53 protein-coding genes and 1 tRNA gene (2 of these 54 running past the window's edge) are annotated in these 57,671 nt (G+C 64.3%); 13 read left to right on the forward strand and 41 right to left on the reverse strand.

Features of this window, described 5'->3' with window-relative positions; all coding sequences use genetic code 11:
- Nucleotides 1-1,245: the 3' portion of an AAA family ATPase gene (locus DL891_RS09655; RefSeq protein WP_111720229.1), read on the forward strand. It extends 1,743 nt beyond the left edge of the window; the window shows 1,245 of its 2,988 coding nt (coding positions 1,744-2,988); the start codon falls outside the window, past its left edge; the stop codon is at nt 1,243-1,245.
- Nucleotides 1,246-1,406: 161 nt separating this feature from the next.
- Nucleotides 1,407-2,267, forward strand: coding sequence for a hypothetical protein (locus tag DL891_RS09660; RefSeq protein ID WP_111720230.1), 861 nt, complete (start codon nt 1,407-1,409; stop codon nt 2,265-2,267).
- Between the two features lie 144 nt (nt 2,268-2,411).
- On the opposite strand, the gene DL891_RS09665 is transcribed toward DL891_RS09660, so the two are convergent.
- Nucleotides 2,412-4,562 carry an ATP-dependent Clp protease ATP-binding subunit gene (locus DL891_RS09665; RefSeq protein ID WP_111720231.1) on the reverse strand — a complete coding sequence of 717 codons (2,151 nt, stop codon included), beginning with the start codon at nt 4,560-4,562 and terminating at the stop codon, nt 2,412-2,414.
- A 107-nt stretch (nt 4,563-4,669) separates the two neighbouring features.
- Between DL891_RS09665 and DL891_RS09670 the strand changes: the two genes are divergently transcribed.
- Complete coding sequence (locus DL891_RS09670; RefSeq protein WP_157962466.1) at nt 4,670-6,106, forward strand: glycosyltransferase 87 family protein; 1,437 nt, start codon at nt 4,670-4,672, stop codon at nt 6,104-6,106.
- Nucleotides 6,107-6,126: 20 nt separating this feature from the next.
- On the forward strand, nt 6,127-6,846 hold the full coding sequence (locus DL891_RS09675) for an alpha/beta fold hydrolase (RefSeq protein WP_232819097.1): 720 nt from the start codon (nt 6,127-6,129) through the stop codon (nt 6,844-6,846).
- A 12-nt stretch (nt 6,847-6,858) separates the two neighbouring features.
- Here the strand turns inward: DL891_RS09675 and DL891_RS09680 are convergent, their stop codons facing one another.
- The 4 genes from DL891_RS09680 to dnaK form a co-directional block, all read right to left on the reverse strand.
- Nucleotides 6,859-7,272, reverse strand: a complete 414-nt coding sequence (locus tag DL891_RS09680) for a heat shock protein transcriptional repressor HspR (protein WP_111720233.1) — start codon at nt 7,270-7,272, stop codon at nt 6,859-6,861.
- Between the two features lie 2 nt (nt 7,273-7,274).
- Entirely contained in the window at nt 7,275-8,264 is a 990-nt protein-coding gene (locus DL891_RS09685; RefSeq protein WP_111720338.1) for a DnaJ C-terminal domain-containing protein, read from the reverse strand.
- A 128-nt stretch (nt 8,265-8,392) separates the two neighbouring features.
- A complete protein-coding gene (locus DL891_RS09690; RefSeq protein WP_111720234.1) occupies nt 8,393-9,091 on the reverse strand; it encodes a nucleotide exchange factor GrpE in 699 nt (232 codons plus the stop codon).
- A gap of 2 nt (nt 9,092-9,093) precedes the next feature.
- Nucleotides 9,094-10,968: a molecular chaperone DnaK gene (gene dnaK, locus DL891_RS09695; protein WP_111720235.1), complete on the reverse strand. Its 1,875-nt coding sequence runs from the start codon at nt 10,966-10,968 to the stop codon at nt 9,094-9,096.
- A gap of 238 nt (nt 10,969-11,206) precedes the next feature.
- Between dnaK and DL891_RS09700 the strand changes: the two genes are divergently transcribed.
- Entirely contained in the window at nt 11,207-11,659 is a 453-nt protein-coding gene (locus tag DL891_RS09700) for a MarR family winged helix-turn-helix transcriptional regulator (protein ID WP_111720236.1), read from the forward strand.
- A gap of 174 nt (nt 11,660-11,833) precedes the next feature.
- Here DL891_RS09700 and dcd read toward each other — a convergent pair whose 3' ends face one another.
- Nucleotides 11,834-12,439 carry a dCTP deaminase gene (gene dcd, locus DL891_RS09705; RefSeq protein WP_111720237.1) on the reverse strand — a complete coding sequence of 202 codons (606 nt, stop codon included), beginning with the start codon at nt 12,437-12,439 and terminating at the stop codon, nt 11,834-11,836.
- 230 nt (nt 12,440-12,669) lie between these two features.
- Between dcd and DL891_RS09710 the strand changes: the two genes are divergently transcribed.
- A complete protein-coding gene (locus tag DL891_RS09710) occupies nt 12,670-13,581 on the forward strand; it encodes an alpha/beta fold hydrolase (RefSeq protein ID WP_232819098.1) in 912 nt (303 codons plus the stop codon).
- Here the strand turns inward: DL891_RS09710 and DL891_RS09715 are convergent.
- Both DL891_RS09715 and cls read right to left on the reverse strand, forming a co-directional pair.
- Nucleotides 13,549-14,256, reverse strand: coding sequence for a triacylglycerol lipase (locus tag DL891_RS09715; RefSeq protein ID WP_111720239.1), 708 nt, complete (start codon nt 14,254-14,256; stop codon nt 13,549-13,551). The genes DL891_RS09710 and DL891_RS09715 overlap by 33 nt on opposite strands.
- Before the next feature lie 2 nt (nt 14,257-14,258).
- Entirely contained in the window at nt 14,259-15,719 is a 1,461-nt protein-coding gene (gene cls / locus DL891_RS09720; RefSeq protein WP_111720240.1) for a cardiolipin synthase, read from the reverse strand.
- Nucleotides 15,720-16,297: 578 nt separating this feature from the next.
- Between cls and DL891_RS09725 the strand changes: the two genes are divergently transcribed.
- Nucleotides 16,298-16,371 (forward strand) — tRNA-Gly (locus DL891_RS09725).
- 332 nt (nt 16,372-16,703) lie between these two features.
- Here DL891_RS09725 and DL891_RS09730 read toward each other — a convergent pair.
- From DL891_RS09730 to DL891_RS09755, 6 genes are all read right to left on the reverse strand, one after another.
- Nucleotides 16,704-17,828 carry a C45 family peptidase gene (locus DL891_RS09730; protein WP_111720241.1) on the reverse strand — a complete coding sequence of 375 codons (1,125 nt, stop codon included), beginning with the start codon at nt 17,826-17,828 and terminating at the stop codon, nt 16,704-16,706.
- Nucleotides 17,825-18,655, reverse strand: coding sequence for an ABC transporter ATP-binding protein (locus tag DL891_RS09735; RefSeq protein WP_111720242.1), 831 nt, complete (start codon nt 18,653-18,655; stop codon nt 17,825-17,827). The genes DL891_RS09730 and DL891_RS09735 overlap by 4 nt, the downstream gene beginning before the upstream one ends.
- Nucleotides 18,648-19,463, reverse strand: a complete 816-nt coding sequence (locus tag DL891_RS09740) for an ABC transporter ATP-binding protein (protein WP_111720243.1) — start codon at nt 19,461-19,463, stop codon at nt 18,648-18,650. The genes DL891_RS09735 and DL891_RS09740 overlap by 8 nt, the downstream gene beginning before the upstream one ends.
- Entirely contained in the window at nt 19,463-20,290 is an 828-nt protein-coding gene (locus tag DL891_RS09745) for an ABC transporter permease (protein WP_111720244.1), read from the reverse strand. The genes DL891_RS09740 and DL891_RS09745 overlap by 1 nt, the downstream gene beginning before the upstream one ends.
- Nucleotides 20,287-21,234, reverse strand: a complete 948-nt coding sequence (locus DL891_RS09750; RefSeq protein ID WP_232819099.1) for an ABC transporter permease — start codon at nt 21,232-21,234, stop codon at nt 20,287-20,289. The genes DL891_RS09745 and DL891_RS09750 overlap by 4 nt, the downstream gene beginning before the upstream one ends.
- Before the next feature lie 120 nt (nt 21,235-21,354).
- The gene (locus tag DL891_RS09755; RefSeq protein ID WP_111720245.1) at nt 21,355-23,016 is read right to left on the reverse strand and encodes an ABC transporter substrate-binding protein; all 1,662 of its coding nucleotides are present in this window, start codon (nt 23,014-23,016) and stop codon (nt 21,355-21,357) included.
- Between the two features lie 148 nt (nt 23,017-23,164).
- Here DL891_RS09755 and DL891_RS09760 point away from each other — a divergent pair, with 148 nt between their 5' ends.
- Entirely contained in the window at nt 23,165-24,187 is a 1,023-nt protein-coding gene (locus DL891_RS09760) for a LacI family DNA-binding transcriptional regulator (protein WP_111720246.1), read from the forward strand.
- A gap of 399 nt (nt 24,188-24,586) precedes the next feature.
- Nucleotides 24,587-27,004 (forward strand): excinuclease ABC subunit UvrA, encoded by a 2,418-nt coding sequence (locus tag DL891_RS09770; protein WP_111720340.1) that lies wholly within the window; start codon nt 24,587-24,589, stop codon nt 27,002-27,004.
- Between the two features lie 72 nt (nt 27,005-27,076).
- Here DL891_RS09770 and DL891_RS09775 read toward each other — a convergent pair whose 3' ends face one another.
- The 5 genes from DL891_RS09775 to DL891_RS09795 form a co-directional block, all read right to left on the reverse strand.
- Nucleotides 27,077-27,268 (reverse strand): DUF5302 domain-containing protein, encoded by a 192-nt coding sequence (locus DL891_RS09775; RefSeq protein WP_111720247.1) that lies wholly within the window; start codon nt 27,266-27,268, stop codon nt 27,077-27,079.
- A gap of 150 nt (nt 27,269-27,418) precedes the next feature.
- Entirely contained in the window at nt 27,419-28,174 is a 756-nt protein-coding gene (locus DL891_RS17485) for a phospholipase (RefSeq protein ID WP_232819100.1), read from the reverse strand.
- A 356-nt stretch (nt 28,175-28,530) separates the two neighbouring features.
- A complete protein-coding gene (locus DL891_RS09785; protein ID WP_157962467.1) occupies nt 28,531-29,214 on the reverse strand; it encodes an SGNH/GDSL hydrolase family protein in 684 nt (227 codons plus the stop codon).
- Between the two features lie 86 nt (nt 29,215-29,300).
- Complete coding sequence (locus tag DL891_RS09790) at nt 29,301-30,590, reverse strand: serine hydrolase (RefSeq protein ID WP_111720249.1); 1,290 nt, start codon at nt 30,588-30,590, stop codon at nt 29,301-29,303.
- 55 nt (nt 30,591-30,645) lie between these two features.
- Nucleotides 30,646-31,914, reverse strand: coding sequence for an ATP-dependent RecD-like DNA helicase (locus DL891_RS09795; protein WP_111720250.1), 1,269 nt, complete (start codon nt 31,912-31,914; stop codon nt 30,646-30,648).
- Between the two features lie 51 nt (nt 31,915-31,965).
- On the opposite strand from DL891_RS09795, the gene DL891_RS09800 reads away from it, so the two are divergent.
- The gene (locus DL891_RS09800; RefSeq protein ID WP_111720251.1) at nt 31,966-33,138 is read left to right on the forward strand and encodes a hypothetical protein; all 1,173 of its coding nucleotides are present in this window, start codon (nt 31,966-31,968) and stop codon (nt 33,136-33,138) included.
- A 97-nt stretch (nt 33,139-33,235) separates the two neighbouring features.
- Here DL891_RS09800 and DL891_RS09805 read toward each other — a convergent pair whose 3' ends face one another.
- From DL891_RS09805 to DL891_RS09875, 15 genes are all read right to left on the reverse strand, one after another.
- Complete coding sequence (locus DL891_RS09805; RefSeq protein WP_198668839.1) at nt 33,236-35,218, reverse strand: cytochrome c oxidase assembly protein; 1,983 nt, start codon at nt 35,216-35,218, stop codon at nt 33,236-33,238.
- Between the two features lie 204 nt (nt 35,219-35,422).
- Complete coding sequence (locus DL891_RS09810; protein ID WP_111720252.1) at nt 35,423-35,710, reverse strand: HU family DNA-binding protein; 288 nt, start codon at nt 35,708-35,710, stop codon at nt 35,423-35,425.
- Between the two features lie 103 nt (nt 35,711-35,813).
- Nucleotides 35,814-36,119 (reverse strand): 30S ribosomal protein S14, encoded by a 306-nt coding sequence (rpsN, locus tag DL891_RS09815; protein ID WP_111720253.1) that lies wholly within the window; start codon nt 36,117-36,119, stop codon nt 35,814-35,816.
- 2 nt (nt 36,120-36,121) lie between these two features.
- On the reverse strand, nt 36,122-36,289 hold the full coding sequence (rpmG, locus tag DL891_RS09820) for a 50S ribosomal protein L33 (protein WP_090711641.1): 168 nt from the start codon (nt 36,287-36,289) through the stop codon (nt 36,122-36,124).
- Nucleotides 36,289-36,525: a 50S ribosomal protein L28 gene (gene rpmB / locus DL891_RS09825; RefSeq protein WP_111720254.1), complete on the reverse strand. Its 237-nt coding sequence runs from the start codon at nt 36,523-36,525 to the stop codon at nt 36,289-36,291. Before rpmB ends, rpmG begins: the two co-directional genes overlap by 1 nt.
- A gap of 294 nt (nt 36,526-36,819) precedes the next feature.
- The gene (locus DL891_RS09830) at nt 36,820-37,716 is read right to left on the reverse strand and encodes a metal ABC transporter permease (protein WP_111720255.1); all 897 of its coding nucleotides are present in this window, start codon (nt 37,714-37,716) and stop codon (nt 36,820-36,822) included.
- Nucleotides 37,713-38,582, reverse strand: a complete 870-nt coding sequence (locus DL891_RS09835; protein WP_111720256.1) for a metal ABC transporter ATP-binding protein — start codon at nt 38,580-38,582, stop codon at nt 37,713-37,715. The genes DL891_RS09830 and DL891_RS09835 overlap by 4 nt, the downstream gene beginning before the upstream one ends.
- A gap of 2 nt (nt 38,583-38,584) precedes the next feature.
- Nucleotides 38,585-39,493: a metal ABC transporter solute-binding protein, Zn/Mn family gene (locus DL891_RS09840; protein ID WP_111720342.1), complete on the reverse strand. Its 909-nt coding sequence runs from the start codon at nt 39,491-39,493 to the stop codon at nt 38,585-38,587.
- A 208-nt stretch (nt 39,494-39,701) separates the two neighbouring features.
- On the reverse strand, nt 39,702-40,613 hold the full coding sequence (locus DL891_RS09845; protein WP_368665627.1) for a glycine betaine ABC transporter substrate-binding protein: 912 nt from the start codon (nt 40,611-40,613) through the stop codon (nt 39,702-39,704).
- 122 nt (nt 40,614-40,735) lie between these two features.
- Nucleotides 40,736-41,695 (reverse strand): proline/glycine betaine ABC transporter permease, encoded by a 960-nt coding sequence (locus DL891_RS09850; RefSeq protein ID WP_111720258.1) that lies wholly within the window; start codon nt 41,693-41,695, stop codon nt 40,736-40,738.
- Nucleotides 41,692-43,110 (reverse strand): glycine betaine/L-proline ABC transporter ATP-binding protein, encoded by a 1,419-nt coding sequence (locus DL891_RS09855; protein ID WP_232819101.1) that lies wholly within the window; start codon nt 43,108-43,110, stop codon nt 41,692-41,694. The genes DL891_RS09850 and DL891_RS09855 overlap by 4 nt, the downstream gene beginning before the upstream one ends.
- Before the next feature lie 451 nt (nt 43,111-43,561).
- Complete coding sequence (locus DL891_RS09860; protein ID WP_111720259.1) at nt 43,562-44,860, reverse strand: dihydrolipoamide acetyltransferase family protein; 1,299 nt, start codon at nt 44,858-44,860, stop codon at nt 43,562-43,564.
- 35 nt (nt 44,861-44,895) lie between these two features.
- A complete protein-coding gene (locus tag DL891_RS09865; RefSeq protein WP_111720260.1) occupies nt 44,896-45,879 on the reverse strand; it encodes an alpha-ketoacid dehydrogenase subunit beta in 984 nt (327 codons plus the stop codon).
- A complete protein-coding gene (pdhA, locus tag DL891_RS09870; RefSeq protein ID WP_111720261.1) occupies nt 45,876-47,012 on the reverse strand; it encodes a pyruvate dehydrogenase (acetyl-transferring) E1 component subunit alpha in 1,137 nt (378 codons plus the stop codon). Before pdhA ends, DL891_RS09865 begins: the two co-directional genes overlap by 4 nt.
- Before the next feature lie 4 nt (nt 47,013-47,016).
- On the reverse strand, nt 47,017-48,120 hold the full coding sequence (locus DL891_RS09875; protein ID WP_232819102.1) for a histidinol-phosphate transaminase: 1,104 nt from the start codon (nt 48,118-48,120) through the stop codon (nt 47,017-47,019).
- 97 nt (nt 48,121-48,217) lie between these two features.
- Here DL891_RS09875 and DL891_RS09880 point away from each other — a divergent pair, with 97 nt between their 5' ends.
- Entirely contained in the window at nt 48,218-48,616 is a 399-nt protein-coding gene (locus tag DL891_RS09880; protein WP_111720263.1) for a phage holin family protein, read from the forward strand.
- Between the two features lie 15 nt (nt 48,617-48,631).
- On the opposite strand, the gene DL891_RS09885 is transcribed toward DL891_RS09880, so the two are convergent.
- The 3 genes from DL891_RS09885 to DL891_RS09900 form a co-directional block, all read right to left on the reverse strand.
- On the reverse strand, nt 48,632-50,122 hold the full coding sequence (locus tag DL891_RS09885; protein ID WP_111720264.1) for a hypothetical protein: 1,491 nt from the start codon (nt 50,120-50,122) through the stop codon (nt 48,632-48,634).
- Nucleotides 50,123-50,393: 271 nt separating this feature from the next.
- Entirely contained in the window at nt 50,394-50,672 is a 279-nt protein-coding gene (locus tag DL891_RS09895) for a hypothetical protein (protein WP_111720265.1), read from the reverse strand.
- A 401-nt stretch (nt 50,673-51,073) separates the two neighbouring features.
- On the reverse strand, nt 51,074-51,667 hold the full coding sequence (locus DL891_RS09900) for a phosphoribosylanthranilate isomerase (protein ID WP_198668840.1): 594 nt from the start codon (nt 51,665-51,667) through the stop codon (nt 51,074-51,076).
- Between the two features lie 195 nt (nt 51,668-51,862).
- Between DL891_RS09900 and purB the strand changes: the two genes are divergently transcribed.
- Both purB and DL891_RS09910 read left to right on the forward strand, forming a co-directional pair.
- Nucleotides 51,863-53,251, forward strand: coding sequence for an adenylosuccinate lyase (gene purB, locus DL891_RS09905; RefSeq protein WP_111720266.1), 1,389 nt, complete (start codon nt 51,863-51,865; stop codon nt 53,249-53,251).
- 244 nt (nt 53,252-53,495) lie between these two features.
- Nucleotides 53,496-54,383 carry an endonuclease domain-containing protein gene (locus DL891_RS09910; protein WP_111720267.1) on the forward strand — a complete coding sequence of 296 codons (888 nt, stop codon included), beginning with the start codon at nt 53,496-53,498 and terminating at the stop codon, nt 54,381-54,383.
- 66 nt (nt 54,384-54,449) lie between these two features.
- Here DL891_RS09910 and DL891_RS09915 read toward each other — a convergent pair whose 3' ends face one another.
- The 4 genes from DL891_RS09915 to rplI form a co-directional block, all read right to left on the reverse strand.
- Complete coding sequence (locus DL891_RS09915) at nt 54,450-54,737, reverse strand: hypothetical protein (RefSeq protein ID WP_111720268.1); 288 nt, start codon at nt 54,735-54,737, stop codon at nt 54,450-54,452.
- Nucleotides 54,734-55,357 carry an HdeD family acid-resistance protein gene (locus tag DL891_RS09920; RefSeq protein ID WP_198668841.1) on the reverse strand — a complete coding sequence of 208 codons (624 nt, stop codon included), beginning with the start codon at nt 55,355-55,357 and terminating at the stop codon, nt 54,734-54,736. The genes DL891_RS09915 and DL891_RS09920 overlap by 4 nt, the downstream gene beginning before the upstream one ends.
- A gap of 217 nt (nt 55,358-55,574) precedes the next feature.
- The gene (dnaB, locus tag DL891_RS09925; protein WP_111720269.1) at nt 55,575-56,951 is read right to left on the reverse strand and encodes a replicative DNA helicase; all 1,377 of its coding nucleotides are present in this window, start codon (nt 56,949-56,951) and stop codon (nt 55,575-55,577) included.
- A gap of 426 nt (nt 56,952-57,377) precedes the next feature.
- On the reverse strand, nt 57,378-57,671 hold the 3' portion of the coding sequence (gene rplI, locus DL891_RS09930; protein WP_111720270.1) for a 50S ribosomal protein L9. It continues 162 nt past the right edge of the window; 294 of the gene's 456 nt are visible here — the last part of the coding sequence; its start codon lies off the right edge, out of view; its stop codon occupies nt 57,378-57,380.

The following is a 57,671-nucleotide window of genomic DNA, read 5'->3' on the forward strand; positions in this document are numbered from 1 at the left end:
GGGGCCCGCGGAGCGGGCAACGCCGCCGAAAGCTCCACGTTGGCGTTGGCAGCGCTCACCGATCACCGCCTGATTCGTGCAGACCCCTCGTTCATGCTCCACGCCGCCAGCACCCTGATTCTGGCAGATCGCCCGGAGGCCGGGGCAATCTGGACGAGTGCGCTCGTAAACCCCGGTTCCGCCAATAGGTCTCCCGGTGCAAGCATTCACCTCTGGAGCGGATGGGTGCACCTTCAGCGCGGTGCCCTGGTCGACGCCACGAGGGCACTGCAATTCGCCGTGGACGAGGAGACATCCTTCCATTTTCACGGGCCGGAGTTCGCGGAGCCACAGACAGGTTCTGGGTCGGGGCGGGCTGCCACCGCGGCGGCCCTGCTCTCACGGGCACTCGTGGCCAGAGGCGACCTGACCGGCGCCAGAGCCGCCCTGCGCCGGTGTGGGCCTGTGCCCGACGACTCTGACGCCGGCATCCTGTACCGGGTCAGCGAGATGGAAGTGCTGCTCGGCGAGCGCCGGTGGCCAGAGGCCGCCGAGCATGCTGCCGCCTGCGGCAGACTCGTTCCCGTCGAGACGAACCCGGCGTGGGCGCCGTGGCGCTCGGGGCTGGCCCGTGCCCTCGTCCCGTTGGGCCGCCCGGCCGAAGCGCGGCTGCTGTTGCAGGCCGAACTTCTCTCGGCCCGGCGGTGGGGCGCACCGAGCGCCCTTGCTCGGGCCCTGCGCCAGCTCGGCTCTCTGCATCCGCACGGGTTTGACGAATTGCAAGAAGCCGTCGAGCTGACGGCCGGCTCGATCGCCCGCTTGGAACACGCGTTGTCGTTGGAATCCTGGGGCGAGGCGCTGCTGGCCGACAGCCGCAGTGCGGAAGCCAAGGCGGCGCTGAGGCTTGCATACGACGTGGCGAACGAGTGTGGAGCTGCGCCGCTGGCCCAACGCGCCCGCTCCCAGTTGTACGCCGCCGGCGGGCGGCCACACACCAACGCGAATACTGGTGTGCGGTCGTTGACCCGAAGCGAAAGACGGGTGGCGGACCTGGCCGCGGAGGGACACAGCAACCGCCATATCGCCGAGACTCTCTATGTCACCCTCAAGACGGTTGAGGTGCACCTTTCGAACAGCTATCGAAAGCTCAACATCCATTCGCGCTTCGACTTGGCCGCTGCGCTCAACGCATCGCCGCGGCATGAGAGCCAAGCCCACGACTCTGACAGAAAACCTGGGCTGAGGACCGACCTGAATTTCAGCTGACATTTTGGGTCAAGTCTCGGGTAGCCGCAGTGATCTTTCGGGTTCCGTTGAGGGTCGCACCCCTATGCACCGGAAGCGTCGACGGAACAGGCTGTTACATGGGTTCGTTCAGCTGACTGATTCTGGGCGCCCGTGCTATTTCATACCCGAAAGGAAACGTGATGAAGTCATTGCGAGTGCTCCTTATCGTGGCAGCGTCGGCGACACTCCTGGTGTCGACGGTCGGTGCCGCATATGCGAGTCCCACGCTGGTAGAACCGGTGATCAGCACCGTCTCGACGAGCTTGCCCGCCTCAAACAGCTACCATCGAGCGACCACCTGCAACAACGAGATGCTGCAGTCAGGAACCTACAGTCATGGACTGACGGTCACAGGCACCTGCACGATCCCCGACGGTGCGCAGGTGACGATCAAGGGACCTGTCACCGTGCAGCCGAAAGCCACCTTGAACGCGATAACGACCTCTACCGTGCACATCATCGGTAACGTCAACGTCTTGCGTGGCGCGCTTCTGGAACTGGGTTGCTCCGTCCAACTCACCCAACCGGGACAGGGCGGAACCCCCCCTGAGTGCCCGAACGGCGTCTCCGACACCACGGTGCACGGCAACATCACCGGCTTCGGCGCGTTGACGATGCGTCTTTACGGCCTGAACAATGTGCGTGGCAACATCACAATTCTCGGCGGAGGACAGACTGTGACCGGCCCGAACGCGTCAAGTTGCGAAGAACATCCCGGCGCTCTCAACCTCCCGATCAAAGACAGCACGGTGGACGGCAATATCACCGTCGTCGGGTGGCACGGATGCTGGATGGGCGTGTTCCGCATTGCTCAGCACGGCAGCACGGTTCTGCTCAACAACAAGACAGCGGACTCCGACTCCATGGAGATCGCCACCAACACCATCCGCGGAAACCTGATCTGCTACGGCAACAACACTGCGCCGCAGGTGGGTGACTCGCACGGAACCCCCAATGTGGTGTCCGGCAAGGTTCTCGGACAGTGCAAACGGCTCAGTTGATCACGCGAGAATGGCCTGCTGAAGTCGCCTGAGACGGCTTCTTCGCACAACGAACTCGGCCAGCGGTCCCTGTGGACAGCAGGCCGAGTTCTGCACATCTGAACGCCCCCTCCGCCGGTGGGCCACAGGCGGTGGAAGATTCGGTCACTGGATGGGGGCCGCTGCCACCACCAGTCCATCCGCACCGGGGGCAAGGTCCACGCGCACCAGGTCACCGTCGCGAATACTGCCCGAGAGCAGTCCGGTCGCCAGTTTGTCGTCGATCTCACGCTGCATCAGGCGGCGCAGTGGCCTCGCCCCGTAGCTCGGATCGTAGCCGTGCTCGGCCAGCCAGGTGCGGGCTTCCGGGGTGACCGCCACCGTCAGGCGGCGTTCGACCAGGCGTGCCTCGAGCCTGTCGATGTACAGTTCGACGATCTGGGCGAGATCCTCGAGGCTCAAAGCCTGGAAGATCACAATGTCGTCCAACCGGTTGACGAACTCCGGTTTGAACGCCTGGCGCACCAGCTGGTTCACCGCATCTTCCTTCGCCTCCCGGGTCAATCCCGGGTCGACCATGTACTGCGACCCCAGATTCGACGTGAGGATCAGGATCGTGTTGCGGAAGTCGACCGTGCGACCCTGGCCATCGGTCAGCCGACCGTCATCGAGCACTTGCAACAGAACATCGAAGACCTCGGGGTGCGCCTTCTCCACCTCGTCGAACAAGATCACCGAGTACGGCCTGCGCCTGACCGCTTCGGTCAGTTGGCCGCCCTGTTCATAGCCGATGTAGCCGGGAGGCGCGCCGACCAGGCGCGAGACGGTGTGTTTCTCGCCGTACTCCGACATGTCGATGCGCACCATGGCCTTCTCGTCGTCGAACAGGAACTCGGCGAGCGCCTTCGCGAGCTCGGTCTTTCCGACGCCGGTGGGGCCGAGGAAGAGAAACGACCCGGTCGGGCGATTCGGGTCGGCGATGCCGGCGCGGGAGCGCCGAACGGCCTCAGACACGGCCTTGACGGCCGCCTTCTGGCCGATCAGCCTTTTACCCAGCTCACCTTCCAGGTTGAGCAGCTTCTCGGTTTCCCCCTGCAGCAGGCGCCCCAGCGGAATACCCGTCCACGCGGCTATCACCGAGGCGATGTCCTCCTCGGTGACCTGGTCGTTGACCATGCGTGAATCTGAAGAGCCAGCCGCCTCCGCAGCCTCGATCTCTTTGAGGATCGGTGGGATGACCTCGTAGTCGAGCCTGGATGTCTCCTTGAAATCCGCTTCGCGGTAGGCCCGCTCACGGCGGATCTTCACGTCATCGAGTTGCTTCTTCAACTCGCCCACGCGGTTCAGCGCCCCGCGTTCCGCATCCCAGCGCGCCTGCAACTCAGCGAGGGTCTCTGTGCGCTCGGCCAGATCTTCGCGCAGCTTCGCCAGTCGCTGCTTCGAGGCCTCGTCCTTCTCCTTCTTCAGTGCGAGCTCTTCGAGCTTGAGCCGGTCAACGCTGCGCTTCAACTCGTCGATCTCAACCGGTGACGAGTCGATCTCCATCCGCAACCGACTCGCAGCCTCGTCGATCAGGTCGATGGCCTTGTCGGGTAGTTGCCTGGCGGCAATGTAGCGGCTGGAAAGCGTGGCCGCGGCGACCAGTGCGGAGTCGGTGATGGTCACTTTGTGGTGTGCCTCGTACCGTTCTTTGAGCCCTCGCAGGATGGCCACCGTGTCTTCGACCGACGGTTCGCCCACGAACACCTGCTGGAAGCGTCGCTCGAGTGCGGCATCTTTCTCGATGAACTCCCGGTATTCGTCTAGCGTGGTGGCGCCGATCAGCCGCAACTCACCGCGGGCGAGCATGGGCTTGAGCATGTTGGATGCCGCCACCGACCCCTCGCCGCCGCCCGCGCCCATCAGGGTGTGCAGTTCGTCGACGAAGGTGATGATCGTGCCATCAGCATCGTTGATCTCTTTCAGCACCGCCTTGAGGCGCTCCTCGAACTCGCCACGGTACTTCGCTCCGGCCACCAGCGCGGCCAGGTCGAGGGAAACCAGCTGTTTGTCCTTGAGCGAATCGGCGACGTCACCCGCGACGATCCTCTGGGCAAGCCCCTCCACCACGGCGGTCTTTCCCACCCCGGGGTCACCGATGAGAACCGGATTGTTCTTCGTGCGCCTGGTGAGCACCTGGCTCACCCGCCGAATCTCGGCATCGCGCCCGATCACCGGGTCGAGCTTTCCGCTGCGCGCCACCTCGGTCAGGTTCACGCCGTACATTTCAAGTGCGCTCTTCGCCTCGTCCTGCGAGGGCTGTTGGCCTTGTTGCATGACACCATCCTTCAAACTTGAGTCAACTACGCTCAAGTTTAGCGTATTGGCGCGCAGGACGCCACCACCCCTGTGCTCTTTCCCTTCCCTGCACGTACACTGAATTCGTGCTCGCCCCCGAATGGGGCACGTCCGCAGCCGAAAGGATTCCAGTGAATGGGTTTCCCACCCTCAGCGCGCTCCCCGCGAGGGTGCACGCGCACGCCCGGGGGATGTGGACTGAATCTCGGCGAGCATGGTTTCTGAATCCACAGAACTTGGTCTTCGCGTTTCTCGCCGTGCACGCGGTCTTCTTCATGAGTTTGCTCCCGGCGATCCTGACCGGCCAGACTCTGGGCGATCTTCCGCTGTACCGCACGTGGGCCGAGCACAGCCGCCAGCTTGCTGAAATGCCCGGAATCTCCGGCCCCTGGGTCTACCCGTTCGGAGCCCTGCTGCCCATCCTGCTGTCGAACCTGCTCGGCCCGTACCATTTCCAGCTCGTCTGGTTTCTGTTGACACTCGTGCTGAACGCCATTGCCGTGGCTGCCCTGAGCAACTTCGGGCGCAACCGCAATGGGATCAAGGCAGCATGGTGGTTTCTCGCGGTGACCCTCGTGCTGAGCCCCGTTGCCCTGCTGCGGCTGGAGGGTATCGTCGCCCCGCTGGTGATAGTGGCACTGGTGATCCTGGGCCGCCAGCCGGCCCTGGCGGCAGTAGTGCTCGCCCTCGGCGCCTGGATCAAGGTGTGGCCCGCTGCCGTGCTGCTGGCCATCGTCATCGCCAGCAGGCGGCGACTCACCGTCGCGCTCTCGGCCGCTGGCTTCTCAATCGCAATCATCGCCACAATGTTCGCCCTGGGCGGTGCCCGCAACATCTTCAGCTTCATTACCGCGCAGTCGGATCGAGCCCTGCAACTCGAGGCCCCGATCACCACATTCTGGGTCTGGGCGGCGGCATTGAGGCTTCCTGACAATGCCATTTACCACAACGTTCCCCTGGCCACTGAAGAAGTGACCGGACCGGGCGCAGACTTCGCGGCAACGCTCATGACCCCGCTGATGTTCGTGGCCATCGCGGCTCTGTGCGCGGTTCTGATCATCGCCATGCTGAAAGGGGCGGACTCCGGTCGGCTCGTGCTTCTTGGCTCCCTCGCCATGGTCACCGCCCTGATTGCTTTCAACAAAGTCGGCTCGCCCCAATACATTCTCTGGCTGACGCCGATCGTGGCCGTCGGTCTCGTCTCCGATTGGCGCGCATGGCGGCCAGCTGCTGTGTTGCTGCTGCCGATCGCGCTGTTGACCTCACTGGTCTTCCCGGTGTTCTATCTGCCTCTCATCGATCGGAACATCTTCGCCGTCATTCTGCTCACGGCGCGAAACGGCATGATCATCTGGCTTTTGGTGTGGGCGACGCGTCAGTTGGCGCAACTCATGCGGAGCGCGGGCCCGTTGCAACTTCCGGCATCCGTCGCGGGCCCGCTCGCCAGGGCCAAGAGTCTGCGAGCGCCAGCAGGACCCCCTCAGCCGGCAGAGGTCCTTGCCGATGAGTCGAGGCACCGCTGAAGCCGCAGGTCGCGCCCAGTGTGATCTTTCTGCATGGCCTGCGCACCTCCCACACGATGTGGCGCGGCCAACTGGAGGCGCTGGCCGCCGCCGGGATCCCGGCGACCGCCATCGACCTGCCGGGACACGGCACGCGCGTCGGCGAGAAGTTCAGCCTGACCGCAGCCAGAACCGTGATCGGTGAGGCTGTCGCCCAGGCCCAGGAGTTCGGGGGAAGGCCCTATCTGGTCGGTTTCTCCCTCGGCGGCTACCTCGCGATCGATTGGGTGGCACGTAACCCGGGACACGTGTGCGGGCTGCTCGCCTCCAGTTGCGGCACCGAACCCCGCGCGATCTTCGTCACTCCCTATCGCCTGCTGGCTCGGCTCATCCACACCCTGCCCGACCGCGGGCGCGCGTTGAACGACTTCATGGTGCACCTGGCGGTGCCCGAACCCGGTGCCAGCGATGTGCTAGCGGGTGGGGTGCCGCTCGATGTGATGGACGACACCCTGCGCGAGCTGACGGGATTGCGCTCGATCGCCCAGTTGCGAACCCTCGACGTGCCGGTGCTGCTGGTCAATGGGCGGCTCGATCACTTCCGGTTGCACGCGCACCGCTATCTGGCGGCCGCCCGTTCGGGGCGGTTGGTCACGATCCCGGGGGCGACCCACATGGTGAGCGTGATCCAACCGGCTCGGTTCACATCCGCCCTGTTCTCAGGCTACGAGGAGGCAACCGGCAGAACCCGCTCTGGTTGACCCAGAGGCCGTTCAGCGGGACTGCGGTCGCCAGACGACGACCTGGTTGCTGCGTTCCGGGCGCACGCCGTGCCGCAGCGTGATCACGTCGCCTGCCGAGCCGGCCGCGAACACTCGTCGGCCGGGCCGGTTGAGCAGTTCATCGGCGAGGGTGGCCTCGAGCTCGCGCACCCGTGCGGTCAGCGTGAGCACCTGGTTCTCCAGTTCGAGAACGCGCCTGATGCCCTCCAGGCTCACGCCCTCGCTCGAGAGGTGTGCGATCTCCCGCAGCTGCAATATGTTGCGCATCGAGTACCGACGTGATTTGCCCGCCGTACGTGTGGGCGACACGAGGCCGAGGCGATCGTACTGGCGCAGGGTCTGCGCGTGCATACCGGAGAGTTCGGCCGCAACCGAGATGACAAAGACAGGTGTCGACTCCTCCATGGTCACCGCCTCGCCCGGTCGATCAGTTCCAGTCGGGGGTTCTCTGGCGGCAGCAGGGTGCTGAAGTGCTCGAGCGCTTCTTTCGCTTCAGCGCTGACGTGTGACGGCACCGCGACCTGCACCTCGGCCAATAAGTCTCCGGTGCCCTTGCTCGTGGCCACCCCGCGCCCCTTCACGCGGAGAATGCGGCCGCTCGGTGTCCCTGGGGCCACCTTGAGCTTCACCGGCGCACCGCCCAGGGTGGGCACTTCGATGGTCGCACCGAGAACCGCCTCCGCGAAGGTGACCGGCACGGTCACGCGCAGGTTCAACCCATCGCGTTCGAATACCGGATGCTTGCGCACGGTGACGGTGAGCACGATGTCGCCGGGCGTGCCGCCGTCGCGGCTGGGCTCACCCTTGCCGCGCAGGCGGATCTTCTGCTGGTCGGCCACGCCGGCCGGAATCTTCACCGTCAGCGGCCGACCGTCTGCGGTCTGCAGGGTAATGGTGTCACCCTGGGTCGCCGTGATGAAATCCAGCGTGGTGGTTGCCGTGACGTCGCGACCCCTGGTGGGTCCGCCAGCACCACGGTAGCCTCCGGACGGCTGGCCGAAGCCGCCGCCGCCGAACATTCCGCCCAACAGGTCTTCGAAACCGTGGCCGGAGGAGCCGCGGCTCTCGTATCGCACGTTCTGCTGACCGCCGAACATGCCGCCGAACACGTCTTCAAAGCCACCCGCCTGGCCGCGGCCCCCCGACGTGAATCGGGCACCGGAACCCATGGCGCGCACCTGGTCGTATTCCTTGCGCTGCTCGGGGTCGCTGAGCACCGAATTGGCCTCGGAGATCTCCTTGAACTTGTCTTCCGCCTTCGCGTCACCGGGATTCGAGTCCGGGTGGTACTTGCGTGCAAGCTTGCGATAGGTCTTCTTGAGCTCGGCCTGCGAAACATCTTTGGAGACACCGAGGGTCTTGTAGAAGTCCTTGTCAAACCAGTCCTGGCTGGCCATCGGCATCTCCCTTCTTCTCGTCGTTCATGGTTTTCTGGGTGTCACACGCTGCCGACCGCCGCGGCCGGGAACCGGATGCACCCGCACCCGTTCCCGACCGCGATCGGGCCGTTGATGTTGTTGACACTTTATTCTTGGGGAACGGCCACAACCACTCGGGCTGCGCGCAGCAGCACCGAACCGATGGTGTAGCCAGTCTCGATCACGTCGGCGATGGTGTCGACCTCGACCTCGGCACTCGGCTGCTGGAACAGCGCCTCGTGAAGGTTGGGGTCAAACGCCTCGCCAGCGGCACCGAATGGAGTCATTCCCAGCCGCTCGACGCTGCCGCGGATCTTCGCCGCGATCACCGCAAGCGGGGAACCATCGACCAGGTCACCGTGCTTCTCGGCGCGGTCGAGGTCGTCGAGCACCGGCAGGAGCTCCTTGGCGATCTCTCCGGCGGTGCGGTCACGCTCCAGCTCGTGGTTGGCCTCGCGAGCCTTGCGGTAATTGAAGAACTCCGCCTGCACGCGCTTGAGCTCCCGCTCCCGCTCGGCCGCGAGCTCCTCAGCCGACACCTGGCCGGAGAGAAACCCGAGATCCGAGTCTGAGAGGGAGGTCTCGATGTCGGGACCCTCCGCCTCGATCAGGCCGCCGTCGGAGTCGGCTTCGGAATCTGCCGAAGCGTTCGCCGTGGCTTCTTCCTTGGCTGCCTTCGCGGGCTTTCGCACCTTGCCGGTAGTCGGATCGACCTTTCGGTTGTTCCGGATGATCGGCTCTTCGGGCTGCTCGGCGTCGCGGTCGTCGGGGTCACGACCGTTTTGCCCGGACGATTTGGCGGCCATTGTTACTTGGCCTCTTCTTCGTCTTCGACAACCTCGGCGTCAACCACGTCTTCGTCAGCGGCCGGCTCCCCGGCGCCCTCAGCACCCTCTGAGGCGTCGCCAGCGGCGGTGGCCGCCGACTCCTCCTGAGCCTGCTTGTAGATGGCCTCACCGAGCTTGGACTGGCTCTCCTGCAGCTTCTCGAACGCGGGCTTGACTGCGTCCTTGTCGTCACCGGCGAGAGCCGACTTCAGAGCGTCGACGTCAGCCTGAACCTCGGTCTTCACCTCTTCGGGCAGCTTGTCCTCGTTCTCCTTGATCATCTTCTCGATGGAGTAGGCCAGCTGCTCGGCGCTGTTGCGAACCTCGGCCTCCTCGCGCAGGCGCTTGTCCTCCGCGGCGTGCTCCTCACCCTCGCGCACCATGCGCTCGATGTCTTCCTTCGCCAGCGACGATCCACCGGTGATGGTCATCGACTGCTCCTTGCCGGTGCCCTTGTCCTTGGCAGACACGTGCACGATGCCGTTGGCGTCGATGTCGAAGGTGACCTCGACCTGCGGGATGCCGCGGGGGGCCGGGGCGATGCCGGTGAGCTCAAACGTGCCGAGCGGTTTGTTGTCGCGGGTGAACTCACGCTCGCCCTGGAACACCTGGATGGCAACCGACGGCTGGTTGTCGTCGGCAGTGGTGAAGGTCTCACTACGCTTGGTCGGGATCGCGGTGTTTCGCTCGATCAGCTTGGTCATCATGCCACCCTTGGTCTCGATGCCGAGGGACAGCGGGGTGACGTCAATGAGCAGAACATCCTTGCGCTCACCCTTCAGCACGCCGGCCTGGAGTGCGGCGCCGACGGCGACGACCTCGTCAGGGTTGACACCCTTGTTGGGCTCCTGGCCGCCGGTGAGCTTGGTGACCAATTCGACCACGCTCGGCATACGAGTGGAGCCGCCCACCAGAACCACGTGGGCGATGTCGCCGACCGAGATGCCGGCCTCCTTGATGACGTCCTTGAACGGCTTCTCGGTGCGCGCCAGCAGGTCGCCGGTGAGCTCCTCGAATTTGGCGCGCGACAGCGTCTCGTCGAGGTTCGCCGGCCCGTTCTCGGTCAACGAGAGGTAGGGCAGCTGGATGCTCGTCGTTGTCGACGAACTGAGTTCCTTCTTGGCCTGCTCAGAAGCCTCCTTGAGGCGCTGCAGGGCGATCTTGTCCTTGGAGACGTCGACCCCGGTGGTGTCCTTGAACTTCTTGATCAGGTAGTCGACCACGCGCTGGTCCCAGTCGTCGCCGCCGAGGCGGTTGTCGCCCGCGGTTGAACGCACCTGAATGGTGGAGAAGTCGTCGTCCTTGCCCACCTCGAGCAGGGATACGTCGAAGGTTCCGCCACCGAGGTCAAAGACCAGGATCAGCTCGTCTTCCTTGCCCTTGTCGAGGCCGTACGCCAGCGCGGCGGCGGTGGGCTCGTTGATGATGCGCAGCACGTTGAGGCCGGCGATCTCTCCGGCCTCCTTGGTGGCCTGGCGCTCGGCGTCGTTGAAGTATGCGGGCACGGTCACGACTGCGTCGGTGACCTTGTCGCCGAGGTACTGCTCGGCGTCGTGCTTCAGCTTGGCGAGGATACGGGCCGAGATCTCCTGTGGCGTGTACTTCTTGTTGTCGATGTCCACCTTCCAGTCGGTGCCCATGTGGCGCTTCACGCTGGAGATGGTGCGGTCGACGTTGGTGACGTTCTGGCGCTTGGCGGTTTCGCCGACCAGCACCTCGCCGTCCTTGGTGAATGCGACCACCGATGGGGTGGTGCGGAAGCCTTCCGCGTTTGCGATCACCTTCGGCTCTCCGCCTTCGAGGACGGCTACGACCGAGTTGGTGGTTCCGAGGTCAATACCTACGGCACGAGACATGTTTGCTCCTTCAATAGTGGATGTCCGTATAAAGTTCTCGCGAGACTTGAGTCTCACGGGCTCAAGTCTGCCATCAGCTCGATTCGCTGTCAAGTCGGCAGCGTGAAACTTGAGTGACATTGGCTCAACCTTGCTTCAGTCCTGGTCACGACCCCGGTGAATCCGCGAGTGGCAGTGGCTACGGCGACGCACGGCGCACGTTCGTGACACCCGTCGGCGGCTTGGTTAGGCTGGCGACATGAGCACCGTACCCCCCGGGTCCGACGAGGCCCCACCCGAACGCCCGATCGGATTCTGGCTCACCCTGCTGGGGAGACTGGTCGACGAACAGTTCGCTGTCACCCTCCACGAACACGGAGTGACCAGGCGACAGTGGCAACTGCTCAACCTGCTCTCATCGGCCTCCGCCTCGGTGGCCGAGCTCGATGCCCAGGTCGCCCCTTTCCTCGACCAGGCAGCGGGTGAGACATCCGCCGACCATTTGGGTGAACTGGTGGAAAGCGGCTGGGTGACCCTGGACGCATCGACCTATGCCTTGACCGACCGCGGCCGCATGGCGTGCACCAGGCTTGCTGTGGTGGTGGCTGACTACCGCACCCTGGTCGGCGACGGTGTCAGCGACGAGGAGTATGCCACCACCGTCAGAGTGCTGGAGCGCATGGCCCGCAACCTCGGCTGGAGCGAGGGTTGACCGCTGGACCGAGGGCTGACCGCAGGGCCGAAGGCTGACCGCAGTGCCGAAGGCTGACCGCCCCGTCACCGCCCACCGATACCCATCCGGCTGAAAGTTGTCCGCGCGCGCCCATCACTCGACCGCACGGCTGTCGCTCGCCGCTCACACGCGACGAAATCGCGGTGGTGGGGGCTACTCGCCGGCCTTGCCCGCGTCGGTGGCAGACACGTCGGTGCGGTGAAAGTTGAGGTGTGAGCGGGAGGCCGTGGGGCCGCGTTGGTTCTGGTAGCGCGACTTGTACTCGCTCGAGCCATAAGGCCGCTCGGTCGGCGAGGTGAGGCGAAAGAAGCATAGTTGCCCGACCTTCATGCCAGGCCAGAGCTTGATCGGCAGGGTGGCCATGTTGCTCAGCTCCAGCGTGACGTGGCCCGAGAACCCGGGGTCGACGAATCCAGCGGTCGAATGGGTGAGCAGCCCGAGTCGGCCGAGTGAACTTTTTCCCTCCAGCCGGGCTGCGATGTCATCGGGCAGGGTGACGGCCTCATAGGTGGAGCCCAGCACGAATTCGCCGGGGTGCAGGATGAACGGCTCGTTCGGCTTCGCCTCGATGAGGCGGGTGAGCTCGGGCTGATCCTCGGCGGGGTCGATATAGGGGTACTTGTGATTGTCGAACAGCCGAAAATACCGATCGATGCGCACGTCGACACTCGCCGGCTGGATCATCTCGGGCACGAACGGGTCGAGCCGGATGCGGCCTGCGGCGAGTTCCGCTTTGATGTCGCGATCTGAGAGAAGCACAGTTGATACTCTACCGATGGATCCATGACGACAGGGCTACTCGGCGGGTACGCCGGGAGTGCGCATGAGAGACCGCCGCGATTGCCGCGTCGGATCACCCAGTGCGGATGATGCGACCCCCGTTCAAGAAGCGCACAATCGGCTTGAGAGGTTGGGTCAGCCCCGCGCTCCACGCCGGCAGCGAGCGGGAATAGGCTGCGCGAAACACCTCTATGCGATCGGAGTCGAAAGTGGCCGCGAAATCTCGGAAAGTTTCCGCATCCGGAGCACGAGAACGCAAGCTCCCCAGGCACCCGGCCTCTGCGCTGGCAGAACGATGGACGAGCGTCGACGGCATCGACGTCTTCTACCGGGAGTCCGAGGTTCCACCGGACGCGCCGGTGATGATGCACCTGCACGGGTTCGGGCTCTCGGGCCGTTACCTGCTCCCGACCGCCGAGCTTCTCAAAGACGAGTTTCACACACTCGTGCCCGACCTGCCGGGGTTCGGCCGAAGCGGGAAGCCACCGCACCCCCTCGACGTCGTCGACCTCGCCCACGCGGCAGCCCGGTTCCTCGATAATCGCGGCATCGAGAAGGCGACGCTGGTCGGCAACTCGATGGGTTGCCCCATCATCTGCGATTTCGCTTATCACTATCCCGAACGGATCGATCGTGCGGTACTGGTGTCGCCGGCGGGCGGAATCTACAACCAGCCGCTGCGGGTCGCTGTCGGCCAGCTCGCCCGCGATGGTTCCCGTGAGCCTCGAAAGATGATTCGAGTGGCCACACCAGACTATTTACGATTCGGCGTCCCCAGCACAGTGCGCATGTTCAAGGCGCTCACCCGGTACCCCTCCCTCGAGCGCCTGCTCTCCCTGCACATCCCCACCCTGGTGGTCCTCGGCGAAAGGGACCCGCTGATGCCGCATTCCGACCGCGTGCAAGAGGTCGCAGGCCGCTCTGACAATCACGTTCTCGTGGTGCTGATGGAGGGCGCCGCGCACGCGATCAACTTCAGCAACCCGCGAGAGCTGTCACACATCATTCGGCTGTTCATGGCCGATCAGCCGATCGTAGGCGATCCCGACTCACCGGGGTTCTCTCGGCTGGTGGAGGTTCACCGCGGCTCACTCCACCCGCCGAGCCGCCCAGTCGGCTGATGGGGGTGCCGACGCCCTTTCACGTACGATCTCGAACGTTTGCGGCTTTGCAAGGATTCGAAAGTGGCCGCCTGTCGGAAGCTCGATGTTCTGTGCCCCGAGCAACCCGCTGCCACCTGGAATGTGAGGGTCGAATTGCGCATACACGGAGACTATCCGCGGGTTGACCTCGCGAGAGGCGGCCAGACGACGGACCGTCGGGTCGTCGGGGGAAAATGCCCGAAGGCTCGGAAGCATCAGGAAGCGCGCATAGTTGGAGCCGTTGAACGGGGTGCTGACGGCGACCATTCCGGTGATTCGACACCGCTCATCCCTGTAGGCCATGACGTACTTTCCTATGAGTCCGCCCTTGCTGTGCGCAACGATCAGAACGTCTTCGAGGTCATTTGCCTGGATGAATGCCGCCACCGTCTGGGCAGATTCGTCGACGGGCGCGCGGTTTCCGCCGAGCGCTGTCACCACGAAGACGGGGTGACCGGCGCTGTGTGCGGCCCGCACCAGCGGAAGCATGAACGACCATCTTTCCCAGACCCCCGGGATCACCAGGACGGGCCGCTTCTGGCCCGAGCGGTAGTCATTGACGCGGGCACGCCCGAAAATGGCGCGGCATTGCCAGTAGGCGACGAACGCATAATCTGCGACCCACCATGCCCCCTTCTGAAGGGCATTCCTCACCGCTACTCCAGCGCCGAAGTCAGCCGCGCCAGGCCGTCTAGGGCTGTCGACTGCCACGGTTCCTTGTTCCATTCTTCAAGTGTGAGCTGGCTGCCGATCTCGCGGTAGTGGGCTTCGACCGCGCGCATCTCGTCGACGAAACTCGTGCCGTACACCAGCATCGAGATCTCCATGTCAAGCAAGAATGATCTGATGTCCATGTTGCTCGAGCCGATGACCGCAACATCGTCGTCAATCGAAAGATGCTTGGCATGCAGGATGTACGGTGCCGGGTAGCGCCAGATCTCGACGCCCGCCTCGAGCAGGGGGCTGTAGTAGGAGCGCTGGGCGTGAAAGACCGGGCCCTGGTCACCGATTGCTGATACGAACAGTTGCACTTCAAGACCACGCTTCCTGGCCGCAATGATCGCGTACAACATCGCCTCATTGGGCACGAAGTATGGGCTGGTGATGATGACCTTCTTCTGAGCCGAGTGCAGCAGCCCGAGAAAGAGCTGGAGGTTGTTCTCCCCCTCGTAGCCGGGGCCACTCGGAACAACCTGACAGTCGAGTGCGTCACTGCCTGAGCTCGCGGCGATATCGGTGACCACAACACGTTCATTTTCGATCAACTCGTCGGTCTCGGCGTACCAGTCGCTCAGGAAGATCGCGTTGATTCCCGAGACGACCGGGCCTTCCACCCTGGTGATGAGCTCTTGCCACAGCAGTCCGCGTTTGATGTTCTTGGGCGAGTTGTAGGTGCGGTCGATCAGGTTCTGTGAGCCCATATAGGCCACTCGGCCGTCGACCACCACCAGCTTGCGGTGGTTGCGCAGGTCGGGCCGCTGATACTTTCCCTTGAACGGCATCACCGGCAGCATGTAGGCCCACTTGACGCCGATCCGGTCCAGGAGCGCGAATGTTTCCTTGCTCCCCGGCACTTTGCGCGATGACAGGTGGTCGGCCAGCACCCGCACAGTCACTCCGCGTTTCACCGCGTTCTCGAGGGCGCTGAAGAACGGTTGGGTGGAGGCGTCGCACGAAACGATGAAGTACTCGACGTGGACAAAGGTGGTCGCTGTGTCGATCTCGGCGGCCATCTGAATGAAGCCGCCGTTGTAGTCGTCGATCAGCCGAGCGGTGTTGCCGCTGACCATGGGCACAGCCCCCAGGTTCTGGTTCATTCGAGTGATGTTCTCAAGCCAGTGTGGCCAGGCCGACCGATCCGAGACCAGGTCGACGTTCGGCACGCTTGCGGCGATCATCTCATTGATCTTCACCTGCTTTTCCAGGCGTTTCTTCGGCAATTTCGGACTGCCGAGAAGAAAGAAGAAAAGAAGACCCAGATAGGGGATGAAGAAGATGGCGAGAATCCACGCCATCGCCGCGGTGGGTTTTCGGCCCTTGGGAATGATGATCAGCGCCGCGATCTTGATTGCGAGATCGATGACGAACGCAAGCAGTGCAAAGTTGAATGGGGTCACGCGCGTTCTCCTTCGCTTTGCACCCTCGCAGCTGTTGCTCGAGCCATTTCGCTGCCGCCTAACCGGGATTTCAGGGGGTCGTCCCAGCCCGCGCCCATCGCTCGACCATTCGTGTCTGGGTTCGCGCGGGCCATACGAAGCTGTGCCTACTTATCGCAAGCGTAAGAGTCTCGACCAATCTCGGCGTCATCCGAACGGGATGAGGTCTTCCCGTGTCATGACCCCGCCCAATTTCGAAGCATCACCCGTTTTCGGTGATGTATACGCGCATCTCGACTGGCATGCGTTGGTCGACATCGGCACTCGTTGCCCGTATCGCGAGGTCGCTCACCAGTGGCGAAAGCCGCCGTGGTCGGGGCCGTGGTCACGCCCACGCGACGCTGGATCTGACGTCGTCGGAGGCGAAAAACGAACATCACTTCCGCTGGGTTGTGGCCGTGTCGTCACCGCCGTTGTTACCCCCGGGACTCACGAAGGCAGCGGCCATTTTCAGGAAGAATCAGTTTGGCCGAGAACTTTCGACCGACTAGTGTTGGAGTCGCCTGAAATTCCGAATTTTCGCTGGAATCGCAGTGCACGCGAGTGTAGTTCAGTGGCAGAACTTCAGCTTCCCAAGCTGATAGCGCGGGTTCGATTCCCGTCACTCGCTCCATTGTCAGTTCTCAACCAAGATGAGGCTTTTCTCAACCAAGTTGAGACTGGAGAGTCGTCGCCCACAGCCACGTCGTCGGGTCATCGCTCATCTTCGACTGTGGCGGTCGCACGGAGCGCCATCACGACAAGCAGTATGTTGGCACTCTTCGGAGGTTGGCGTTTTTCCTACGACGAAAACATATTCTTCCGTGCTCTTCGCCATGGTTTCACGGTCCCGAAACTGCATCGTCCTTTACGGCGAGAAATGAGAGTGCCCCGACGACACAAACCGCACCGCCGCTTGGTTCGCCGATTCGTTCCGGTGTCACCGTGTCATTTGGGGCTCTCCGCTCAGGGCGTCGTGTCCGTCGACGAGCCGCTCTGGGCCACCAGCCGCACCGACTCTGCGCCGGCGACCACGTCGACCGGCGAGCCGGCGGTGACGGTCATGGCATGCGCCTCGGCATCCAGCTCGATCGTCGCCAGGGTTGCCCACCGGTCGCCGAACACGGCGCCAGGAGCCGGCACACAACACAGTTGCGCCACATCGCCCGGCGCTGACAGCAGGTAGGGAACGAGCTCGGCCGTCGCCACCGGCATCGTCGCACTCGCGACGCGCGCGGCCAAGACATCGAGCCGGTGCTGGGAGTCCGGCTCGTACATTCCTGGCTTCTCACCGGCCGCGAGTCGGGCGTCGAGAAAGTGATTCGTGTGCAGCAAGACGCCGTCTCGCGGTCGCAACACCGCCGATCCGTCAGGGCTCAACTCGACCATGGCGGCCTCTTCGGGGCTCACCACCGAGATGGTGCTTGAGGTCGTCACCGGCGCGGACCGCAGAATATCGATCGCCTCGGCCAGGGAGGACGCCTCGGCGAGAACTCGCGCACAAAGCAGGTGCACGGGCACGCCCTCGACACGGTCGGACCGGTGACCGAGAATGTTCAACATCACCCCGACCCCGGCATCATTGATGCCGATCTTGCCCAGGATGCCGTGTTCAGTCAGCCCGACAAAGGCCCGCGGGGTTCCGCGAACGCTCTGCAGGTGCCAGCAATCAGCGAGCTCCTCATGCCAGTCCCAGGTCTGCACACCGACCGGGCTCTGGACGGTGCTCACGATCGTGGAACATTCCCCGGGGCGCGTCACGTCACTTCCCGTGGAGTCACCCCGCGTCGCCCCGGATAGGATCTCCGTTCTGGCGTTCAGCGCGGCGATCTGCCACACCTCCAAGCCGGCGCCCTCTGCGGTGCCGCGCATCTCCTCAGCGAGCGGAGCATGCCAGCCTTCCGTGACGGAAACGGCGTTCTCGGCTTGCCGCCGAACCGTCTCGCGGTCGACACCGACGGTCTCGAACAGGTCGAGGTAGACGTTGATGCCCTCGCGCAGGGTCCCGCGAATCGCTGCGCCCCTTTGCTGCCCTCGCTCAAAAGGATCTTCGGAATTGATGAGTACAACGTCCCCGACGGGCCTGGTCATGAGGCGATTTCCTCTCGGAGGGCGCGAATGACGCCCCGTTTCGGCTTCCAGCCGGGGCGCGGAGCGCACTCCAGCAACAATTGGGTGTACGGATGCTGCGGGTCCCCGAGCACCTGGGCCGTCGTGCCCCGCTCCACGATGCTCCCTCGACGCATGACCACCACCTCGTCCGCGATCATCTGCACGACCGAGAGGTCGTGGGTGATGAACAGGTAGGTGAGGCCCTTCGAACGACGCAGCTCGTCGAGAAGCTTGAGGATCTGTGCCTGAACGGTGACGTCGAGCGCGGCCACCGCCTCATCGAGAACGATGATCGACGGTTCGGCCGCGAGCGCACGGGCGATCGCGACACGTTGCCGCTGGCCACCGGAGAGTTCGTCGGGAATGGCATCGAGGTGCCGAGCTTCCAGACCCACTTGTTCGAACAGCTCCCGACATCGCGCGCGGCGCTGTTTCGCATTGAGGGGCGTGTGGGCGCGAAGCACCTCGTCGACTGCGACTTGCACCCGCAACCTGCGGTTGAGTGAGCTCTGCGGATCTTGGAATACCATCTGGATCTCTCGTGCACGCGCGCGCAGGGTTCGACGGTTCGCGCGTCGGGCGACGGTTTTTCCACCGAGCTTGACGGTTCCCGTGTCGGCGGTCTCGAGCCCGACGATGATGCGCGCCAGCGTGGTCTTTCCCGACCCGGATTCGCCGACAACCGCAAGACACGTGCCCGGCTGCACTGCTATCGACACAGCGTCGACAGCGGTCACTGAGTCGCGAGACCGCTTCCCGCGAAACGTCTTGGTCAACTGGTCGACGCTGATGATGGCCTCAGTCATGCGCCACCTCCGCCTCGCGATTCGATGCCCACATCACAGTGGCAGGGCGCGACTCCATGAGCACGCGCGTGTAGGGGTGTTCCGGATGATCCCGCAGCTGCTCGGGAACTCCCCGTTCGACAATTTCTCCGTCCTTCATGACATTGATTCGGTCACAGACGGATGCCGCCAGGTCGAGGTCGTGCGTCACGAACAGCATCGCCATGCCCAACTCACGCCGACACTCGTCAAGGATCGCCATCACTTCTGCCTGCGTGGTCACGTCAAGCGCAGTCGTCGGCTCGTCGGCGAGCAGCAGCTTCGGCTCACCGGCGATTGCCCCTGCGATCACGACGCGCTGCAACATGCCCCCCGAGAGCTGGTGCGGGTACGAACCCAGTACAAGGTCGATTCTCTCGATACCGACCTGTTCCAGCAGTTCGCCCGCCCGCAGGCGCGCCTGTCGTCGCGGCACCCCCTGGGCGTCGTGCATGCCCTCGATCAGGTAGCGTTCGACCGGCAGCACGGGATTGAGAACCGCGTGCGGGTTCTGGGCGATCATCGCCACGTCGGTTGCGCGCATGCGGCGCAGGGCCTCGCCGCGCAACGAATGCACATCGAGCCCATCAAGGGTGATGCGGCCAGAAACCGTGGCGTTCTCGGGTTCGATGCGCAGGATCGATCGGAGCGTCATCGACTTTCCACTGCCCGACTCGCCGACGAGACCGATCGACTCCCCGGCCGCGACCTGCAGCGAGACATCACGCAGGATCGGCACGGCGGCGTCTTCGATCATGATCGTCATGGAGAGATTCTGTACGTCAAGCATCACGACCTCCTTCCGGCGGCGGCGCGACCGCCGAGGCGTTCGCCGATGTAACCCAGTGATGCCACGGTGAGAACGATGAACAGTCCGGCCAGCATGCTTTCGGCCGGGTAGCCCTTCAGCAGGGACTGTTGCCCGTTCGAGACCATCAGCCCCCAGTCCGCGAGAGGCGGCTGCACGGCCAATCCGAGGAAGCTGAGGGCAGCGATCTCGATCATCGCAAACCCGAAGTTGATGGTTGCTCCGGTAATGATGAGCGGGGCCACGTTGGGAACCAGGTGCCGCGCGGTGATGACGGCCCCGGAGATGCCCTGAAGCTGCGGCGAACGCACGTAGGCGAGGTTGCGCTCCCGAAGTGCCATGCTTCGAATCACGCGCGCCGTGTAGGGAATGTACGAAATGGACAACGCAAGCGCGGCTGTGGTCAGGCTCGGCCCGAACACGGCAATGGCGAGCATGGCCAGCAACAGGTTCGGAAACGCGAAGAGCAGATCGAGTACGCGACTGATCGCCGAGTCGACGGCCCCTCCCCACCAGACGCTCGTCAATGCGATCCCCGTGCCCAGTACCCCGGTGACCGCAACAACGATGAGCGGGCCGACCAGGCTCGATCGAGCGCCCCAGAGTATCCGCGAGAAGATGTCCCGGCCCGCTTGGTCAGTGCCGAAGAGGTGATCGAGGCTGGGGCCTTGGAAACGTTGCGTGACCGAGCCGATTGTCGGATCGTAGGGGGCTATGAGCGGGGCGAGCAGGGCGCCCACCACCACGATGGCAAAAATGAAGGCAGCACCGACGCCGATCGGGCCCAGCCGTTTGGCGAGCGCCTTCATCGTGCCGCCCCCAGTCGCACCCTGGGGTCTATTGACGCATACAGCAGGTCGACGAGCAGGTTGATGATCCCAAAGGCTGCGACGAGGATGATGGCGATGGCCTGTACGACGGCGAAGTCCTTCTTCTGCACGGCGTTCACCAGCAGGGTGCCGATCCCATCGAGTGTGAATGCGTACTCGACCACGAAGGCGCCTGCGATCAAACCGGCAATATGCACGCCGACGACGGTGCTCACGGGAAGCATCGAGTTGCGAATGATGTGGCGGCCGAGGACCAGTCGGGCGGGCACACCGCGCGCGCTGGCCATCACGGCGTGCTCGGAGTGACGCTCCTCGCGTATCGCGGTGCGCGTGATTCGAGCGACAACGGCCAACGACGGGAGGGCGAGGGCGAGGGCCGGCAGTGTGAGGTGCCAGATTCGGTCAACGACACCAACCCCGGAGCCGAAGACGGGGAACCAGCCGAGCCCAACGCTGAAGATGCTCATCAGTATCAGTGCGGCGAAGAACGTTGGAACGGCGAATCCGACGTTGGAGCCGAGGATGATGATCTTGTCAGCCACCCCATCGCGGAGTCCTCCGATCACGCCGAGCGCGATACCCAGGACGACGATGAGGATGGCGGCGAGCAGCACCAGGGTGAGTGTGGTCGGCAGTCGGTTCGCAAGGAGGTCTCCAACATCCTGCCTGTTGGACAGGGACTGACCGAAGTTGCCCTGGAGCACATTGGTGAACCAGTTCCAGAATCTCACAAAGAACGGGTCGTCCAGCGAGTACTGCTTGCGGATGGCGGCGAGCACCTCCGGCGTGACCGTCCTGCCCTGCACCAGGAAGTTCTCTGGGCTTCCCGGGGCCGCATACATGGCCGCAAACACGAGGAAGCTGGACACGATGAGCACACCGATCAGCGCGGCGAGTCTGCGTACGACGAAGATCAGAGGCAACGGCGTTCCTTTTCTACGGTGCGTTGTTTCATCGGGCTGCGAAGTTCGAGCCGTGCTGACATCGGTGGCGACCCCCCCCAGGCGCCACCGATGTCAGCTGCCGGATAACGGCGTTGGCTCCTACTGGTTGCCGGAGGCGCCGACGTCAGCCGCCCACGGGTAGTAGAGGTAGACGAACGAGGCCGGGGCACCGGTCACTCGGTTGCTCATGAACAGTCGCACCGACGGGTCAACGATCGGAATCCAGGGCAGGTCGGTCATGACGCGCTCCTGCAACTGATTCACCAGGTCGGCGCGCTCATTGTCGTCACCTGTAGCGGCAGCTTGGGCGATGAGGTCGTCCACGGCGGCCTCACTGTAGCCGTTGTAGTTCTGCGATCCACCGGTACCGACGATGGTGCGCAGGAAGGCGAGCGGGTCGGGAACGTCCATGTAGTTGTTCGTCACGAACGCGTCGTGGCCCTCGCGTGCCTTCGGGTCGGAGAAGAACGCACCGAACTGCGCGCTGGGCACGCCTTCGGGCTCAACGGTGAGACCAATCGCCTTGCCGCCGTTGGCGATCTCCGAGATGATGTCGGCGTAATAGGTTCGCTCGGACGGGTAGACGATCTTGATGGGCTGCGACAGGTCGGTCGTCGCGCTCTTCAGGGCTTCCTTCGCCCCGTCGATGTCGACAGCGGTCGGCGCGAGGGTGTCGCGTCCTGCAGCGAAGACGTCATTTCCGTAGGCCCAACCATTATTGGGAACCAGCGAGCGCGATGCCGTGGCGGTGCCTTCGAACACCGTGGCGGCGATGGCTTCGCGGTCGGTGGCCATCATCAGCGCCTGGCGCACGGCCGGGTCGGCGAACGCGCCGTTTCCGGTGCCGATGATCGCCAGCATCTGCAAGGACTGCCCGAGGTACAGCGACCCGTTGGAGGAGTTTTCCAGGGTGCTCAGCGCGCTGAGCGGCAGGTCGTACGAACCGTCGAGCTCGCCGGTGGACAGTGCGTTCGCGATGGCGGCCGAATCGACGATGAAGTTGATGTCGATCTGCGCGGTCTTCGCCATCTTGTCGGCGTTCCAGTAGTTGTCATTGCGCATGAGCGACAATTTCTGGCCCTGGTTCCAGTCGCCGACAGAGAACGGGCCGGTGCACATGACCTTACCCGTGGGGTTGCCGTAGTTTTCGCCGGCGGCTTCGCGCTGCGCCTTCTCGACGACGGTTCCGAGCGGAGTGACCATGTAGGAGTTGAAGGTGGAGTCGGGACTCTTGAGCGTAACCGTGATCTCCCAGTCACCCGTCTTTTCGATCGACGCGATGTTGGAGACGATTCCACCGGCCCAGTAGCTGCCCTCATCCGCGTTGAGGTGACGGTTGAGACTGAAGAGAACGTCATCGGCAGTCATCGCCTGGCCGTCCCAGAACGTGACGCCTTGACGAATCGTGTAGACGTAGGTCGCCGCGTCCGGGCTGTCGACCTTCTCGGCCAGTCCCGGCTCGATGCTGTAGTCGGGCTGCAACTGCATGAGCCCCTCGCACAGGTTGGAGACGACGGTGTTCTCGGGGTAGTTGAATGCCTTGATCGGGTCGAGCGAGGCGGGCTCGCCCAATGGCAGGTTCCACGAAACCAGGTCAAGGTCTCCCGTGGCGGCCGGGGTGGTGACCAGAAGATTGCTCAAGTCGGTGCCGGTGCCGTCGGGCGCGCCACTGGCCCCGTTCGTGGCTCCTTGGTTGCCCGATGCGCACGCAGTGAGCGCCAGGGCCAGAACGACCGGAATCGCCAGCAGTTGTCTCTTCATTGAAATTGCTCCTCAAACTCACGTTGTCTGCACGGTCCATCCGTCACGCAGAAGCGCGACATTCTTGTGACACTAACTGACCAAAACGTTTTGGTCCAACTCTGACCAAAACGTTTTGACTTTGTGACCTTGCTAGTAGGGTCAGAGAGTGAGCAGCAGTCAGATCAGACGTCGACCCACCATTCATGATGTTGCCCGCGCAGCCGGCGTTTCAATCACCACCGTTTCTCACACACTGAACGACAAGGGCGTGGTGGCAACCGCCACCCGGCAACGCGTGCGTGATGCGGCGACCGAACTGGGTTACAGCCCCGACGCGATCGCTCGTGGCCTGCGCAGCAACAGGCTGGGCGTTTTGGGTCTTGTCATCCGCCCGCTCGATGACCTCGACTCGTACCAGCCGGAGGGGGTCGACTACTTCATGCGGTTTGCCGGGGCGGCCGCGGTGGAGGCCCTGGACAGGGGTTATGGGCTCATGCTCGTTCGCGATCCGTCAACTCCCGACGCCCCACAGATCGCGCTGGCCCTTGACGGCTTCATCATCGCCGACCCGGTTGCCAGTGATCCGGTGATCGCGTTGCTGAACCGGCTGGGAACCCCGCTGGTAGCCGTGGGACGCGATATCGAGCGCCCGGAGTTCCGCGACTGGGTCGCCGACTCGCACGACATCGGGTCGGTGCTCTCCCACGTTCAGGAGCAGGGGGCCGAGACGGTCGCGCTGGTGCGAGGAACAGATGCCAATGCCTGGAACGCTGACAACGAGTCGGAGTATCGGCAGTGGGCTCGTGAGAGCAACCAGACGGCCATCGTCTACAGCAAGGACGAACGCTCAGGAGAAGCGGGGGGCCGCGAGGTCGCAGAATCCATGCTGAACTTTGGTGGTCCCCTCCCGGACGCGGTCTACTGTCTCACCGGACGGCACGCCGCGGGGCTGCAACGGCGACTTCAGAAAGCCGGATTCTCGGTTCCGGACCAGGTGATGGTCGTCGCTGGGTCAGACTCCGAGCAGACGCGCAACAGCACTCCGCCGATAACCTCGGTTGACCTGCAACCCGAGGCGTCGGCGAAGGCGGCCGTGGGCTTTCTACTCGCGCGGCTCGAGGGAAACGAGAACGGCCCCGCCCCAATAGTGGAGAACAAGCTGATCGTGCGCGGGTCCACCACGCGCTGAATCAGGCGGCTGTCCCCCACACGAGGAGGCTGGCAAGACGTTCACCATTCGTGCCCGATCGTCAGGAAAAAAGGGAGCCTGAACGGAGCCGCCAGCAACGTATCGACGCTACTCTGCCCGCCACCGCGGCCGGTCGAGGTAGCCACGAAGGGTGTAGTTGGTGGGTGCGCCGGTTCCTCGTTCGGGCGCCGGATGGCAACGTCATCAACATCGTGCGGCATTCGGACTGAGGCGGCGACGCTTCCGTCTCCCGCCTCACTTCGTTGGCCGACCGCGCTACCGACCGGGATGTGAAGCACTCCATTCTGCGGGCGAACGGAGGCCGGTCAAACCTTCCCAGTTATTCTGGTCATGCGAAACACCGACGGGGCCCAGGCTGAGCCCACAGATGGAGGCACGATGAGCCCCGCACAGAACCACACAGCATCGACGCAGGTGCACCCCGCCGACAGCCACGACGTGATTCGCGTACAGGGTGCCCGCGAGAACAACCTCAAGAACATCACCGTGGAGATCCCGAAGCGCCGGCTGACGGTGTTCACCGGGGTCTCGGGCTCGGGCAAGAGTTCGTTGGTCTTCGACACGATCGCCGCCGAGTCGCAACGAATGATCAACGAGACCTACAGCTCGTTCGTACAGGGTTTCATGCCCACCCTGGCGAGGCCAGACGTCGACCTGCTCAGCGGCCTGACGACGGCAATCATCGTCGGCCAGGAGCGCATGGGCTCCAACCCGCGCTCAACGGTCGGCACCGTCACCGACGCGTACGCGATGCTGAGGATTCTGTTCTCCCGGCTGGGCAGCCCGCACATCGGCTCGCCACAGGCGTTCTCCTTCAACGTCGCCTCCATCAGCGGGGCGGGGGCGGTGACCCTTGAGCGCGGCGGCAGGACGGTCAAGGAGCGGCGCGACTTCGCCATCGTCGGAGGCATGTGCCCCCGGTGTGAGGGAACGGGTGCGGTCACCGATTTCAACCTGTCGGCCCTGTACGACGACTCGCTGTCCCTCGACGACGGAGCCCTCACGGTTCCCGGTTACAGCATGGACGGCTGGTACGGCCGTATCTACCGGGGCAGCGGGTTCTTCGACCCGGCCAAACCTATCCGAGACTTCAGCACGAAGGAGTTGGATGCCCTGCTCTACAAGGAGCCGACCAAGATGAAGGTCGACGGCATCAACCTGACCTATGAGGGCCTGATTCCGAAGATCCAGAAGTCGATGCTCTCGAAGGATGTCGACGCGATGCAGCCGCACATCCGCGCATTCGTCGAGCGCGCTGTGACCTTCACGACCTGCCCGGAGTGCGATGGCACCAGGCTCAGCGCAGTGGCCAGATCGTCAAAGATTCTGGACAAGAACATCGCCGAGGCCAGCGCGATGCAGATCAGTGACCTCGCGGACTGGGTGCGTGACATTAACGAACCGTCGGTGGCGCCGCTGCAGTCGGGATTGGTCTACCTCCTGGACTCGTTCGTGGACATCGGGTTGGGATACCTCTCCCTCAACCGGCCATCGGGGACCCTCTCCGGTGGAGAATCGCAGCGCACGAAGATGGTGCGCCATCTCGGGTCTTCGCTCACCGACGTCACCTACGTCTTCGACGAACCCACCATCGGCCTGCACCCCCACGACATCGAACGGATGAACACCCTGCTCGAGCAGCTGCGCGACAAGGGCAATACCGTGCTCGTCGTGGAGCACAAGCCCGAGACGATCCAGATCGCCGACCACGTCATCGACCTGGGCCCCGGCGCGGGCACAGCCGGAGGCACAGTCTGCTTCGAGGGCACCGTGGCCGCGCTGCGAAAGAGTGACACGGTGACGGGCCACCACCTGGATGACCGGGCGCGGCTCAAGGACTCGGTGCGCTCCTTCACCGCTGCGCTGGAGGTCCGAGGAGCGTCCACCCATAACCTCAAAAACATCGACGTCGACATCCCGCTCGGCGTGCTCTGCGTGATCACCGGGGTCGCCGGCTCCGGCAAGAGTTCACTGATCCAGTCAGACGGCCCCTCTCTCGACTCTTCAGCGCAAGCAGTTGCCGGCCGCGACGGTGTCGTGGTGGTCGACCAGGGAGCGATCCGCGGTTCCAGACGCAGCAATCCCGCCACATACACGGGCCTGCTCGAGCCGATCCGCAAGGCTTTTGCGAAGGCGAACGGGGTGAAACCGGCGTTGTTCAGCTCGAACTCCGAGGGCGCCTGCCCGGCCTGCAACGGCGCAGGCGTCATCTACACCGACCTGGGCATCATGGCCACTGTCGAATCCGTCTGCGAAGAATGCGAGGGAAGAAGGTTTCAGGCGCAGGTGCTGGAATACACGCTGGGCGGCCGTAACATTGCCGAAGTCCTGGAGATGTCGGTGATCGAGGCAGAGGCATTCTTTGAAGTCGGAGAAGCCCGCATTCCGGCCGCCCACGCGATCACGGGCCGGCTCGCCGATGTCGGCCTCGGCTACCTGTCCCTCGGCCAGCCCCTGACCACACTGTCCGGCGGCGAGCGCCAGCGCATCAAACTGGCCACCCGCATGGCCGAGAAGGGCGACGTCTACGTGCTCGACGAGCCGACCAACGGTCTGCATCTCGCCGATGTCGGGAAACTACTCGGACTGCTCGACCGGCTTGTCGACTCGGGAAAGTCGGTCGTCGTCATCGAGCACCACCAGGCGGTGATGGCGCACGCCGATTGGATCATCGACCTGGGGCCGGGGGCCGGCCACGAGGGTGGTCGGATCGTGTTCGAGGGTACCCCCGCCGACCTTGTTGGCAGCCGTTCAACCATCACCGGCGAGCACCTCGCGGCTTACATCGGCCACTGACCGGTCAGACCGGCTGTACGAAACCGGTGTAGCTCGGACCTGTGATCGGTCTCCGCGATCAGACCCAGCGAATCAGACGCTCTTGCGCCGAAACTCGCGCTGGTGGGTGGCCGGCCCCTGCGAACGCTGGGCCTGGCCCTTGCCGTCGAGGTGCGCTTCGCCTTCGCCGGTTGCGGCCGACTTCTGCTTGCGGGCCAGCGCCTCACGGAACTTGCGCTTGGTCTCGTCCGATGCGCCGGTCGTGTTCTGCTCCTTGGAACTCATGTGCCCAGTCTGGCACGGTCGGATCAGAATCTCCCGACACCCGAATCAGGCGGCCTTCTCACCGGGTGGCACCAGCCAAAAGACTTCACGCCCGTTCACACGGGCGCTCAGCACCGAAGACGAGGCCGATTGATGTGTGCGGAGTTCGCGTCAATACCAATTGACGCTCTCCGAGTGCGCCCACGCCCCACACGGTGCACCGTAGCGGGCGGCGATATAGCCCAGCCCCCAATCGATCTGGGTGGCCGCGCTGGTCTGCCAGTCGCTGCCTGCAGTCGCCATCTTGTCGCCGGGCAACGACTGGGGGATCCCGTATGCACCGCTGCCGTGGTTGTAAGCATTCACGCGCCAGTTCGACTCGCGCTCCCACAATGAATCCAGGCAGGTGTACTCGCCGCCGCTCCAACCCCACGCGTACACCGCGTAGGCCGCATACGCCTTCGCCCACGCGGGGTCGCCGACGAAGACGAGCGTCGTGGTTGCCGGGATCCCGGCGACGGATGTCGAGGGTGCCGCATTCCCCGGCTCTGTGGCCCCTTCCTGCCCGGTGGTGCCCGCTGCCTGCTTGTTCACCGAATTCACGGCTGCCGAATTTGCGGCCGCCTGCGATCGTTCGAATTGCTGCCGGTAGTCCGCGGCCGCGACGTTCAATCGCAGTGCGCGCGCTGGACCATCTGCGGCGTTGCGGGAGACGGCCAGCCGGGCGATGACAGGGTCCCCACCGCGCGCCCGGAGAGCGTCGCCGTCGGCGGCTGCCTGGGCCGACTTCACCCAGCCGGGGTATTCGGTGCCCGTGGCCGCGGAAGTGCCCGAATCGGCCGAAACGAAAAACACTCCCGCTCCGAGGAGCGCGCCCACGAGCAGGGCGCCGATCGCCGCGCCACTGAAGTATGTCCTCGCCCGCATTCGCCTGACCCCTTAGGGCCACAGTCTAGATCGGAGACGCCGACCGGTGCATCCCCTCTTTGCGGGTTCGCCGCGCTCAGTGAGCGCCAGACCGGTGCGCGCCCGGGGGAACCCCTCGCGCCGGTTCGAACGGGAGCGAAGCGTGCCCACTGGCGCGAAGCGCGGTGAGGGGCGGGAACGAGAGAGCGGCTGAACACGATATTCGGGTTATCGCGCTCAGCCGCTGGATATGACTATACCCCTGTTCGGGGCGCGATGCAAAGTATTCCTCAACAAATACTGAGAATCTCTCGCCCGGACCTTCGTTGCGATGGCCACGCGGCCCAGAGCTCTCGACGGCGCCGTCGCGCGTGCGGTCAGTGTGTGAAGTTCGGCCGGCGAAGGGCGGGCGCCAACTGTGCCGCCCAGGCCAGGTATCCGGCCTCAGACGGATGAAACCCATCGGCTGCCAGCAACCCACGGGAGGGAACGCCCGGGGAGGCCACATGAAAAACGTGCGCCCTGGTATCGGCGATCTCTCGCAACACAGCATCCAGGCTGCGCGCGTGCCAGCCCAGTAGCGCCCGCGTCGGCTGCGGCAGGGCCTGGAATCCGGAAATCTGGGGCACGCCGGCCAACACGATGCGCCCGCCCGGGTTCAGATGGTGCTGCACCGCTTCGATGATAGAGATGATGTCGTGCCGCCACCGTTTCGAACGAGTGAGGGCGAGCGTGTCGTTGACGCCGAGCAGAACCACCACGTCATCGTGGAAGCCGCTCAGACGCGGAAGAAGCTCGGCGCACGCCACCGCACTCGTGTACCCGGTGCGTGCGATCACCGACCACAGCACCGGTGAACCGCCCAGCGCCAGTTCCCTCGACAGGGCGCCGGCGATCCCAGCGTTGTGGCTTCGGGCGCCCACACCGGCTGCCGTCGACTCCCCGAAGACCAGGAGCGACCGCGGAAGCGCGTTTTTCACAACCGGCATCGAGTCGTTCGGTTCGACGGTTCCGGTCGCGGGGCCGGGTGCCTCAGGGAGGATCGGGATCCGCCTTTTCACCGTGCGCGCCTGCACCAACAGGATCGGCGCTGCGGCAAGGGCGAGCGGCCTGGTCCAGTTGCGGAGCCTCCCCGGGGAAATGTGCCCTATCCGCCGTCGGTACCGGGCTGGCACACCCCGCGCCGTACGACCTCTGCCGCTGTGTCGGCGGCGGTCCACGGGATGGTGGGGGCCTCTGCGGTGCCAGTGATGGTGACCGGTGCCGCAGCGGCGATCGCCGCGAGCTGCTTGCCCAGCTGCAATGCCAGCACCGCGTTGGCCGCGGAGTTGTTCAGGGCCACGACGACGGTGAGCCCGGACTCCGGATCAGTGAGCATTGACACCATGTACCCGGGGATGTCGCCTGTGGCCCCGAGCAGGGGGCCGGTCTTGTCGAGACCCAGACCCCAACCGTTGCCTTCCGGGGTCTTGTCGCTGAACGGGACGAGCTCCATCTGTTCCTGGTGCGCCTTGTCCGAGAGCACGGATCCGCGTGACAGGGCTTCCACAAAAGTCTTCGAGTCGTCAAGGGTGGAGATGACCCCTCCGGCGACTCCGAACATCGAATTCGACAGGCTGGTGACATTGGTCGGCGCATCGCAGATCGGGGCACCCTTGGCATCCACCTCGAAGGCGAGGCCCTCGGGGTGCTCGGTGGGGATCGAGAGGTCGTCAGCTGTCGGATAGGACGTGTTCGCCATTCCCAATGGTCCGAAGATGTATTCCTGATAGAGCTCCGGCCAGGTCTTCCCGGTGGCTGCCTTCAGCGCCATGCCGAGCAGGATGAACCCCGTGTTCGAGCTGGAGTACTTCGCTCCCGGCTCCCCGGTTCGATTGAGGGGCAAGCCCGAAGAAAGCAGTTCGAGCGGCGGCCAGATCCGTTCCGGATTGCTGACGAAGGCCTGCTTCAGCTGGGGCGTGTAATCGCCGATCCCGCTCGTGTTGTGGCACAACTGCCGAAACGTCATACCCTCGACACCCGGGGTGCCGGGCAGATACTTGTCGACGGTGTCGTCGATCGAAATGGTTCCCTGGTCGGCGACGGCCAGCATCACGGTGCACGTCATGGCCCGCGTTGCGGTGCCGATCCGAAAGTGCATGTCGGTGGTCACAGGCTTGCCACCGGTGCGGTCGGTTGCGCCGATGCCCGCTTCCCACGTTCCTGCCCACGGCGCCCACACGCCGGCCACAGCCCCGGATGCCCCGGCCGCGGCGACCGCGTTCGAAACGGCATCCTCCATCTGCGTCACCGTCTCCGGGGAGAATGCCCCGGCCGGCTTCGGTTTCGGGTCGGCGGCGGGTGCGTCACTCGCACTGCACGCGGACAGGCCCCCAATGAGTCCGGCGGCAAGCATCAACGACAGCAGCCGCGTGGATCTCCGGGTCGCTCTCCCCATGCCTGCCCCACTCCTTGACTCAGTGCCACCATTGTGGCGCACAGAGGATTCTACGTCAGATGTCCCGGGGAAGTTCCATGAACCGCTTCACATCGCTGTCGATGATGATGTCGGCCGGCTTGATCGGCCGGGTCAGGTAGAGCCCGTCCAAGGTGGTCACACGACTGAGCGCCACGTAGGTCTGGCCGGGGCTGAAGACGCGTGAGCCGAGGTCCACGATCGCTTTGTCGTAGGTCTGCCCCTGCGACTTGTGAATGGTCACCGCCCACGCCAGGCGCAGCGGAAATTGCGTGAACTCACCGATCACGTCTTTACTGAGCTTCTTTGTGGCCGGGGAGTAGCTGTATTTGTGCTTCTCCCAGATGACCGGATCCACTTCGTGCACATCGCCGTCGATCTCGACGAAGACCGATCCCCGGATCTTGGAGACACGCCCGATGGTGCCGTTCACCCAGCGCTGCTCCGAGTCGTTGCGCAGAAACATCACCTGTGCGCCGACCTTCAATTCGAGCACCTCGTCGGCCGGAAGAGCCCGCCCACCGAAGTCGCCACTCACCTCGGCCACCGACTTCAGCGACCTTCCGGGGAGTTCTGCCAACGCCCTGACGTTGATGCGTGCCACCGCGTCGTTGCGGGTGGCCAGGGTGATCGTGCCATCTGTGGGGGCCGGGCGGGCGCCGGCCTCGTTGAGTCTGTGGGCGATCTCGGCGGTGACCACGCCGTGGCGAACCGCGGTGAGCATCGCCTTGAACTCATCATCGCGCTGGCGGTGGATCTCGGTCAACTCCACCACATTCAGTGGTGCGTCCTGCCAGACGAGGGCATCGAAGAACCACAGGGAGCGGTACCGGTCCGCATAGTAGGCACGCTCGTCGGGGCCACCGGGCACCGGCGCCAATTGGTAGGGATCCCCGAACAGGATCACCTGCACGCCGCCGAAAGGAATCTCCTTGCCCCGAGCCTTTCGCAGGCTGCGATCGATGGCATCCATCAAATCGGCGTGCACCATGGAGACCTCGTCGATCACCAGCGTGTCAATACTGTTCAAAAGGCTGCGCAGTTCCCGGGTCTGGTCGATCTCCTGGTCGGCGATCACCCCGATCGGCAGCCGAAAGAGCGAGTGGATGGTCTGGCCGCCCACATTCAGTGCGGCCACCCCGGTCGGCGCGCAGATCACGATCTGCTTCTCCGTGTTCCAGGCGAGGTGCCCCAACAGCGTGGACTTGCCGGTGCCCGCACGGCCGGTGACGAAGAAGTTGTCCCGCGAATGCTCGATCCGGTCGTAGATGGCGGCCTGTTCGGGGGAGAGATTGGGCCGGGTCATCCCGTTCACTTTACAGCGTCTACCCATAGGCCGCGCCCTAGGATGAAGCCTATGATCGACGACTCAGGCACGATTCCCGGCCCCGCCGTGAACCTCGTCTCGAGCCCCGAGCCGAACGGCGATGGTGATCCCGCCGAAGATGGTGCGGCCGAAGACAGTGCGGCGCCGCTCGATCCGACGCCCGACGTGGCCCGGCGATCCGGCGGCCTACTGGTTCCGCTCCTCGTCTGGACGATGGTGGCAGTGTTGCTCGCCCTTGCCGCCGCTGCGGCCGTTGGTTCGGTGAACCGCACCGTCTATGGCGCCGCCGATTTCGTGCACGAGTATCTGAATGCGCTCAACCGGCACGACGCCGATGCGGCCCTTGCGTTTCCGGGTGTCGACCTCAACCCCACCGAGGCGGTTGCGGCTGGGTTGCCGGCCGACGCCGCCCGGGTGCTGTTACGCAGTTCAATGACGGCGAATATCCAAGAGATCGAGGTGGTCGGTGACGAGGTGTCGGCCGACGGCACCCATCTGGTCACGATGAGCTATCGACTGGATTCGTCGCAAGACCTTCGAACCAGCAGTTACCGAGTCGAAGCCACCGAACCCAGGCTCGGCCTGTTCAACACCTGGACCTTCACCACCAGCCCGCTGGCCGCGGTGAACCTCACGGTGCTGCACGAGAACATCTTTGAGGTGAACGGCCTCCTGCTCGACACCCGCACCACCCATCCCGAACAGCCCGCCGGTTTTCTGAGCGCCGCCGACTACCTGGTCTTCAGCCCCGGTCACTACACGTTCTCGCACGAATCGCGATTGCTGTCCGCGGCTCCCGTGTCGACAGTGGTGACTGAACCCGGGAGCACGACCGAGGTGGAAGTTGACGCCGCCGCAAACGACGAGTTCGTGAACGCCGTACAGGCCGAGGTGAACGAATATCTTGATGCCTGCGCCAAGCAAGAGGTGTTGCAGCCGGCCGGATGCCCGTTCGGCCACTTCATCGAGAACCGGCTGATCGGGTTGCCGTCCTGGAGCATCAGCACCTACCCGCCGGTGAGCCTCACCCCGGGTGAGCACCGCTGGGAGATGGACGCGACGGGTGGGCAGGCCCGTCTGCGCGGTGAGGTGCTGTCGCTCTTCGACGGAACGGTCAGCGAACTCGATGCCACGATCGACTTCACGATCAGCCTCACCGCGTCCATTCGCCCGGACGGGTCGCTCGACATCCGGGTGGTGTGAGCCGCCGGCCTGAAACCAGCCGGCGTCGGCACGTTGTCGTGGGCCAGATTGTGTGAACCTGTGACTCGAGCCGCCAGCAGCGGACGCCACGACAGCGTCAGCGGACCGGGGTGTTCTGATCCCGCTCGGCCAGGCGAGCGAGTTGCTCGTTGTACGCCTTGAGCTCGGCGTCTTCGTTTCGATCTGCCCGTCGGTCGAGGCGCTTCGACTCCTTGGCATCGCTGCGACTCCACATCGCGACCACGATGATCGACAGGATCATCGTCGGAATCTCCCCCACACTCCAGGCGATACCACCCGCGTTCTGCTGGTCGATGATCGCACTGTCTCCCCAGGGTCTGCCCATCGCCCCATACCAGTCGGCGATCAGCAGTCCGGTTCCGTTCATCATGGCCACCCCGAACCAGGCGTGGAACGCCATGGTGCCCACCAGGAGCATGACCCGGAACGGGTAGGAGAGCCTGTACGGCACGGGATCGATCCCGATGAGCGATTGCACGAAGAGATACCCGGCGAGAAGAAAGTGGATGATCATCCACTGATGGCCGATATGCGTCGACATCGCCCAGCGGAACAGCGGCGTGTAGTAGAACGCCCACAGCGAGCTCACGAAGATGACGGCTGCCACGATCGGGTTCGCCACGAAATTCGCGAAACGGGAGTGCACCGCCCACAGCACCCATTCCCGCACTCCCATGGAGCCGTCGGAACGTTTGGCCACAGACCGCATGATCAGGGTCACCGGTGCCCCGGGGACCAACAGCACGGGTACCACCATGCCCAGCGCCATATGGCCCAGCATGTGACTGGACATGAGGTACTTCTGGTACGCATTCACACCACCGTTGGTGATGTAGAAGAGCACGAGCAACCCGAGTATCCAGGAAATGGTGCGAAGAACCGGCCAATGGTCGCCCCTCGTCTTCATGCGTCGCACACCCAGCAGGTAGAAGAAGATTCCGAAGGCGCAGATGAGCATCCACGCGAGATCGAAGCGCCACTCGGTGAGGTACCGCATCGGGGTGAGTTCCGGCGGAAGTGGGTCACCGGTGAGCACCTGCGCGGCGGTGCGCGTCGGGCTCAGCTCCTGACTGATCGGTGTCTGCGTACGCGCCAGACCCGCTGCAATTCCTGTGGCAACCCCCATGAATGCCAGCTCCACCGTGACCAGCCACCAGAATGGTGAGCCGAGCGGTTTCTGGCTGCGCCGCATTGCGGCAATGAAGTATTGGCGGTGGATGACACCGAAGAAGCCGAGCACGATGAGCACGCTCGACTTGGCGAGCACGAGCACACCGTAGGGGGTGAACAGGTTCGCCAGGACACCGACCCGCAGTTCGGCACTGACGAACCCGGAGATGGCGATGAGGATGAAACTCAGAAGTGCGATCGACGAATAGCGTTCGATGACGGGGATGACCCGCTGGGCACCGAGTGACTTGCGGATGAGAATGAGCGTGAGCAGCCCACCGATCCAGGTCGCCGCGAAAACCAGATGCAGGCCGAGGCCCGTAACGGCCGCGTCGTGCCCCGAGGCACCGGCGGCATGGCCCTGCTCGGCCATCGGCCACAGGGAGAACAACGCCAAACCGGTCACGAAGGCGAGAGCGATCTGGTTGCGAACGGCAAAGCAGAGAACCGTCACGACCGCTGCGATCAGGGTGGTGGCCAGCCAGGCCTGACCGACCGCAATCTCGGTCAAGAACTGGCCGAACTTGGCGCCGAAGTCGTTGTCGAAGCTGAGCGCAACTCCCGAGATGTTCAGGAAGGTGAAGAACGCGACCGCGCCCGACGACACGGTGAAGAGCGCAGCCGAGCCCGCAGCGACATCGAGCGCCCGATCGAACTCGGGCTGCTTCGGGCTGAGTGCGAAACAGGCGAACACCAGGGCACCGATCGTGCCGGCGACGCCGAGGTTGACCACGAGCTTGGCGATGGGCAGACCAAACCGCACCGCGGCGCCGGGATCTGCCAACAACTGTGCGTTGGCGGCACCGCCGAAAGCGAGGGCCCAGATGAGCGAGAGCACCGCAACCACAAGCAAGCCGGCGGGCGCGAGGATGCTGAGGACTCTGGGCACTGATGAACCTTATCCTGCCTGGTTGGGCAAACACCGAGTGCTGGCATCCGCCCCCACTTCACTGCAATAGGGCGACACGGTGGGCGAAATTGTGCTCAGGACCGGCGGAGGGAACGAAACAGGGGACCCCTGCCGTGAGGCGGGAATCCCCTGCTGAGAACGTGAGTGGCCGAACAGGGCCACGCGCTCAATCCATGACGAAGACTACTTGGCAGCTGCCTTGAGCTTCGAGCCGGCGCTGATCTTCACACCGTGACCGGCGGCGATCTGGATGGCCTCACCGGTCTGCGGGTTGCGACCGGTACGAGCGGCACGCGAGGTGCGCTCAACGGAGAGCCAGCCGGGGATGCTGACCTTGACGTCGTTCGAAACCGAATCGGCGAGCTTGTTGAACAGGGCATCGAACACGCTCGAAACCACGGCCTGGCTCTGCCCGGAATCGGCAGCTACTGCGGCAACGAGCTCTGTCTTGTTGAGTGACTTGTCAGCCATTGAGTGTCCTCCTCGGACGTTGTGCTGTTGATACAGCTATCTGCAGTGAACTTGAGACATGACTTCTTCTCAAGAACCGGCCGTGTCTCGGCCGTTGGTCAATTTACCAGCTTGACTTGGTAATACCGGGCAACTCGCCCCGGTGCGCCATATCGCGGAAGCGTACCCGCGAAATGCCGAACTTGGTGAGCATACCGCGGGGACGACCGTCAACGGCGTCGCGGCTGCGCAGGCGAACCGGCGACGCGTTGCGCGGAAGCTTCTGCAGGCCGACGCGGGCCGCCTCGCGGGACTCGTCGGTGCCGTTCGGGTCGACGAGCGCCTTCTTCAGTTCGAGACGCTTCTCGGCGTAGCGGGCCACAATGACCTTGCGCTGCTCGTTACGTGCAATCTTGCTCTTCTTGGCCATGCTTAGCGCTCCTCGCGGAATTCGACGTGCTTGCGTACGACGGGGTCGTACTTCTTCAACACGAGACGATCAGGGTTGTTGCGGCGGTTCTTCTTGGTCACGTAGGTGTACCCGGTGCCGGCGGTGGAACGAAGCTTGATGATCGGACGAATGTCCTGTGCCTTGGCCATTAGATCTTCTCCCCACGAGCAAGTAGGTCCTTGACCACGGACTCGATTCCGCGGGCATCGATCGTCTTGATGCCCTTCACCGAAAGCGTGAGCGTGACGTTGCGACGCAACGAAGGAACGAAATAGGTCTTCTTCTGCACGTTCGGGTCGAAACGCCGCTTGGTGCGGCGGTGCGAGTGCGAAATGCTGTGCCCGAAGCCTGGAACGGCCCCGGTCACCTGGCAGGTTGCTGCCATGGACTTCTCCTTATTAGTTACCGTAGGGGAAACTGCCCTACCCAAGATTTCTTGTCGGCGCGCACGAAACCATTCGATGATGAAGAAGGGAGTCTGCGCACAGGGCGAGTGTGGATACCACTCAGCCAGCGTTCAATGATATGCGTTGACGGAGTGCGCCGCAACCTGGTGGCACGGGGCCACTCCCGGTCAGAGCTGCCGGCACCGGTGAAACCTGCCGTCCGGCCCGGACGAGACGCCCGGATTGACAGCGGTATCAACCACTGGATCAAGGGTCTGCCCGGGTATCCCCGGCTAACGGGTGGTGCTCGCCGGAACACGAGGTGTCGTGCGCCTGACACCTCTGCGTGTTCTCACTGCCTGGATGACGCGGCAGACCACGTAGATCAGGAACGAGACCGTGGTCACGTAGGGACTGATCGGAATGGACGCGCCCAGCGCCAGCATGATGCCGCCGACCAGGGATACGACCGCGAAGATGACGCTCAACACCGGCACCAGCACGGGAGAGCTGGTCACGCGCATGGCCGCAGCGGCCGGCGTCACCAGGATGGAGAGCACCAGAAGCGCCCCGACGATCTGCACCGACACGGCGACGGCCAATCCGAGCAGCAATACGAAGACGACGGAGAGAACACCCGTGGGCACCCCGCGCGACGCCGCCACATTGGCGTCGACGCTCGCGAAGGTGAGTGGCCGCCAGATCAGCAGCAGCCCGATGATCACGATCACGGAGATCACCGCCAGCGAGCCGAGCTGTGGGTTGTCGACGGCCACTATCTGCCCGGTGAGCAGCCCGAACTTGTTAGCGGTGCGTCCCGGATACAAGGAGAGGGCGAGGATCCCGAGGCCGAGTCCGAACGGCATCAGTACGGCGATGATCGAGTTGCGATCGCGAGCCCGGGTGCCGAGCACCCCGATCAGGAGCGCGGCCACCAGGGAGCCGATCAGCGAGCCCTGCACCACTCCCACGCCGAACAGGAGGCCGGCCGCTGCGCCCGCAAACGACAGCTCACTGATGCCGTGAACTGCGAATGCCATATCCCGGCTCATCACGAAAACGCCGATCAAACCCCCCACGACCCCGAGGATCGCTCCGGCGATCAGGGAGTTCCGCAACAGACCCAGCAGCTCGGCATAATCCTGAAAGTTGAAGATCTGTGCCCAGAAGTCTGTCGATTCAAGGATCATCGGCCCATCACCGCCGGGTCGTCATCGTCGGTGTCACCATGCGCGTGGTGCACCTCATACGGATTGTCCGGGTGCGTGTGGGCCCCATCAGGTGTGCCCACGACGACCACCCGGTCGCCGGTGTGGATCACCTCGACCGGGGACTGGTACAGCTCACTGAGCACCTCGGAATCGAGCACTTCGGTGGGGGTGCCGATGCGGAACTGGCCGCCCGCCAGGTACAGGATGCGGTCGACCATGCCCAGGATGGGATTGACGTCGTGCGTGACGAACAGCACGCCGAGGTTGCGCCGAGTGCGCTGGGCGTCTATCAACTCGGTGATCGAGCGCTGATGGCGCAGATCGAGCGAGATCAATGGTTCGTCACAGAGCAGCACCTCCGGCTCGGCCGCTATCGCCTGCGCCACCCGAACCCGTTGTTGCTCGCCTCCGGAGAGTTGTGAAATGGGCACGTCGCCCAGTGCCGTTGCGCCCACGTCGGCGAGAAGCCTGTCGACTCGGTCACGTTTGCCGGCGCTCGGCCACGGAAACCCGAACCTGTGTCCATCGATGCCGAGCCCGACGAGATCGCGCGCACGCAGGGGGGTGCCGTCGTCGGCGAGTTTCTGCTGCGGAATGTATCCGATGCGGTGATTCCCGCGCCGAAGCGGTTGCCCCAGGACGTGGGCGCTCCCCGCGGTCAGTGGTTGCAGGCCGAGCAGAACCTTGAGCAGGCTGGTCTTTCCCGATCCGTTCGAGCCGAGAACGGCCACGAACTCACCGCGCGCGACATCGAGGTCGAGCCCGCTCCAAAGGGTGCGTCCGCCGAAGCGCAGGGTCGCATCGCGCAGTTGCACCACAGGAGTCGTGATCGTCGGTGGCTTCATGGTCAGCGTCCCAGGGCTGTGGCCAGGCCAGAGACGTTGTCGGCCATCCAGCCGAGATAGTCTGTGCCTACCGGCAGCGTCTCGGTCATGGCCACCACGGGCACCGCTGCCTCGTTCGCGGCCTTCAACACCTGCTCGGTCTGCGCGTTGCTCGTCTGTTCGTTGTAGACGACGACGGCAACCTGACCGGAGGACACCAATTGCAATACATCCTTCAACACGACCGGTGACACGTCAGTGCCGTCCTCCATGGCCCGCGCGAAGGCGGCCGGGGTCTTGTTGAGAAGACCGGCAGCCTGGGTGAGGTACAGGGGCAACGGTTCGGTGACCAGAACGCCGGCCCCGTCGGACAGTGCTGCAATCTGCGCGGTCCGCTCTTCGAGCGCGGTGACTCCCGCCAGGAAGGTGTCGCCCCTGGTCGAGAAGTCTGCCTTGTGCTCGGGTACGAGCGTCGAATACTCGTCGACGAGCGCCTGGGCGAGTGCGGCCATGGTGGGCAAGTCGTACCACAGGTGCTCATTGAAGTCTGTGGCCGATTGGTCCAGTCGGGGCGCGGCCAGTTCAGCCACGACCAGGCGGGCCGCCGTGCTGTCTCCGAGTGCGCCCAGCATGGTGTCGACGAACGGATCGTAGCCGGCGCCATTCTCGATCACGACCTGGGCCTTCGAGAGGGCGAGTTGGCTTCGCGCGTCAGCCTCGAACTCATGCGGATCCTGGTTCGGGTTATCGATGATCGAAGTGACCGAGACCAGGTCACCACCGATCTGGGCGGCGATGTCGCCGTAGACGTCGGTGGAGGCAACCACGGCGATGGTGCCCGAAGGGGATGGTTGTGGAGCTTCCGCAGCGCACCCAACCAGGGCGAGCAGGCTGGTGGCGGCCAGGGCTGCTCCGAGTAGCGTTCTGTTCATGTCGAACAATCTAAGGACGCGTGTTGCGTCCGGCATAGAATCGGCTGCACCGAAGACTTTCGGCACCACCAAACCCTAAACGCTATTGACAATCATTGTCAAAAAGGAGTGCGTCGGCGTACAGCGATGGTCGCACAGCTGTCATGCAGAGATGCAACGATGCCCGCACCGATGGGTGCGGGCATCGAATGCTACGTGACGTGCAGAGCTATTTGGTCAGGCTGTCGACCCAGTCCTGGTTCTCAGCCATCCAGTCCTTGACGATCGGCGAGTAGTCGTTGATCTCTTCGCCCGTGTTGAACATCACGTTCTCCAGCGAGAAGAGCAGGTCGGAATCCATGCGGAAGTTTTCGAGCCACCCCTTCACCTCGGGGAAGCTGTCGGGGAACTCGAGGTTCGTCACCGTGTGGATGCCTTCGGCGTCACCGAGAGCGCCCTTGGGGTCTTCGAGGTCGCGGATCGCGTACTCGTCGTAGGCCCAGTGCGGACGCCACAGGGTCACCGCGACGTTGTCACCGGCGGCAATTGCCGAAGACAGCTCGGCCAGCATTGCTGGCGTCGACGAGGTGATGTAGTCGACCTTGTCCATTCCGTACTGCGGGATGACCTGCTCGGTGGTGGCCTTGTTCAGACCCGAACCCTGCTCGATTCCGACCAGGCGGTTGTCGAACGCGTCGGCGTTTGCGGCAAACTCGTCGAGTGAGGTGATCGGGGAGTCGTCGTTCACCGCGATGGTGAGCTTGGCGTCATCATTCCAGCTGCCGAGGTCGACCAGCTTGTCGCCGAATTCCTCCATGTATTCGGCGTGAGTGCCGGGCAGCCAGGTGTCAAAGTTCACGTCGTAGTCGCTCGTTGAGACTCCGGCGAAGACCGGGCCGGCGTCGGCGTACTGGAGGTCGACGTTGTAGCCCTTATCCTCCAGGATGTTCTTCCACAGGTACGAGACGGCCTCGCCCTCGGGCCAGCCGTTGAACACACCAATGGTGATGTCCCCCGAACCCTCTGCCGCCGGGGTGTCGCCACCCCCACCGCCGCTGCCACCGGAGGCGCAGGCGGTGAGGCCGAGAACTCCGATCGCTCCGATGGCTGCCAGGGAGATCAGGCGCTTCGTCATTTTCATTGTGTCTACCTTTCTGTCGCCGCGACAGGCGCGACGGGATTGGCTGTTGTGGTGAATTTTTCTGTTGTGAGCCGGTTGGCGCGAATGGTGTCGGCATCCGGCCGCGACCACGTTCGCGTCGCCTAGCCGATCGAGATCGGCTGGCGCTGTTCTGTGACTTTCGCCTCCTCCCGGTCGAGTTCGGTGGCGGACGTGTCGGGGCCCCGCCGGCTCGGAGTCTTCTTGCTGCGGATGCCGCGGCGCGGGCTCTTCTTCTGCGCGAACGATGCGGTGATGCGATCCAGGAATATTGCGATGATCACCACGGCGAGGCCGGCTTCAGCACCGAGGCCGATGTTCAGGGAGTTCAGGCTTCCGACGATTTCCTTACCGAGACCGGGCGCGCCGACCATTCCGGCGATGACCACCATCGACAGCGACAGCATGATGATCTGGTTGATGCCGGCCATGATCGACGGCAGGGCCAACGGGAACTGGATCTGTCGCAGCACGCGCCACGGCGAGGCACCGAACGCCTGGCCGGCTTCGATGACCTCTTTGTCGACACCACGGATGCCGAGCTCGGTGAGCCTGACGCCGGGGGCGAGCGCGAACAGAATCGTCGCAACGATGCCGGGCACCACACCGACCCGGAACAGGATGACCGCTGGGATCAGGTAGACGAAGGCAGGCATGGTCTGAAGAAAGTCCAGAATGGGCCGGATGATGGTGCTCGCCAGCTGTGACCGCGCGGCGAGGATTCCGACCGGGATGCTGATCACAATCGCGATCAGGCTCGCGACGATCACCAGGGCCATCGTGTTCATCGCGTTCGTCCACTGGTTCACACTCACGATGAAGAGAAAACCGATGATCGTGCCGATGACCATGCGCCACCCGCGGGTGAGGTAGGCAAAGACGGCGGCGATCAGGATGATGACCAGCGCAGGAGGTGTCGCCAGGAGAAAGTCGACCCCCTGGTACATCCCCTTGAAGATGACGCTGATCACATCGAAGAAGGCGGAGAATGTCTGGGTGATGTAGTCGACGGCAACCTTGACCCAGTCGCCGAACGGAAGACGAAAATCATTGAAGAAGTTCACAGTGTGCTCCCTCCTGCCTCGGCCGGGACGTTGTTGGGCAGGTGCTCCGACTCGGCGAGGGCTTCAGTCATGGTCTCTGCGGCTATCTGGCCCTGCGGCTCAATCACCGGCACTGCCTGGGTGGTAGTGGGCACATTGCCCAGGGCGGCCAAGAGGGTGACCCGGGGGATGACACCCAACAGTCGATCGCTTTCGTCGACGACGGCGAGCGGCAAGGGGCTCCCCACAGCCATCTCGAACAGGTCGGTCAGCGGGGCGTCGCCGGTGACGGACGCGTAGTTCTTGTTGATCGCCGTGGAAAGATTCGCGTCTCCGGCCTTCACCAGCTTCATCACGTCCTTGTCGCGCACCACGCCCTGCAAACGGCGTCCCTGCCCGATCACGAACGCCGCAGCGGTCTGCAGGTCGCGCATGGTCCGCAGCGCGGCACGGGGACCCTGCGCCACCTGCACAACCGACAACGCGGGCTCCATCACGCTGCTGGCGGTGAGGACACGGGCCCGGTCGACATCTTGCACGAACTGGGCCACGTAGTCGTTGGCCGGGTCAGTGAGGATCTCCTCGGGGCTTCCCACCTGCACGATGCGGCCATCGCGCATGACCGCGATGCGGTCGCCGAGAAACATGGCTTCGTTCAGGTCATGCGTGATGAAGATGATCGTCTTGCCGAGCTCGGCCTGCAGTTCGACCAACTGCTCCTGCATCTCACGTCGGATGAGGGGGTCGAGAGCCGAGAACGCCTCGTCCATCAGCAGGATGTCGGTCTTGGTGGCCAGGGCTCGACCGAGGCCGACGCGCTGCTGCATGCCGCCCGAGAGTTCTCCGGGCAGATTGTCCTCCCAGCCGGCGAGTCCGACCAGACGGATGATGGTGCGGGCCTGCTCGAGGCGCTCCGCCTTCGCAATCCCCTGGATCTCGAGCCCGTAGGCGACATTGTCACTCACGGTGCGGTGCGGGAGCAGGGCGAAGTGTTGGAACACCATCGACACGTGGCCGCGCCGCACCTCGCGCAGCTGGGCAGCGGACACACCACTGATCGGCTTGCCCTGGATCGTGACCTGGCCAGCCGAGGGCTCGAGCAGCCCGTTCAGCATTCGGATCAGCGTCGACTTTCCGGAACCGGACAGCCCCATCACGACGAAGATCTCACCCGCGTGCACCTCGAAGGAGGCATCGATCACGGCAGCGGTGCCAAGGCTGCCCAACTCGTCGCGGGATGCTCCGGCTTCGAGGCGGCGCACGGCTTCCTGCTGACGGCGGCCGAAGACCTTGTACAGGCCGGTCGCTTTCACCGCAACGGTATCGGATGCGGGGCCGGAAGCAGAGGAGTTCTGGGTGCTTGTCTGGGTGGTTGCCGGGGCGGTCATTGCATCTCCGGGGCGCTCATAATCGGTAATGGTCTGGTCGGACAACATGGTGTCTCCGCGTGCGCACGCCGCATTTCAGGCGCGTCTGATCGCAGCTTTCGTTTCTCGGCCGGGTCGGCGGCGATCGCAGAAAACCACCTCAAGCGCTGACGAATCGTGCATCCACGCGATATGGGTTGTCGGCCGATGCCGCCATGGGGCAGCACCAAACGCCACCAGACCATACGTCCGGACCCGAATTGTTCATGGGCCCGATCGCGGACTGGGTTGATACGGGTCTAGAAGACCGTCGATCAGGTTAGTAGTCTTCGTGCGAACGTGCCACCCCAGAACCATGGGAATCGCGCAGTTTACGGGCGCGGGCGCAGCGCGATCGTTGCCATGGTGGGGATGGACCGGGAACGGGTTTGTTACCGGTTCGTTACGTGCCGGATCCGAATTCGGGGCGTTCCCGGACCCAATATCAGGTTGGCCATCCTGCCGTCAGGCCTGTCCGAGATCAGTCGAGCAGCAGCGCGGGTTCTTCGATGATCGAGGCCACATCGGCCAGGAACCGGCTGGCCACATCACCATCGACAGCGCGGTGGTCGAAGCTGCCGCCGATGGTGGTCACGTACCGGGGGCGCACCTCGCCGTCGACCACCCATGGCTTCTGTTTGATCGTGCCGAGCGCAACGATTGCGGCCTCGCCGGCGTTCAGGATCGGCGTGCCGGTGTCCATGCCGAACACCCCGATGTTGGTGATGGTGATGGTGCCGTTCGCCATGTCGGCGGGCGTGGTCTTGCCGTCGCGCGCCGCGAGCGTGAGCTGCTCCAGCGACTTCGCCAATTCGAGCAGGCTCATTGACTGGGCCTCTTTGACGTTCGGCACGATCAGTCCGCGCGGCGTGGCTGCGGCGATGCCGAGGTTGACGTAGTGGCGCACGATGATCTCATCCTCGGTGAACGCCGAGTTCGCGGTCGGGTTGCGCCTGACCGCCCAGATGATCGCCCGCGCCATGATCAACAGTGGGGAGACCCTCACCCCGGCGAAGTCGGACGAGTTCTTGAGCCTCTTGACGAACTCCATCGTGCGCGTGGCGTCGACGTCGACGAAGACACTCACGTGCGGTGCGCTGAAGGCACTCTGGCTCATCGCCTTCGCCACCTGTTTGCGCACGCCTTTGACTGGGATGCGCGTCTCGCGGTCGTTCGCCGCCGGCGGCGTCTGAACGTTGCGGAACAGGCTCGCCTGGTTGGAGTGCCGCACGATGTCGTCGCGGGTGATCTCGCCTGCGACGCCGGTGGGGCTCACCTCGTGCAGGTCGATGCCGAGATCTCTCGCCATCTTTCGAACAGGAGGCTTCGCGATCACATTGCCCGGGGCGACGACCGGGACCGGCGGCCGAGACGGACCCCCGCGGCGCCTGGTCGGTACATCTCCGGAGACTCCATAACCGACCAGCACAGCACCCGGCTTGTCCTCGGGCTCGCGCGACACGCTGTCGGCGGTGTCGCGCGCCGTGGCCTCTGCGTCGCTCTGCGGCGTAGTATCCGGCGCCGTATCCGACGCGTTGCTCGGCTCAATGACGGTGATGATCGGTGTGCCGACGTCGACCGTCTGTCCCTCGTCGACCAGAAGGGCCTCCACAACACCGGCGAACGGGCTGGGCAGTTCCACCAACGACTTGGCGGTCTCGATCTCGACCAGGACCTGGTTCACGGCCACGGTGTCCCCCGGCTTCACCTTCCAGCCGACGATCTCGGCCTCGGTCAGGCCCTCCCCGACGTCGGGGAGCAGAAACTGGGATGCGCTCATGTCTGGTCAATACCTCTCAGTGGGGCCACACGGGATCAATACGCCAACGACCGGTCGACGGCTTCGAGAATGCGGTCGGCATCGGGCAGGTACAGAGTCTCCAATTTCGCCGGCGGGAATGGAACGTCGAAACCGCTCACTCTGAGCACGGGAGCCTGCAGTGCGTAGAAGGCGCGCTCGGCAACGGTCGCGGCGATCTCCGAGCCGATGCTGACCGAGCCGGGTGCCTCCTGCGCAACCACCAACCTCCCGGTCTTCTGCACCGAGGCGAGGATGGGGCCGTAGTCGATCGGCGACAGCGAGCGCAGATCGATCACCTCGATGCTCGTGCCCTCGGTGGCGGCCACTTTTGCTGCCTGCAGCAGCACGCTGACCATCGCGCCGTGGCCGACCACGGTGACGTCGTCACCGGTCTGCACCACCCGTGCCTGGTGAAGGCCGGCAGCGGAACTCTCGAAGTTCACCTCACCCTTGGGCCAGTAGCGGCTCTTCGGTTCGAAGAACAGCACCGGGTCGTTGGATCGGATGGCTTCCTGGATCATCCAATACGCGTCATTCGGGGTGCTCGGGCTGACGAGGCGCAGCCCGGGGGTGTGCGCGAAGTATGCCTCCGGGCTCTCCTGGTGGTGCTCGATCGCGCCGATGTGGCCACCATAGGGAACCCGGATCACGATGGGCATCGTCATCTGGCCCTCGTGCCGGTTGCGCATCTTCGCCAGTTGGGTGGTGATCTGGTCGAAGGCCGGAAAGATGAAGCCGTCGAACTGGATCTCGATCACGGGCCGGTACCCGCGCATCGCCATGCCGATCGCCGTGCCGACGATTCCGGATTCTGCCAACGGGGTGTCGCGTACCCGGAGGTCGCCGAACTCGGCCTGCAGCCCCTCGGTCACCCGGAAGACCCCGCCCAGGGGGCCGATGTCCTCACCCATCAACAGAACCTTGGGGTCGTCGATGAGCGCCTGGCGTAGCCCGGCATTCAGTGCTCTTGCCATCGGCAGCACGGTCGTTTCGCTCATTCGCCGCTCACGAACGATGCCTCGTAGGCGCTGAGCCATGCGCTCTGCTCGGCCATCATCGGATGCGGTTCGGCGTACACATGGTCGAACATCTTCGCGGTGGGTGGGGGGCCGAGTGCCACCGTGCGGCGGCGGATGTCTGCGGCGAAGTCTGCCGCCTCATCCTCGACCCCTGCGAAGAACGCAGCCGAAGCTCCCCGGCCCTCGAGCCAGGTGCGCATCCGGGCGATCGGGTCGCGGGCGATCCACGATTCCAACTCACTCGCCGTGCGGTACTTGCTCGGATCGTCGGAGGTGGTGTGGGCACCGACGCGGTAGGTGAGCGCCTCGACCAGCGCAGGACCCTGCCCGGCCCGGGCATCATCGAGCAGCTTCGCGGTCACGGCGTAACTGGCCAGAACGTCGTTGCCGTCCACGCGCACCCCGGGCATCCCGAATCCGTCTGCCCGACGGTACAGCGGTGTGCGTGACTGCCGGGTGACCGGCACGGAGATTGCCCAGTGGTTATTCTGCAGGAAGAAGACCTGCGGGCTCTGGTAGCTGGCAGCGAACACAAGCGCCTCGCTCACATCGCCCTGGCTGGAGGCGCCGTCTCCGAAGTACACCAGAACGGCCTCGTCGGTATCGGGGTTGGCCGTGTTCGTGGCCCCATCGAGTTGCATCGCCATGGCGTATCCGGTGGCGTGCAGGGTCTGGGTTCCGATCACCACGGAGTAGAGGTGGAAGTTGCCGTGTTCGGACGGGTTCCAGCCTCCGTGGCTGTTGCCGCGCATCATTTCGATCAGGCGCAGCAGGTCGACCCCGCGAATCATCGCCACCGCGTGCTCCCGGTAGGACGGAAAGATGTGGTCCTGCGGCTTGGCGGCATGACCCGAGCCGACCTGTGCGGCTTCTTGTCCACTTGACGGCGGCCACAATGCCAGCTGGCCGTTGCGCTGCAGGTTCGCGGCCTCACTGTCGAAGCGGCGCACCACCACCATGTCGCGGTAGAACCTCTGGTGGTCCTCGTCGGCCAACTTCTCGACGTAGGGCAGGTATGCCTCTGCCGACGCGCTTGGCTGGAATGTGCCCTCGGCGGTCAACAATTGAACCATCTGCTCTTCGGGGGGCGCCTCGGGGGCGGAACTCGGCATTGAACTAATCTAGTCGCCTCGCCGGGTGGCTCGCGGGCAGACCCCCCACAATCTCGGCCGCCGCTGCCAGTAGCTTCTCGACAGAAGCCTCTTCTCCGATGTTGACACGGATGCCCTCCGGGTGAAACGGTCGCACAATCAGTTGGTGCTCATCGAAGACCTGTGCGGCGTGCAGGGTTTCTTCTCCGGTGGCGAACCAGAAGAAGTTGCCGTGCGGTTTCGGGATGTTCCAGCCCTGGGCGATAAGTGCGTTCCATACCTGGTCACGCCGCATGATCAGCCGACCGACACGTTCCATGATTTCGTCGTCGTACTGCAGCGATACCTCCGCCGCCACCTGCGCGGCTTCTGTGACCGAGAGCGGGATGCCGGCCGACCGGGCGGCGTCCATGACCGGGACAGGTCCGATGCCGTAGCCCAGGCGCAGGCCTGCCAATCCGTAGGCCTTCGAGAAGGTGCGCAGGATCACCAGGTTCGGGTAGGTGCCGAGCAGTTGGCCGCCGTCCACGGCCTGCTCGTCTGTGACGAACTCGATGTACGCCTCGTCGAGGATCACCAGAAGGTCACTGGGCACCCGGGCCATGAACCGGGTGAACTCGTCGGCCGTGACGATGTTGCCGGTGGGGTTGTTGGGGCTGCAGACAATGATCACCCGAGTGCGGTCGGTGATCGAGGCGGCCATGGCATCCAGGTCGTGGCTGTGGTCGGGCCTGTTCGGGATCGGAACCGCGGTGGCGCCGGCGATGGTGACCAGGCCCGGGTAGGCCTCGAACGACCGCCACGAGTAGACCACCTCGTCGCCGATCTCGGCGGCTGCGGCGATCAATTGCGCGAGCAGGGAGACCGAGCCCGCACCGACGTGCACCTGGTCGAGGTCGACCCCGAACCGGGTGGCGAGCACTTGGCGCAGCCTGGTCGCCGAACTGTCGGGATATCGGTTGAACGAGTGCAGTTGTTGCACTGCCGCAAGCACCGCGGGCAAAGGCTCGAACGGATTCTCGTTCGACGACAGTTTGAAGAATTCTTCGGATGCCGCTTTGCCCTGCCGGTACGGCGGCAGTGCGGCGATCGTCGGGCGCAGTTTCACGGGGGCAGGCGTCTGGTTCACACCCCCGATCCTACCCAAGCGCCCTCGACCGGCCCCGGCGAACAGCGACATCGCCTCTAGCCCTGTGCGGCGAATCATTGTGTGGAATAGTGGTGTGATGGGACGCTTCTTGCTTTCGCTCATCGTCAACGCGGTCGCCCTGTGGTTGACCACACTCATCGTTTCGGGTGTCACTATCACCGCCTACGCCTCAGACACGTTTGCGATCATCGTCACCTACCTCATGGTCGCCCTCATCTTCGGTGTGGTCAACGGGGTGCTGGGCACCTTCATCCGAATCATCGCATTCCCCCTCTACGTGCTGACCCTTGGCCTGCTGGCCCTGATCGTGAACGCCGCACTGCTGATGCTGGTCAGCGGGATCAGCGACCTGATCGGCTTTGGACTGCACGTGGACGACTTCTTTTGGTCGGGGGTCTTCGGCGCGATCGTACTGGCGATCGTGAGTTGGCTGCTCGGGCTCTTCATTCGCCCGTTGACGCGCCGCAAGGTCTGAACCTCTCCTCGTCGGCTATGGGCCCCCCATCCGTTTCGCCCGCCACAGGCTGCGGGTGCCGTCGGAAGATGCGCTGAGCCGGCTCAGCAAGGAGGCGAAGTGGTCGAGACGGGCATCCGACACCTCGTCCAAAAGGGCGGCCGTATCACGGTAATGGTCCATCGAGTGGGCCGGAAGCCAGTCCCCGGCCGGCGGAACGCTGTCGGTGAACACCTGTCTCCTGACCAGTAGGCGAGGATTGTCGGCCAGGCCGACCCCGCCCAGCGCCGGGATCGGGTCGTCGAAGTGCTCGATGCCGATGGAGCGCACCGTTTCGGGCAACGGCAGTTGTCCGGTCGGCGAGCCGAACGTGAGCAAACCGATGTGTTCACCTCGGCCGAAGCGGTCGCTGGCTGCGACCGCGGCTGCGACCAGTCCGCCTTGGGAGTGGCCGACCAGAATGAGCGGATCCGTCGGGGCGATGCCGGCGGCATCCATGGCACGCATTGTTGCGGTCACCGAGCCGGCCTGCGCGCGGGCGATCGCACGCACGTTGGAGGTCATGTCCCAGGGTTCCGCCCCCGATTGCGACCCGGCATCGATGGTTCCGCCGACGTAGACCAGCCAGGAGGCAGTCCCGAAGTCGTCGAGGTAGCGCTCGATCGACACCTGCGGCTTTCCTGGCTGGGCCGGTGGGATGCGGGCAGCCAGCTCGGCGATCGATGTCGGCACGACAGCGGTGAGTAGCCCGGTGCGGTGCACGGCGATGGCGGATTCTCTCAAGCGGTCACCGGCCAGTATGGTCAGCAACGCGGCGCTGGCGCCCACCCCGATGTAGCCGAGACCCTCACCGCCGAGTGCAGCCTGGACGGCGTGTGGGAGTTTGCCCATCCCGGCCGCGGTGTCGTCGACCGAGGAGATGAGAACGCCGAGCATCGCGATGACGCGTGGATCACGCAGCATGCGCCGGGCAGTCTCGGCGTCTATCGGCCCAAACCCCGGCCCCGACTCCGGCCCAGCCCCAGTCGCAGTCGCAGTCCCAGTCCCAGTCCCAGGTTCTCCGGTTGCGCCACCTCGGACTGAGCGGCGTCGGCCACGGCGGTGGGTCAGCGCGAGCCGGGCGCCGACCGCTGCGCCACCGAAGACGGGGAGGAGGGCGGCGATCAGGTGCGGCAGCAGGAGCCCCAGCAGGTAGGCCGACTGTGCCGCGGTGAAGCGGGCAATGGACGTCGCCGCTCGTTCGGCAGCTCCGTAGCCTTCGGCGGCCCTGTCCAGACCGGAGGCCAGGTCTTTTGCCAGTGTGGACGCCCGCCTCAGCCAGTTCTCCGCGTCCAGCAGGTGCAGCTCAGGGCTCTCGCGACCCCAACTGGGTGCTGGGGCACCCTCGTAGCGATACGCCCAGACGATCTCGTCGGCGCAACCTGCCAGGCGACTCGACAGAAGCGCGGCCCTCGCGGCACATTCCACGAGTTCGCTTGAGGCAACGGTGGTGCTTCCTGCTCCACTCAGGATCAGGTCATCGCTCATGAGGCGACGTCGGATCTGGTTGTCTCGCCCGTCGGCCTCTCTGGGCTTACTGGGCTCACTGGGCTCACTGGGTTCACTGGGCTCACTGGGTTCACTGGGCTCACTGGGTTCACCGGGTTCACTGGGATCACCGGGTTCACTGGGATCACTGGGATCACCGGGCTAACCGGGCTAACCGGGTTCACTGGGCTCACTGCATTCAGTGAGTTCGCGGGGAGTGCCGAGACCACTGGGTTCACTGGATTCACTGGATTCCCTGCATTCATTGCTTTCACTGGGCACTCCAGGCAGACCTCAGCGCCTGGTCGACCGCCTCCACGGCCCGGTCGAGTGTGACCGAGGCGTGGCCGAGCATCCCCTCGAGCTCGACCAACTGATCGCTGTAGCGGCGTTGTGCCTCTGACCGCCAGTGCACCGGGTGCAGTGCCGGGAGGTCGGAGCGCCGAACCCTCCGCACCTGCGAGCGCACCTCGGCCACCCGGGAGCGCTGCCGGGCGAGCATCTGGATCTGTTCAGCCGCGTCGTTCGCCTGCCCCGTCCAATCCACCATATTTGACCCCTCCCTCCCGGTTTCGAGTCTTACGGGTTCGGGCACGCGCCACCGCTGATTTCCCCGATCCGTGCACAGGGGTGTCGCCGAGCCCGCTGCGGGGAGCGGTTGGAGAACCATTCGGTTTGATTCGCGCGCGGATTGATTCGCGCGGGTCTGGTTCCCGTGCGGCTCGACTCCGGCCACTCCTCGACTGCCGCACAGCCCGACTAGGAACCAGCCACAATGCTCTCAGCCGCGAAGCACCTTGTCACGGTGCACGCGATCAAAGTGCACCCTGTCACAGTGCACCCACTGTCACTGTGCACGCAATCAAAGTGCACCCGGTCACGATGCACCCCGTCACGTTGCGAGTGGTCCGGCAGCAGTCAATGAGCCGATGAGCGGCACCCTGTTTCCGGTCAGTGCTTGGCTTCGCGCAGGAACCGGGTGATCAGGGAGGCATCCTTCACACCGGGCGCACTCTCCACGCCGCTGGAGACATCCACCCCCCAGGGGGAAGCCGCCCGGATGGCTGCGGCGACGTTGTCGGGGCGAAGACCCCCCGCGAGCATCCACTGGCCGCTGAGCCTGCCGGCGAGCGCACTGTAGTCCCAACTCTCGCCCGAACCCGCCCTGGGCGCGTCGACCAGGAGAATGTGTTCGCCGAGCGCCCCGGTCTCGGGGCGTTCGACTGTGTTCGGAACGGCGCGGATCACTGTCTCAACCACGGGAAGAAGCCGGGCGATTTCCGCCGCGGTGCGGGTTCCGTGCACCTGGATCGTGTTCACGCGGGCCTCGGCGCTGTCGCGGAGCACCGTGTCGATTCCTTCGTCGCGGAAGACCCCCACTGTCATCACCCGGCCGGCGACCTGCTCAACGAGAACCCGAACCTGGGCGGCGCTGATCTGTCGTGGGCTCGGCGACATCACGAATCCGATCGCGTCGGCGCCCCCGTCGATCGCCGCTTCGATCGCTTCAGTGGTTCGCAGCCCACAGATCTTCACAAACACCATTCCCCCAGTCTCCCACCGCCGAGAGTGCCCCACCGCCCGCAGTCTCCCCCACCGGCGTCGTCACGGGCTGCGGCCGACGCGGGTCGCGGCGTCGCGGGTCAGCGGTATCCGCCAAATCTTGGGATGATTGATCCACGATGACTGTGCGCCCCGCAGCATCACGATGCGACGCCCCTCGAGAGGATCCCGACACCGATGACACCACTACCCGAGCAAGTGCTCAGCCCCCTCGATGGTCGCTACAAGCCGGTCGTGTCGGCTCTCGGCGAATACCTCTCCGAGGCCGGGCTCAACCGGGCCAGGGTTCAGGTGGAGGTGGAGTGGCTGATCCATCTGACGGGCAAGCGGATGTTCGGTTCCAGCCCCCTGTCCGACGACCAGATCGCCGCCCTGCGCCACCTGGTCACCGACTTCGGCCAGGCCGAGATCGATGAGCTCGCCGAACTCGAGGCCACCACCCGCCACGATGTCAAAGCGGTCGAGTATCTGGTTCGCCACCGCTTGGAGGCCCTGGGGCTCATACACATCGCGGAGCTCACGCACTTCGCCTGCACCAGCGAAGACATCAACAACCTGTCCTATGCGCTCGTCATCGAGGCGGCCGTTCTGAAGATCTGGTTGCCCAAACTGGAGTCGGTGATCGGCGCACTGCGCTCCCTGGCCGAGAAGCACCGGGCGGTACCGATGTTGTCACGCACGCACGGGCAGCCGGCCACCCCCACAACCATGGGCAAGGAACTCGCGGTATTCGTCTTTCGGCTCGAGCGCATCAAGGCGCAGATCGAGGCCACCGAATACCTGGGCAAATTCAGCGGGGCGACCGGAACGTGGGCGGCCCACCTCGCGGCTGACGACACGGTGGACTGGCCGGCCATCTCGCGCGAGTTCGTGACCTCACTCGGCCTGGTGTTCAACCCGCTGACCACACAGATCGAGTCGCACGACTGGCAGGCGGAGCTGTACCAGAGGGTCAGCCACGTGGGCCGGGTTCTGCACAACCTGTGCACCGACGTGTGGACCTACATCTCGCTCGGCTACTTCAAGCAGATCCCGCAAGCCGGTGCCACGGGTTCATCGACCATGCCGCACAAGATAAACCCGATCCGGTTCGAGAATGCTGAGGCGAACCTGGAGTTGGCCAGTGCGATTCTCGACTCGCTGTCGGCGACTCTGGTCACCTCCCGTCTGCAACGCGACCTGACGGATTCGACCACGCAGCGCAACATCGGTGTGGGGCTGGGACACTCGCTGCTGGCACTGGACAACATCGTGCGCGGGCTCGGCGAGATCGACCTCGACGTCGCCGTTCTGGCCGCCGATCTCGATTCCAACTGGGAGGTGCTCGGAGAGGCGATCCAGACGGTCATCCGAGCCGAGGTTGCCGCCGGCCGTTCGCAGATCGAAGACCCATATGCGCTGCTGAAGGAACTGACCCGCGGCAAGCGCATCGGCCAGGCCGAGCTGGTCACCTTCGTTGGCGACCTCGACATCTCCGATGCCGCGAAGGCCCGTCTGACCGCGCTCACCCCGGCAAGTTACATCGGCGTCGCGGAACAACTGGTCGACGAGGTCCGCCGCCCGTAACCGCGGCGGGCCACGCCCCGCCCGGCCCCACCACGCCCCGCCCGGCCACGCCCAGTCGCGCGTCGTCGCGTCGCCGAAACATGCACGGCTTTCGCCTACCGCCCACTTCAGCCTGTTTTCGCCGACCCGAGATCAGTTTTACCTGTTCTCGACCACGCCTCCCCGGGAAGCCGAACCGGGCAGCTGTCCACATGCTCACAACTGCGAGCCGAAACGGGCGGTGAACACGGCAACGTTGACGAGTATGGTCAGCCCGATACAGATACCCCGCAGCCCCACCGTTGACCTGACCCGCTTCGGGTTTCTCGCCACCAGATCTCAAGTTCGTGCGAGCGGTACGAGCGAGCGCACCCTGCAGCGTGCGATCAGCGCGGGTGAGTTGTTGCCGATCGGCCGAAGCTGGGTGGCCAACGCAGGCGCAGACCGGCGAGCGATGCGGGCGGTGGCACTTCGTGGTCGCCTGGCCGCGTCATCCGCCCTCTCCAGCTACGGCGTGTGGGTCACCCGGGACAGCGGCCTGTGGATTGCCCACCCGCGAAGCGCCAGCAGGTTGCCGCCCCTGGCCATGAATGAGCAGCGCCTCTGGACGCACGAGTTCTTTCCGTGCACGAGTGACACGCGATGGCGCGTTTCTGTGCACGACGCATTGCTTCAGGCTGTGAAGGTGGAATCCGCGAATGATGCCATTGCCTCGTTCGACAGCGCCCTGAACCAGGGGCTGGTCACACGTGCAGATGTGGATGGGATCTTCGCCTGCGTGCCGCGTCGGGTGCGTCGTTTGCGCAGGCGGCTGAGCGCGAGAGCCGACTCGGGTCTGGAAACCCTGATGCGGCTCGCCGCCGAGGACGAGGGCTGGCAGGTCGAAGCGCAGGTGATGATTGCCGGCGTGGGCTATGTCGATCTTCTGATCAACGGTTGGTTGGTGATCGAACTCGACGGGAGTCTCTGGCATGACGATGAGGCATCGGGGGACAAAGACGCCCACCGCAATGCCCAACTCGTTCTGCTGGGATATCGCTGGCACCGTTTTCGATACAGACAGGTGATGCACGATCTGCCCCGATGCATCGACGTCATCCGCGCACTCTTGTCTGGGGGCCGCCCGATGGTCAGAACAGGCTCAGTGCGGTGAAAAGGCGCGAATCAGGCTGTTGACGGCAGCGGCCTGTCATTTCTGCATGTTCTCAGCGCGCCGCTCTCAGGGAGCTGGCGGGGTCTCGCCCGGGCGGGTGCTGGGCGCGGCATGTGCATCGGTGGGGTCGAAGGCGCCGGGCTTGATGGAAAGCATGATCAGGCTGACCATGATCAGGCACAGCACGAACGTGATGCCGAAACCGATCAGCGAGAAGAGCGGCTTGTGGGTGGTCAGAAGCACCGTGAGTCCGACGAAGAGGGCGATCCCTGCCGACAGTCCGAGGATCTCAGCCGGTTTCAACCGGCTCTTCCGGGAGTTGTCGGGCTGTGCTGCGGGCGAGGTGCTGGTCACGTGGTTCTCTCAGTCTCTGTAGATGTACCGGTTTCGGCCTGGAGGTTGGTCGGGTCTGCGGCATCACCGGCCGGCGTCGGGGTTGCCCACTTGAGGGAGAATCCCGCGATCATGAGATAGACCCCGAGAATCGCGGCGTACGCACCGAACAGGCCGACGGCAGTGACGGAGTCGGGTGCGATCAGCAGAAAAACGATGGCCAGGATCGCGGTCATCGCCCCACCGATCAGCCAGTCGCGGCTGAGCGCGTTTCCCGGCTTGACCCGTACACCGCTGTACAGTTCGAGAAATCCGGTGACGGCCGCCCAGACGCTGACCAGATAGAGAAAGACTCCGACACCCGCCGCGTTGAGCAGCAATGCCCCGACCCCGGCGAGCACGCCGATCACACCCTGACTGACCACGAGCGTGCGGGCGGTCCCCCGCGGCATCCGCTGGTGACTGAAGCCGGCGAGCACTACCCCGGTGGCGACAGCGAAGCAACCGAAGACAATCAGCCCGAGCTGCGCCGAGTGGTCCTGCGAGAACGTGATGACGATCGTGGCCAGCAGGGCGGGCAATGCGCGGATGATCGGCACTGGCCAGTAGCGGTGATTCGACTCCTGTTGCGGCACAGTCACGCTCGAGGTTCTCCTTAGGATCATTTGAGGCCGTCCGGGCTGAGCCTCGGCCGACTCGTTCACCGGCCGACTCGTTTCGGCCAGTTGCATCGGCCAGCGCTTCACTCGGTCGACCCGACCAGTTTACGTCCCCGTGATCCGCTGTCTCTCCGCAGACACCAAATGACGAAGACGTCGCCGCACAATCACAGCTGCTCGGCCCCAGGTGCGAATGGGTCTAGGCAGGCGCCATGTCGGCAAAACGGGAGAAGTGACCGTGGAAGCCGACCGTGATGGTGTCGGTCGGCCCGTTGCGGTGCTTTGCGACGATGAAGTCGGCCTCGCCCGCACGCGGGTTGTCCTTCTCGTACGCACTTTCGCGGTGCAGAAGAATCACCATGTCGGCGTCTTGCTCAAGAGACCCCGACTCACGCAGGTCGGAAAGCGCCGGCTTCTTGTCGGTGCGCTGCTCCGGTCCACGGTTCAGTTGTGACAGAGCGATCACCGGAACCTGCAGCTCTTTCGCCATCAGCTTGAGTGCCCGGGAAAACTCGCTCACCTCTTGCTGTCGGGACTCGACCTTCTTGCCGCTGGTCATCAGCTGCAGATAGTCGATCACGACCATCTTGAGGCCCACCCGCTGTTTGAGGCGGCGGCACTTGGCCCGGATCTCGACGAGCGTCATGTTCGGGCTGTCGTCGATATACAGCGGCGCGTCGTTGATGCGGCCACGGGTGGAAGCAATCGTGGTCCAGTCGCGCGCGTCGACTGTTCCCTTGCGCATGTGTTGCAACGGCACGGATGCCTCGGCCGACAGCAGGCGCATCGCAATCTCGCTGCGCCCCATCTCGAGCGAGAAGAAGATGGTCGGCATGTCGTGTTTGATGGCTGCGGAGCGTGCGAAGTCAAGCGCCAGCGTTGACTTTCCGAGGGCCGGACGGGCGGCCAGGATGATCAGCTGCCCGGCGTGCAGCCCGTTGGTGAGGCTGTCGAGTTGCGCGAATCCTGTAGGCACGCCGGTCATCTGCCCGTCGCGCCCCGTCGCAGCCTCGATCTCTTCGATTGCGACGTTCACCGCGTCTGTCAGCGGCACATAGTCTTCGGTCTCGGTGCCCCCGGTAACGGCATAGACCTCGGCCTGGGCATTGTTCACGAGGTCGAGCACCTCGCCCTCACCGGAGTAGCCCATCTGCGCGATACGGGTGCCCACTTCGACCAGGCGGCGCAGCAGGGCGCGCTCGGCGACGATTGAGGCGTAGTAGCCGGCGTTGGCCGCCGTCGGCACCAGGCCGGTCAGCGTGTGCAGGTAGTCGGCACCGCCGCCGCGGCTCAGTTGGCCGGTCTTGGTCAGCTCGTCGGTGACCGCAATCACATCGGTGGGCTCGCCGTGTGCATACAGCGAGAGGATGGCCTCGAAGATGACCTCGTGCTTGGGGATGTAGAAGTCGACCCCGCGGACGGTCTCGACCACGTCAGCGACCGCATCCTTCGACAGCAGCATGCCCCCGAGCGCGCTCTGTTCGGCGAGAAGATCGTGCGGTGGGGTGCGTTCCGAACTGCGCGCGTCGCCCGAGGTGCGTTGGTCGCCTGCCAGCCCCAGATGAGCTATCGACACGAGCGTCTCCTTAGACCTTCACAGTAAAACACTTGAGTCCCTCATGCATAGCAGGGGCCACCGACACGACCAGTGACGGTGACCCGGATTCTTGCGGTGAAGTATGTTCCCCCCAACCATAGAAACTGCGCGAACGGGGTACAAACGAGCCTGTGGACAGACCTGTGCACAACTAGCGCGAAACGCCGGGGAGCTTGCCCCATCCCTGTGGACAGTTCTGTGGAGAGAGTCCACAATGTGATAAAGAAACCACTTCTGACCAGCTATTCTATTTTTCACACCCTGTGGGAACAGACATCCCTAAACTGTCACTTGAATGTTGTTGAGATTTTGCTCATCTGTGCATAACACGGGGGGAGAACACCCCCCCTTAACGGGGTGTAGCGGCAGGTGAAAACCTGCCGCTACACGCCTTGCTCAGCCGAATTACTTGGCGGAGACCACCTGCAACTTGATCACCGCGGTGATGTCGTCGCGCAGCTTGACGGTTGCCTCGTGCATGCCGGTCAGCTTGATCGGTGCCGAGACCTGGATCTTCTTCTTGTCGATCGTGCCGAGGCCCTGATCGGCGACCGCCTGAGCGATGTCTCCGGTCTTGACGGAACCGAACAAACGACCACCGGCTCCAGTCTTCACCGCAAGTTTCACGGTCGCGTGCTCCAGGATGTCCTTCACGTGGTTCGCCTCTTCGATCGTGGCGTGCTCCCGTGCGGACCGAGC

The organism is Homoserinimonas sp. OAct 916 (assembly GCF_003260275.1).
Lineage (GTDB): Bacteria > Actinomycetota > Actinomycetes > Actinomycetales > Microbacteriaceae > OACT-916.

Coding starts and splice junctions, on each gene's coding strand:
- DL891_RS09660 (WP_111720230.1), top strand. CDS start 1,407: ATGAAGTCATTGCGAGTGCTCCTTATCGTGGCAGCGTCGGCGACACTC.
- DL891_RS09845 (WP_368665627.1), bottom strand. CDS start 40,613: ATGAAAATGACGAAGCGCCTGATCTCCCTGGCAGCCATCGGAGCGATC.
- purB (WP_111720266.1), top strand. CDS start 51,863: ATGACACCACTACCCGAGCAAGTGCTCAGCCCCCTCGATGGTCGCTAC.
- DL891_RS09860 (WP_111720259.1), bottom strand. CDS start 44,860: ATGAGCGCATCCCAGTTTCTGCTCCCCGACGTCGGGGAGGGCCTGACC.
- DL891_RS09830 (WP_111720255.1), bottom strand. CDS start 37,716: ATGATCCTTGAATCGACAGACTTCTGGGCACAGATCTTCAACTTTCAG.
- DL891_RS09900 (WP_198668840.1), bottom strand. CDS start 51,667: ATGGTGTTTGTGAAGATCTGTGGGCTGCGAACCACTGAAGCGATCGAA.
- DL891_RS09835 (WP_111720256.1), bottom strand. CDS start 38,582: ATGAAGCCACCGACGATCACGACTCCTGTGGTGCAACTGCGCGATGCG.
- DL891_RS09895 (WP_111720265.1), bottom strand. CDS start 50,672: ATGGTGGATTGGACGGGGCAGGCGAACGACGCGGCTGAACAGATCCAG.
- DL891_RS09700 (WP_111720236.1), top strand. CDS start 11,207: ATGAGCACCGTACCCCCCGGGTCCGACGAGGCCCCACCCGAACGCCCG.
- DL891_RS09885 (WP_111720264.1), bottom strand. CDS start 50,122: ATGAGCGATGACCTGATCCTGAGTGGAGCAGGAAGCACCACCGTTGCC.
- DL891_RS09855 (WP_232819101.1), bottom strand. CDS start 43,110: ATGTTGTCCGACCAGACCATTACCGATTATGAGCGCCCCGGAGATGCA.
- DL891_RS09790 (WP_111720249.1), bottom strand. CDS start 30,590: ATGGGGAGAGCGACCCGGAGATCCACGCGGCTGCTGTCGTTGATGCTT.
- rpmG (WP_090711641.1), bottom strand. CDS start 36,289: ATGGCCAAGGCACAGGACATTCGTCCGATCATCAAGCTTCGTTCCACC.
- DL891_RS09735 (WP_111720242.1), bottom strand. CDS start 18,655: ATGACTGAGGCCATCATCAGCGTCGACCAGTTGACCAAGACGTTTCGC.
- DL891_RS09665 (WP_111720231.1), bottom strand. CDS start 4,562: ATGCAACAAGGCCAACAGCCCTCGCAGGACGAGGCGAAGAGCGCACTT.
- DL891_RS09755 (WP_111720245.1), bottom strand. CDS start 23,016: ATGAAGAGACAACTGCTGGCGATTCCGGTCGTTCTGGCCCTGGCGCTC.
- DL891_RS09745 (WP_111720244.1), bottom strand. CDS start 20,290: ATGAAGGCGCTCGCCAAACGGCTGGGCCCGATCGGCGTCGGTGCTGCC.
- DL891_RS09800 (WP_111720251.1), top strand. CDS start 31,966: ATGATCGACGACTCAGGCACGATTCCCGGCCCCGCCGTGAACCTCGTC.
- rpmB (WP_111720254.1), bottom strand. CDS start 36,525: ATGGCAGCAACCTGCCAGGTGACCGGGGCCGTTCCAGGCTTCGGGCAC.
- DL891_RS09810 (WP_111720252.1), bottom strand. CDS start 35,710: ATGGCTGACAAGTCACTCAACAAGACAGAGCTCGTTGCCGCAGTAGCT.
- DL891_RS17485 (WP_232819100.1), bottom strand. CDS start 28,174: ATGCGGGCGAGGACATACTTCAGTGGCGCGGCGATCGGCGCCCTGCTC.
- DL891_RS09910 (WP_111720267.1), top strand. CDS start 53,496: ATGGTCAGCCCGATACAGATACCCCGCAGCCCCACCGTTGACCTGACC.
- DL891_RS09685 (WP_111720338.1), bottom strand. CDS start 8,264: ATGGCCAGCCAGGACTGGTTTGACAAGGACTTCTACAAGACCCTCGGT.
- DL891_RS09775 (WP_111720247.1), bottom strand. CDS start 27,268: ATGAGTTCCAAGGAGCAGAACACGACCGGCGCATCGGACGAGACCAAG.
- rpsN (WP_111720253.1), bottom strand. CDS start 36,119: ATGGCCAAGAAGAGCAAGATTGCACGTAACGAGCAGCGCAAGGTCATT.
- DL891_RS09795 (WP_111720250.1), bottom strand. CDS start 31,914: ATGACCCGGCCCAATCTCTCCCCCGAACAGGCCGCCATCTACGACCGG.
- DL891_RS09840 (WP_111720342.1), bottom strand. CDS start 39,493: ATGAACAGAACGCTACTCGGAGCAGCCCTGGCCGCCACCAGCCTGCTC.
- DL891_RS09770 (WP_111720340.1), top strand. CDS start 24,587: ATGAGCCCCGCACAGAACCACACAGCATCGACGCAGGTGCACCCCGCC.
- dnaK (WP_111720235.1), bottom strand. CDS start 10,968: ATGTCTCGTGCCGTAGGTATTGACCTCGGAACCACCAACTCGGTCGTA.
- DL891_RS09865 (WP_111720260.1), bottom strand. CDS start 45,879: ATGAGCGAAACGACCGTGCTGCCGATGGCAAGAGCACTGAATGCCGGG.
- DL891_RS09740 (WP_111720243.1), bottom strand. CDS start 19,463: ATGCTTGACGTACAGAATCTCTCCATGACGATCATGATCGAAGACGCC.
- DL891_RS09690 (WP_111720234.1), bottom strand. CDS start 9,091: ATGGCCGCCAAATCGTCCGGGCAAAACGGTCGTGACCCCGACGACCGC.
- DL891_RS09680 (WP_111720233.1), bottom strand. CDS start 7,272: ATGGAGGAGTCGACACCTGTCTTTGTCATCTCGGTTGCGGCCGAACTC.
- DL891_RS09880 (WP_111720263.1), top strand. CDS start 48,218: ATGGGACGCTTCTTGCTTTCGCTCATCGTCAACGCGGTCGCCCTGTGG.
- DL891_RS09730 (WP_111720241.1), bottom strand. CDS start 17,828: ATGACCAGGCCCGTCGGGGACGTTGTACTCATCAATTCCGAAGATCCT.
- pdhA (WP_111720261.1), bottom strand. CDS start 47,012: ATGCCGAGTTCCGCCCCCGAGGCGCCCCCCGAAGAGCAGATGGTTCAA.